This is a genomic window from Aquirufa aurantiipilula (assembly GCF_019923745.1).
Taxonomy (GTDB): domain Bacteria; phylum Bacteroidota; class Bacteroidia; order Cytophagales; family Spirosomataceae; genus Aquirufa; species Aquirufa aurantiipilula.
The window spans coordinates 288,357-346,027 of the sequence record NZ_JAANOG010000001.1; the positions used below are offsets into that span (position 1 = coordinate 288,357).

54 protein-coding genes and 4 tRNA genes (2 of these 58 cut by a window edge) are annotated in these 57,671 nt (G+C 35.2%); 27 read left to right on the plus strand and 31 right to left on the minus strand.

Features of this window, described 5'->3' with window-relative positions:
* On the plus strand, positions 1 to 356 hold the 3' end of the coding sequence (locus G9H60_RS01255; RefSeq protein WP_223142303.1) for a saccharopine dehydrogenase family protein. 859 nt of this gene lie to the left of the window's left edge; the window shows 356 of its 1,215 coding nt (coding positions 860–1,215); its start codon lies beyond the left edge, outside the window; it ends in the stop codon at positions 354 to 356.
* Entirely contained in the window at positions 346 to 1,494 is a 1,149-nt protein-coding gene (gene nspC, locus G9H60_RS01260) for a carboxynorspermidine decarboxylase (protein ID WP_223142304.1), read from the plus strand. Before G9H60_RS01255 ends, nspC begins: the two co-directional genes overlap by 11 nt.
* A 127-nt stretch (positions 1,495 to 1,621) precedes the next feature.
* On the opposite strand, the gene G9H60_RS01265 is transcribed toward nspC, so the two are convergent.
* The 11 genes from G9H60_RS01265 to G9H60_RS01315 all read right to left on the minus strand — a co-directional run bounded on the left by G9H60_RS01265 (position 1,622) and on the right by G9H60_RS01315 (position 12,318).
* A tRNA-Ala gene (locus G9H60_RS01265) sits at positions 1,622 to 1,695 on the minus strand.
* A 49-nt stretch (positions 1,696 to 1,744) separates the two neighbouring features.
* On the minus strand, positions 1,745 to 2,266 hold the full coding sequence (locus tag G9H60_RS01270) for a hypothetical protein (RefSeq protein ID WP_223142305.1): 522 nt from the start codon (positions 2,264 to 2,266) through the stop codon (positions 1,745 to 1,747).
* 4 nt (positions 2,267 to 2,270) lie between these two features.
* On the minus strand, positions 2,271 to 3,320 hold the full coding sequence (gene hisC, locus G9H60_RS01275) for a histidinol-phosphate transaminase (protein WP_223142306.1): 1,050 nt from the start codon (positions 3,318 to 3,320) through the stop codon (positions 2,271 to 2,273).
* Positions 3,317 to 4,588 carry a histidinol dehydrogenase gene (hisD, locus tag G9H60_RS01280; protein ID WP_223142307.1) on the minus strand — a complete coding sequence of 424 codons (1,272 nt, stop codon included), beginning with the start codon at positions 4,586 to 4,588 and terminating at the stop codon, positions 3,317 to 3,319. Before hisD ends, hisC begins: the two co-directional genes overlap by 4 nt.
* Position 4,589: 1 nt before the next feature.
* On the minus strand, positions 4,590 to 5,453 hold the full coding sequence (gene hisG, locus G9H60_RS01285; RefSeq protein WP_223142308.1) for an ATP phosphoribosyltransferase: 864 nt from the start codon (positions 5,451 to 5,453) through the stop codon (positions 4,590 to 4,592).
* Between the two features lie 61 nt (positions 5,454 to 5,514).
* Positions 5,515 to 7,131 carry a 2-oxo acid dehydrogenase subunit E2 gene (locus G9H60_RS01290; protein ID WP_223142309.1) on the minus strand — a complete coding sequence of 539 codons (1,617 nt, stop codon included), beginning with the start codon at positions 7,129 to 7,131 and terminating at the stop codon, positions 5,515 to 5,517.
* A 72-nt stretch (positions 7,132 to 7,203) separates the two neighbouring features.
* Complete coding sequence (gene lepA / locus G9H60_RS01295; protein WP_223142310.1) at positions 7,204 to 8,991, minus strand: translation elongation factor 4; 1,788 nt, start codon at positions 8,989 to 8,991, stop codon at positions 7,204 to 7,206.
* A gap of 214 nt (positions 8,992 to 9,205) precedes the next feature.
* Positions 9,206 to 10,501, minus strand: a complete 1,296-nt coding sequence (locus tag G9H60_RS01300) for an aminopeptidase P family protein (RefSeq protein WP_223142311.1) — start codon at positions 10,499 to 10,501, stop codon at positions 9,206 to 9,208.
* A 4-nt stretch (positions 10,502 to 10,505) separates the two neighbouring features.
* The gene (locus tag G9H60_RS01305; protein ID WP_223142312.1) at positions 10,506 to 11,270 is read right to left on the minus strand and encodes a class I SAM-dependent methyltransferase; all 765 of its coding nucleotides are present in this window, start codon (positions 11,268 to 11,270) and stop codon (positions 10,506 to 10,508) included.
* Positions 11,271 to 11,331: 61 nt separating this feature from the next.
* Complete coding sequence (locus G9H60_RS01310; RefSeq protein WP_223142313.1) at positions 11,332 to 12,087, minus strand: 3-keto-disaccharide hydrolase; 756 nt, start codon at positions 12,085 to 12,087, stop codon at positions 11,332 to 11,334.
* Between the two features lie 87 nt (positions 12,088 to 12,174).
* Positions 12,175 to 12,318 carry a hypothetical protein gene (locus G9H60_RS01315; RefSeq protein ID WP_193495299.1) on the minus strand — a complete coding sequence of 48 codons (144 nt, stop codon included), beginning with the start codon at positions 12,316 to 12,318 and terminating at the stop codon, positions 12,175 to 12,177.
* 89 nt (positions 12,319 to 12,407) lie between these two features.
* Between G9H60_RS01315 and hisS the strand changes: the two genes are divergently transcribed.
* The gene (gene hisS, locus G9H60_RS01320; RefSeq protein ID WP_223142314.1) at positions 12,408 to 13,766 is read left to right on the plus strand and encodes a histidine--tRNA ligase; all 1,359 of its coding nucleotides are present in this window, start codon (positions 12,408 to 12,410) and stop codon (positions 13,764 to 13,766) included.
* A 50-nt stretch (positions 13,767 to 13,816) separates the two neighbouring features.
* Here hisS and pgi read toward each other — a convergent pair whose 3' ends face one another.
* The 3 genes from pgi to G9H60_RS01335 are packed head-to-tail and all read right to left on the minus strand — an operon-like array spanning position 13,817 to position 16,902.
* Positions 13,817 to 15,463 (minus strand): glucose-6-phosphate isomerase, encoded by a 1,647-nt coding sequence (gene pgi / locus G9H60_RS01325; protein ID WP_223142315.1) that lies wholly within the window; start codon positions 15,461 to 15,463, stop codon positions 13,817 to 13,819.
* A 5-nt stretch (positions 15,464 to 15,468) separates the two neighbouring features.
* Complete coding sequence (locus tag G9H60_RS01330; protein ID WP_223142316.1) at positions 15,469 to 16,233, minus strand: glycoside hydrolase family 25 protein; 765 nt, start codon at positions 16,231 to 16,233, stop codon at positions 15,469 to 15,471.
* A gap of 33 nt (positions 16,234 to 16,266) precedes the next feature.
* Positions 16,267 to 16,902, minus strand: coding sequence for a peroxiredoxin (locus G9H60_RS01335; RefSeq protein ID WP_223142317.1), 636 nt, complete (start codon positions 16,900 to 16,902; stop codon positions 16,267 to 16,269).
* 407 nt (positions 16,903 to 17,309) lie between these two features.
* Between G9H60_RS01335 and G9H60_RS01340 the strand changes: the two genes are divergently transcribed.
* Together G9H60_RS01340 and sufB are read left to right on the plus strand one after the other, a co-directional pair.
* A complete protein-coding gene (locus tag G9H60_RS01340; RefSeq protein WP_109322930.1) occupies positions 17,310 to 17,774 on the plus strand; it encodes an Lrp/AsnC ligand binding domain-containing protein in 465 nt (154 codons plus the stop codon).
* A gap of 81 nt (positions 17,775 to 17,855) precedes the next feature.
* Positions 17,856 to 19,304, plus strand: coding sequence for a Fe-S cluster assembly protein SufB (sufB, locus tag G9H60_RS01345; RefSeq protein WP_223142318.1), 1,449 nt, complete (start codon positions 17,856 to 17,858; stop codon positions 19,302 to 19,304).
* A 1-nt stretch (position 19,305) separates the two neighbouring features.
* Here the strand turns inward: sufB and G9H60_RS01350 are convergent, their stop codons facing one another.
* Positions 19,306 to 20,175, minus strand: coding sequence for a 1-aminocyclopropane-1-carboxylate deaminase/D-cysteine desulfhydrase (locus tag G9H60_RS01350; RefSeq protein WP_223142319.1), 870 nt, complete (start codon positions 20,173 to 20,175; stop codon positions 19,306 to 19,308).
* On the opposite strand from G9H60_RS01350, the gene G9H60_RS01355 reads away from it, so the two are divergent.
* Entirely contained in the window at positions 20,168 to 21,211 is a 1,044-nt protein-coding gene (locus G9H60_RS01355; RefSeq protein WP_223142320.1) for an RluA family pseudouridine synthase, read from the plus strand. The genes G9H60_RS01350 and G9H60_RS01355 overlap by 8 nt on opposite strands.
* On the plus strand, positions 21,192 to 21,644 hold the full coding sequence (locus G9H60_RS01360) for a GNAT family N-acetyltransferase (RefSeq protein WP_223142321.1): 453 nt from the start codon (positions 21,192 to 21,194) through the stop codon (positions 21,642 to 21,644). Before G9H60_RS01355 ends, G9H60_RS01360 begins: the two co-directional genes overlap by 20 nt.
* Positions 21,645 to 21,662: 18 nt before the next feature.
* On the opposite strand, the gene G9H60_RS01365 is transcribed toward G9H60_RS01360, so the two are convergent.
* The 11 genes from G9H60_RS01365 to G9H60_RS01415 form a co-directional block, all read right to left on the minus strand.
* Complete coding sequence (locus tag G9H60_RS01365; protein ID WP_223142322.1) at positions 21,663 to 22,970, minus strand: sugar porter family MFS transporter; 1,308 nt, start codon at positions 22,968 to 22,970, stop codon at positions 21,663 to 21,665.
* Positions 22,971 to 23,037: 67 nt separating this feature from the next.
* The gene (locus G9H60_RS01370; RefSeq protein WP_223142323.1) at positions 23,038 to 24,174 is read right to left on the minus strand and encodes an MFS transporter; all 1,137 of its coding nucleotides are present in this window, start codon (positions 24,172 to 24,174) and stop codon (positions 23,038 to 23,040) included.
* 12 nt (positions 24,175 to 24,186) lie between these two features.
* Entirely contained in the window at positions 24,187 to 24,711 is a 525-nt protein-coding gene (locus G9H60_RS01375; RefSeq protein ID WP_223142324.1) for a 5' nucleotidase, NT5C type, read from the minus strand.
* A gap of 64 nt (positions 24,712 to 24,775) precedes the next feature.
* A complete protein-coding gene (gene groL / locus G9H60_RS01380) occupies positions 24,776 to 26,407 on the minus strand; it encodes a chaperonin GroEL (protein WP_109322938.1) in 1,632 nt (543 codons plus the stop codon).
* 46 nt (positions 26,408 to 26,453) lie between these two features.
* The gene (locus G9H60_RS01385) at positions 26,454 to 26,732 is read right to left on the minus strand and encodes a co-chaperone GroES (RefSeq protein WP_109322939.1); all 279 of its coding nucleotides are present in this window, start codon (positions 26,730 to 26,732) and stop codon (positions 26,454 to 26,456) included.
* A 134-nt stretch (positions 26,733 to 26,866) separates the two neighbouring features.
* Positions 26,867 to 27,193, minus strand: coding sequence for a preprotein translocase subunit SecG (gene secG / locus G9H60_RS01390; RefSeq protein ID WP_223142325.1), 327 nt, complete (start codon positions 27,191 to 27,193; stop codon positions 26,867 to 26,869).
* A gap of 7 nt (positions 27,194 to 27,200) precedes the next feature.
* A complete protein-coding gene (locus G9H60_RS01395) occupies positions 27,201 to 27,743 on the minus strand; it encodes a hypothetical protein (RefSeq protein ID WP_223142326.1) in 543 nt (180 codons plus the stop codon).
* Between the two features lie 3 nt (positions 27,744 to 27,746).
* Positions 27,747 to 28,253 (minus strand): LptE family protein, encoded by a 507-nt coding sequence (locus G9H60_RS01400; RefSeq protein WP_223142327.1) that lies wholly within the window; start codon positions 28,251 to 28,253, stop codon positions 27,747 to 27,749.
* A complete protein-coding gene (locus G9H60_RS01405) occupies positions 28,231 to 29,541 on the minus strand; it encodes a sigma-54 interaction domain-containing protein (RefSeq protein ID WP_223142328.1) in 1,311 nt (436 codons plus the stop codon). Before G9H60_RS01405 ends, G9H60_RS01400 begins: the two co-directional genes overlap by 23 nt.
* A 1-nt stretch (position 29,542) precedes the next feature.
* Complete coding sequence (miaB, locus tag G9H60_RS01410; protein WP_223142329.1) at positions 29,543 to 30,961, minus strand: tRNA (N6-isopentenyl adenosine(37)-C2)-methylthiotransferase MiaB; 1,419 nt, start codon at positions 30,959 to 30,961, stop codon at positions 29,543 to 29,545.
* Between the two features lie 52 nt (positions 30,962 to 31,013).
* A complete protein-coding gene (locus tag G9H60_RS01415) occupies positions 31,014 to 31,667 on the minus strand; it encodes an ABC transporter ATP-binding protein (RefSeq protein ID WP_223142330.1) in 654 nt (217 codons plus the stop codon).
* A gap of 95 nt (positions 31,668 to 31,762) precedes the next feature.
* Between G9H60_RS01415 and sucC the strand changes: the two genes are divergently transcribed.
* From sucC to G9H60_RS01440, 5 genes are read left to right on the plus strand one after another with little or no spacing between them, the layout of a single operon-like run.
* Positions 31,763 to 32,953 (plus strand): ADP-forming succinate--CoA ligase subunit beta, encoded by a 1,191-nt coding sequence (gene sucC, locus G9H60_RS01420; RefSeq protein ID WP_223142331.1) that lies wholly within the window; start codon positions 31,763 to 31,765, stop codon positions 32,951 to 32,953.
* A gap of 6 nt (positions 32,954 to 32,959) precedes the next feature.
* Positions 32,960 to 33,571: a fumarylacetoacetate hydrolase family protein gene (locus G9H60_RS01425; RefSeq protein WP_223142332.1), complete on the plus strand. Its 612-nt coding sequence runs from the start codon at positions 32,960 to 32,962 to the stop codon at positions 33,569 to 33,571.
* 1 nt (position 33,572) lies between these two features.
* Positions 33,573 to 34,019, plus strand: coding sequence for a thioredoxin-dependent thiol peroxidase (gene bcp, locus G9H60_RS01430; RefSeq protein WP_223142333.1), 447 nt, complete (start codon positions 33,573 to 33,575; stop codon positions 34,017 to 34,019).
* Positions 34,020 to 34,028: 9 nt separating this feature from the next.
* Positions 34,029 to 34,886 carry a transketolase gene (locus tag G9H60_RS01435; protein WP_223142334.1) on the plus strand — a complete coding sequence of 286 codons (858 nt, stop codon included), beginning with the start codon at positions 34,029 to 34,031 and terminating at the stop codon, positions 34,884 to 34,886.
* Positions 34,887 to 34,895: 9 nt separating this feature from the next.
* Complete coding sequence (locus tag G9H60_RS01440; RefSeq protein ID WP_223142335.1) at positions 34,896 to 35,846, plus strand: transketolase family protein; 951 nt, start codon at positions 34,896 to 34,898, stop codon at positions 35,844 to 35,846.
* Between the two features lies 1 nt (position 35,847).
* Here G9H60_RS01440 and tamL read toward each other — a convergent pair whose 3' ends face one another.
* The gene (gene tamL / locus G9H60_RS01445; RefSeq protein ID WP_223142336.1) at positions 35,848 to 38,130 is read right to left on the minus strand and encodes a translocation and assembly module lipoprotein TamL; all 2,283 of its coding nucleotides are present in this window, start codon (positions 38,128 to 38,130) and stop codon (positions 35,848 to 35,850) included.
* Between tamL and G9H60_RS01450 the strand changes: the two genes are divergently transcribed.
* Positions 38,131 to 38,883 carry a TrmH family RNA methyltransferase gene (locus tag G9H60_RS01450; RefSeq protein WP_223142337.1) on the plus strand — a complete coding sequence of 251 codons (753 nt, stop codon included), beginning with the start codon at positions 38,131 to 38,133 and terminating at the stop codon, positions 38,881 to 38,883.
* Here G9H60_RS01450 and G9H60_RS01455 read toward each other — a convergent pair.
* Together G9H60_RS01455 and G9H60_RS01460 are read right to left on the minus strand one after the other, a co-directional pair.
* Positions 38,859 to 39,596 carry a queuosine precursor transporter gene (locus G9H60_RS01455; protein WP_223142338.1) on the minus strand — a complete coding sequence of 246 codons (738 nt, stop codon included), beginning with the start codon at positions 39,594 to 39,596 and terminating at the stop codon, positions 38,859 to 38,861. The genes G9H60_RS01450 and G9H60_RS01455 overlap by 25 nt on opposite strands.
* The gene (locus tag G9H60_RS01460; protein WP_223142339.1) at positions 39,593 to 40,804 is read right to left on the minus strand and encodes a pyridoxal phosphate-dependent aminotransferase; all 1,212 of its coding nucleotides are present in this window, start codon (positions 40,802 to 40,804) and stop codon (positions 39,593 to 39,595) included. The genes G9H60_RS01455 and G9H60_RS01460 overlap by 4 nt, the downstream gene beginning before the upstream one ends.
* 62 nt (positions 40,805 to 40,866) lie before the next feature.
* On the opposite strand from G9H60_RS01460, the gene G9H60_RS01465 reads away from it, so the two are divergent.
* From G9H60_RS01465 to G9H60_RS01515, 11 genes are all read left to right on the plus strand, one after another.
* Positions 40,867 to 41,556: a hypothetical protein gene (locus G9H60_RS01465; protein WP_223142340.1), complete on the plus strand. Its 690-nt coding sequence runs from the start codon at positions 40,867 to 40,869 to the stop codon at positions 41,554 to 41,556.
* A gap of 1 nt (position 41,557) precedes the next feature.
* Positions 41,558 to 42,100 (plus strand): hypothetical protein, encoded by a 543-nt coding sequence (locus G9H60_RS01470; protein WP_223142341.1) that lies wholly within the window; start codon positions 41,558 to 41,560, stop codon positions 42,098 to 42,100.
* 2 nt (positions 42,101 to 42,102) lie between these two features.
* Entirely contained in the window at positions 42,103 to 43,050 is a 948-nt protein-coding gene (locus G9H60_RS01475) for a phosphoribosylaminoimidazolesuccinocarboxamide synthase (RefSeq protein ID WP_223142342.1), read from the plus strand.
* Positions 43,040 to 43,477: an STAS domain-containing protein gene (locus G9H60_RS01480; RefSeq protein WP_223142343.1), complete on the plus strand. Its 438-nt coding sequence runs from the start codon at positions 43,040 to 43,042 to the stop codon at positions 43,475 to 43,477. Before G9H60_RS01475 ends, G9H60_RS01480 begins: the two co-directional genes overlap by 11 nt.
* A 202-nt stretch (positions 43,478 to 43,679) precedes the next feature.
* The gene (gltB, locus tag G9H60_RS01485; RefSeq protein WP_394369766.1) at positions 43,680 to 48,248 is read left to right on the plus strand and encodes a glutamate synthase large subunit; all 4,569 of its coding nucleotides are present in this window, start codon (positions 43,680 to 43,682) and stop codon (positions 48,246 to 48,248) included.
* 9 nt (positions 48,249 to 48,257) lie between these two features.
* Positions 48,258 to 49,754 carry a glutamate synthase subunit beta gene (locus G9H60_RS01490; protein WP_223142344.1) on the plus strand — a complete coding sequence of 499 codons (1,497 nt, stop codon included), beginning with the start codon at positions 48,258 to 48,260 and terminating at the stop codon, positions 49,752 to 49,754.
* A gap of 63 nt (positions 49,755 to 49,817) precedes the next feature.
* Positions 49,818 to 49,904: transfer RNA gene (locus G9H60_RS01495), tRNA-Ser, on the plus strand.
* Positions 49,905 to 49,916: 12 nt separating this feature from the next.
* Positions 49,917 to 49,990: transfer RNA gene (locus G9H60_RS01500), tRNA-Pro, on the plus strand.
* 60 nt (positions 49,991 to 50,050) lie between these two features.
* A tRNA-Arg gene (locus G9H60_RS01505) sits at positions 50,051 to 50,124 on the plus strand.
* A gap of 210 nt (positions 50,125 to 50,334) precedes the next feature.
* Positions 50,335 to 51,480, plus strand: a complete 1,146-nt coding sequence (locus G9H60_RS01510) for a hypothetical protein (RefSeq protein ID WP_223142345.1) — start codon at positions 50,335 to 50,337, stop codon at positions 51,478 to 51,480.
* A 36-nt stretch (positions 51,481 to 51,516) separates the two neighbouring features.
* Complete coding sequence (locus G9H60_RS01515; RefSeq protein ID WP_223142346.1) at positions 51,517 to 52,704, plus strand: glycosyltransferase; 1,188 nt, start codon at positions 51,517 to 51,519, stop codon at positions 52,702 to 52,704.
* On the opposite strand, the gene G9H60_RS01520 is transcribed toward G9H60_RS01515, so the two are convergent.
* Positions 52,690 to 53,766 (minus strand): glycosyltransferase family 4 protein, encoded by a 1,077-nt coding sequence (locus tag G9H60_RS01520; RefSeq protein WP_223142347.1) that lies wholly within the window; start codon positions 53,764 to 53,766, stop codon positions 52,690 to 52,692. The genes G9H60_RS01515 and G9H60_RS01520 overlap by 15 nt on opposite strands.
* A gap of 262 nt (positions 53,767 to 54,028) precedes the next feature.
* Here G9H60_RS01520 and G9H60_RS01525 point away from each other — a divergent pair, with 262 nt between their 5' ends.
* Genes G9H60_RS01525 through G9H60_RS01535 form a run of 3 tightly spaced genes read left to right on the plus strand, consistent with a single transcriptional unit; the run spans position 54,029 to position 56,657 of the window.
* Entirely contained in the window at positions 54,029 to 54,913 is an 885-nt protein-coding gene (locus tag G9H60_RS01525) for a glycosyltransferase family 2 protein (RefSeq protein WP_223142348.1), read from the plus strand.
* Positions 54,910 to 55,458 (plus strand): WcaF family extracellular polysaccharide biosynthesis acetyltransferase, encoded by a 549-nt coding sequence (locus G9H60_RS01530; RefSeq protein ID WP_223142349.1) that lies wholly within the window; start codon positions 54,910 to 54,912, stop codon positions 55,456 to 55,458. The genes G9H60_RS01525 and G9H60_RS01530 overlap by 4 nt, the downstream gene beginning before the upstream one ends.
* A gap of 5 nt (positions 55,459 to 55,463) precedes the next feature.
* Positions 55,464 to 56,657: a glycosyltransferase family 4 protein gene (locus G9H60_RS01535; protein ID WP_223142350.1), complete on the plus strand. Its 1,194-nt coding sequence runs from the start codon at positions 55,464 to 55,466 to the stop codon at positions 56,655 to 56,657.
* Here G9H60_RS01535 and G9H60_RS01540 read toward each other — a convergent pair whose 3' ends face one another.
* Positions 56,658 to 57,671: the 3' portion of a glycosyltransferase family 4 protein gene (locus G9H60_RS01540; protein WP_223142351.1), read on the minus strand. It continues 69 nt past the right edge of the window; only the last 1,014 of its 1,083 coding nucleotides appear in the window; its start codon lies beyond the right edge, outside the window — the gene reads right to left on this strand; its stop codon occupies positions 56,658 to 56,660. It abuts the gene before it with no gap.

Genomic DNA, 57,671 nt, shown 5'->3' on the forward strand with positions numbered 1-57,671 from the left:
TTGAATTCTTAAAGGCGGTTTTACCGGAACCAGGTACTTTGGGAGAAAATTACTCTGGACAAACTTCCATTGGATGTCAAATTAAAGGTATCAAGGACGGCCAAGACGCAACATATTACGTGTATAACAATTGTCACCATGCAGAATGTTATAAAGAGGTCCAAGCGCAAGGAGTTAGTTATACGACTGGAGTTCCTGCTATGATTGGAGCTAGTTTAATGATCCAAGGAGATTGGATGAAAGCAGGTGTTTATAATGTGGAAGAATTTAATCCTGATCCATTTATGGAGATGTTGAATATTCACGGCTTACCGTGGCATGAATTGCACAATATCACACTTCCTCATGAGTATTAGGCCTCAAACAGTTTACCCAACTATACCGTCTCCCTGTTTTGTTTTGGAGGAGAACTTGTTGTTGAATAATTTAAGGTTACTTCAAAGAGTTCAACAAGAAGCCGGTGTTGAGATTATATGTGCATTAAAGGGTTTCTCGTTTTACCATGAATTCCCTTTGGTAAGGACTTATTTAGCTGGTGCTACGGCTAGTTCCTTACATGAGGCGCGTTTAGCATTTGAAGAAATGAAAGTTAAGTGCCATGTATATTCACCTGCTTATTTAGAAAAAGAGTTTGAAGAATTAACTTCTTATACTAGCCACTTATCGTTTAATTCACTGAATCAATATCAGCAGTTTTATCATAGAGCTTCGCAAAAAGGTATTTCATGCGGCATTCGTATTAATCCTGAATATGCTGAGGTAGAAACAGATATGTATAACCCCTGCGTTCCTGGGTCGAGGTTAGGAATTCGTCGATCGGATTTAGGTGAATCATTGCCAGAAGGAATTGAGGGTTTACATTCACACACTTTATGTGAAAATGATTCTTTTGTTTTGGAAAGAACCTTGGCTGTAATAGATGAGAAATTCGGAGATTTATTACCGCAAATTAAATGGTTAAACCTTGGAGGTGGACATTTGATTACTCGTGCTGATTATCAAGTAGATCACTTGATTCAGGTATTAACAAGCTTTAAAGCCCAATATCCTAATTTATCCATCATATTAGAACCTGGTTCAGCGGTGGGTTGGCAAACTGGATTTTTAAAGTCAACTGTACTGGATATAGTACATTCAGCAGGAATAGATGTGGCTATATTAGATGTATCTTTTGCAGCACATATGCCAGATACGCTAGAAATGCCTTATAAACCAAGAATTCGTTATGCGAATTCAGAACCTGTATCAGGTAAGCCGACCTATCGTTTTGGAGGTATGACATGCCTTGCAGGAGATTATTATGGTGATTATTCTTTTGAGGAACCCTTGAAAATAGGGGATGAGATCATATTAGAAGATATGATTCATTATACTATGGTAAAAACAACTACTTTCAATGGTGTTAATCTGCCTAGCATAGGTAAACTAGATACAGATCAAAACTTTGTACTATTCAAAAGTTTTGAATATGAATCATTTAAAGATCGCCTGTAAATTATCAGTTTCCTGAATTTATTAGGAAGATAAAATCAATAAATTTTGATTGGTTTCACTTAGATTTGTCAAATTTTGAAAATTTGACAAATCTATCGAGTGAGTTAAACTTTGAACAAGTTTGGAGTGGAGAAGATCGGGCTCGAACCGACGACCTCTTGCATGCCATGCAAGCGCTCTAGCCAACTGAGCTACATCCCCGTTTATGGATTGCAAATGTCATGATTTTTAATGGAAATTGCAATATGGCTTAGAAATTAACCCGAACGCCTATGCCACCTTGAACGTGGAAAAAGAAAGGATTAGGAGCTATTTCATTATAAAAACCAATTTCTCCAAAGAAGGATAAATTAGGAGCATCTACCGGGAAAAATTCAATACCGCCTACAGCAGCAGCACCAAATCCACCATTACTTGTTGGTGTGGTACTACCTTTGGCATATAAATCTCTGGATGTATACTGCGGGCCGAAACCGTAGTAGGTATGAATATCTGAATTAACTAAAGTTGGATGATGCCATAAATACAAAGCGTTCATGGTAAATCCAATGTTCTTAAAGGTGCCATCTTTATAATTTCTATCGGTACCCCACAATCCGCCGTATGCGCCAATATTTACCTCTACAGCATTAACACCATTGCTTAAATACTTACGAGCCATAAAGCCCCCTGGTTCCCCAATTCTGAAACCAGATGCCCATTCTTGTATTTGCCCAGAAGCTAGCGTAGAAAGACAAGAAAACAATAAAATGAATAGGCTCTTTTTAAACATATAGTTAAGAATAAAATTCTTGCATTTTTTGTACTAATACTTGGTTTTCCTCAGCTAAACCAACGGTAATTCGTATGGAGCTTTCGCATAAAATCACATTCGAACGATTTCTAGTAATGACTTGCTGTGAAATTAAATAATCAAATAATTCTTGGGTCTTTTCCAATTTTACCAAAATAAAATTAGCATGCGATGGAAAAATACGAATCACCTGTGGAATTGCTTCCAACTTTGAAATTAACGTATTTTTTGCATGATTTATTTGTTGAATCGAATTAATTAAAAAATCTCTGTTCCTTAAAGCCGCTAAAACCAATGCTTGTGTGGCTCCACCAATATTATAGGGAGGCTTGATTTTATTTAAAATCTGAATAATTTGCGGGTGAGCAAATGCCATTCCCAATCGTAAAGATGCCAATCCATAAGCCTTGGAAAGTGTTTGCATAACTATTACTTGGGGAAATTTACCCAATTCTGTAATGAAACTTGGTTCATCGGAGAAATCGATATATGCTTCATCTATAATGACGAAACCTTGTTGGAAATTTTCAATGATTTGATAAATATCACTTCGATTGATTTTATTTCCAGTTGGATTATTGGGCGAACAAATGAATATAATGCGGGTATTATCTTGAACAGATTTCAAAATTTGATCTACTTGCAATTGGTAATCTTCCGTAAGTGCAACTGAAATTATATTTACGTTATTAATCGATGCACTCACCTCATACATTCCATAGGTGGGAGGACACAAAATAATAGAATTTTCCTGCCCTGCACACGTCATGCGAATGATTAAGTCAATAGCTTCATCCGATCCATTTCCGATAAATATTTGGTCTACTGGAATTTGTTTTATTTTGGATAATTCCTCTTTGATTTCCCATTGCATAGGATCTGGATAGCGATTCCAGTTTTCCGAAAGGGGAGAACCCAATGGATTTTCATTCGCATCTAAAAATACACCTTCTTTTCCTTTAAATTCATCTCTTGCAGATGAATAAGGTTTCAAATTCCAAATATGTGGTAAGATGATGGATTGATAATTCATGAACGTATATTTAATCGAATCGCTACGGCATTGGCATGCGCTTGCAACGATTCAGCCTCTGCCATTTCTATGATACTTTGACCTAAAACTTCTAATCCAGCTTGACTAATACTTTGAAGTGTGATTTTCTTTTGAAAACTGGCTAAATTAACCCCAGAATAAGCTTTAGCAAATCCGTTAGTTGGTAATGTATGATTGGTGCCTGAGGCATAGTCACCTGCTGCTTCAGGAGTAAAATTTCCTAAAAAGATAGAACCAGCATTCACAATGTGATCAGCAAAATCTTCTGGTTGATTACAAGCTAATATTAAATGCTCTGCCGCATATTCATTCAAAAGTTGAATGGCCTCTTGTCTATCTTGAACCAAAATTGCTTTAGAATTAGTAAGGGCTTGTAATGCTAAATCCTTCCTATCTAATAATTGTACTTGTTTTTCAAGTTCTTCTTGTGTCTTTTCTATAAATGTCTCTTCCAAAGCCACTAAAAATACTTGTGAATCTACCCCATGTTCAGCCTGCGATAATAAATCTGCGGCCACATAAGCTGGATTGGCAGTTGAATCAGCATATACAGCTACTTCAGATGGACCTGCTGGCATATCAATGGCTATACCTTTGTGGTTAGCATACATTTTAGCGGCAGTTACATATTGGTTACCTGGTCCAAATATTTTAAATACCTTAGGTATGGATTCTGTACCAATAGCCATGGCAGCCACTGCTTGAGCTCCACCTACTTTGGCCATTTTAGTAACCCCACACAATTGAGCAGTATAAAAAATGGCGGGATGGACAGCAGGAGTACATAATACAATTTCTTTACAACCGGCTATTTGAGCTGGAATTGCCAACATCAAAATTGTAGAAAATAAAGGAGCTGTACCTCCAGGGATATATATGCCCACTTTTTCAATGGGGCTAGCCTTTTGCCAACAAATTACGCCTGGGCTAGTTTCAATTTTTTGTGATACAAACTGCTGTGATTCATGAAAAGTATGAATATTGTTATAAGCTTGTTGTATTGCCTTTTTTAGTGAATCAGGAACCTGATTGGCCAAGGTGTGTATTTCTTGTTCCGAGTATAGAATTTCCTGAATTTCTCTTTTTTCAAATTTCAACGTTAAATCACGTAAAGCCTGATCTTGTTGATTTTCAACTTGAGCGAATATCCCTTCAATGATTTGATCCAAAGATTGAGCATCAAGGCTGGGTCTTTGACAAATTTGTACAAAGGTGTCTACAGAAGGATATTTAATAAAAGGAATCATACTAAAGAATCATTTTCTCAATTGGTAATACTAATATCCCTTGTGCACCAGCTTCACGCAAGGACTCAATGATTTCCCAGAAATCATTTTCAGAAATAACAGAATGTAAAGAATACCAACCTTTTTCCGCTAATGGAACACGGGAAGGCGATTTCATGCCTGGTAATAAGGCAATGATTTTATCTAAATTCTTTTCTTCCGCATTTAATACTACATATTTGGCATTTTGACCTCTTTGTACAGAATCAATTCGAAAAGTAAGTTTATCTAATATACTTTTCTTTTCAGCAGATAAAGATTTATTTGAAATTAATACAGCTTGACTTTTAAACACTTCAGCTACTTCTTTTAATCCATTGCTTAAAAGTGTTCCTCCAGTAGAAACTATATCACATATTCCCTCTGCTAAACCAATGCTTGGTGCTATTTCTACAGAACCAGAAATCTCATGTGTATGTGCAGTTACTCCTTTTGACTTTAAAAAAGTATTGGTCAAGTTAGGGTAGGAGGTCGCAATATTTTTCCCTTCAAAATAACTTAGATCAGTATATACCTCATTTCTAGGTATTGCTAGTGATAAACGACATTTTGAAAAGCCTAATTCCTTAACAATTTCTACATCCTTACGATTTTCTTCCAATACATTCAGTCCAATAACACCCAAATCTGCTACGCCATCCTCTACATATCCTGGAATATCATCGTCGCGAAGGAACAAAAATTCAATAGGGAAATTGCTAGATATCGAACGTAATTTTGAACCACCCGATTCAAACTTAATTCCACACTCTTTAAATAATTTCAATGAATCGTCACTTAGTCGTCCCGATTTCTGTACTGCGATTCTTATGTTGGTATTGCTCATATTCGTATTTTTCCTAAAATAGACAAGCCCCGAAATTTTCGAGGCTTGCCATTATTTTTGTTTAGATAAACATCTTAATGGGATCCTCTAGATACTGTTTTAATGTAAGTAAAAACGCAGCACCTGTTGCACCATCTACCACGCGATGGTCGCAGGTTAATGTTAACTTCATGATATTAGTGGCATAGAATTGACCATTTTTCACACCCACTGTTTCTTTAATACCTCCAACAGCCAAAATACATGATTCTGGTGAGTTGATAATAGAAGTAAACTGGTCGATTCCAAACATACCTAAATTGCTGACAGTAAATGTATTACCTTCCCAATCTTTAGGTTGTAATTGCTTGTTTTTAGCTTTTCCTCCCAATTCTTTCGCCTCTGCAGAAATCTGTGCAATAGATTTTTCACTTGCAAAACGAATAACAGGTACTAATAAGCCATCTTCTACAGCTACAGCCATTCCAATATGCACATGCTTATTTACACGGATTCGATCTTCCATCCAATAAGAATTTACTTTAGGATGTTTTACTAGAGATAATGCTACTGCTTTGATAACCATATCATTAAATGAAATCTTAACTGGTAAAACTTCATTCATGCTTACTCTAGCTTCCATAGCTTTATCCATGTTGATTTCCATGGTTAAATAAAACTCAGGAGCACTGAATTTTGATTCTGACAAACGACGAGCGATTGTCTTACGCATTTGACTATTTGGAATATCTTCGAAACTCTCTTCACCTGATACAAAGTTGCCTGTGGCTCCTCCAGCACTAGGTTTATAGTTTTCGACATCGGATTTGGTAATTCTACCACCATCACCTGTTCCTTGTAACCAATTTAAATTGATATTTTTTTCTTTAGCTAATGCTTTAGCTAGGGGAGATGCTTTAATTATACCTCCTTTAGAATCAGCTTGGATTCCTGATGGAGCAGCTTTTGATTCAGTAACTTTTGGTGCTTCCTTCACAGGAGCAGATGCAGCAACAGCTACTGGAGTAGCAGGTGCTGGTGCGGCTACTGGAGCAATAGCTTGTTGTAAGAGTGGTTGGAAATCCGTACCTGGTTCTCCGACAATCATGATAATGCCGTCTACAATGACGCCTTCACCTTCTTTTGCTCCAATGTATAAAATGGTACCATCTTCATAGTTTTCTAATTCCATGGTAGCCTTGTCTGTTTCAACCTCAGCAATAATATCACCTGATTTTACAACATCACCTACTTGCTTTAACCATTTAGCAATGACACCTTCCACCATGGTATCACTCATTTTAGGCATTCTTACTGCTTTGGCAGGTATAGAACTCAAATCTACTGCTGGTGCAGCAGGAGCGGCAGCTATTGTTTCAGATGCTACAGGTGCAGGACTTGCTTCTACTGCTGTGGCAGGTGCAGCTGGAGCCCCAGCCAATAAACTTGAATAATCTTCTCCTGGAGTTCCAACGATGGCAATAATCCCATCTACAGGAACAGCTTCTCCAACTTTAACTCCGATATATAATAATGTTCCATCCTCGTAATTCTCTAATTCCATCGTTGCTTTATCGGTTTCCACCTCAGCTATGATATCACCAGACTTGATTACATCACCCTCTTTCTTTAGCCAATTAGCGATTACACCTTCAATCATGGTATCGCTCATCTTGGGCATTCTAATTACTTCAGCCATTATCTTATTTTTAAAAATTCAAAATTAAGCTTTAGAAGCCTGTTTCGAAAACTATTATGTAAAAATATTTGATTAATCTAATTTTAAAACTGCCATAAATGCTTCTTGTGGGATTTCTACGTTACCTACTTGTCGCATTCTCTTTTTACCTTTCTTCTGCTTTTCTAACAACTTCCTTTTTCGAGATATATCACCACCATAACATTTAGCTAATACGTCTTTTCTTAAAGCTTTAACCGTTTCACGGGCTATGATTTTTTGACCAATTGCTGCTTGAATAGCTATTTCAAATTGTTGACGAGGTAATAATTCACGCAATTTCTCACACAAACGTTTTCCCCAATCGTAAGCTTTATCCCGGTGAACAATGGCAGATAATGCATCTACCTTTTCTCCATTTAACATGATATCTAATTTGACCATGTTACCTGGCTCATATCCTTTGTATTCATAATCCAAAGACGCATAGCCTCTGGAAATGGTTTTTAGGCGATCAAAAAAGTCAAATACTACTTCCGACAAAGGCATATCAAAAGTGAGTTCTACTCGGTCGGTGGTCAAATAAATTTGATTAATTAAGATTCCACGCTTATCCATACAAAGACTCATAATCACACCAGTATATTCTGATTTAGTGATGATTTGAGCTTTTATATAAGGTTCCTCAATGATGTTAATCAAATTGGGTTCTGGTAAATCACTTGGCGCCGATACCCACAATTCCTCATTGGCTGTGGTTAGTACTTTAAATTTTACTGAAGGAACCGTTGTAATTACGGTCATATCAAATTCACGTTCCAATCGTTCCTGCACAATTTCCATGTGCAACATGCCCAAGAATCCACAACGGAATCCAAAGCCCAAAGCCATGGAAGTTTCTGGTTCCCAAACTAAAGAAGCGTCATTTAACTGCAACTTCTCCATGGCATCTCTCAAATCTTCAAATTCCGATGTTTCTACTGGATAAATACCAGCAAATACCATCGGTTTTACTTCTTCAAATCCTTGAATGGCAGATTTACATGGATTGGCTACATGTGTTATGGTATCACCCACTTTTACTTCTTTTGCCTCTTTGATACCTGAAATAAGATAACCTACATCCCCTGTTTTAATGATGGACTTAGGTTCTTGCTCTAATCCCAATGTTCCAATTTCATCAGCAAAATATTCTTTACCCGTATTAATGAATTTCACGCGGTCTCCTTTGCGAATTTCACCATTATAAACACGGAATATAACTTCAATTCCACGATATGAGTTAAAAGTAGAATCGAAAATCAAGGCTTGTAATGGTTCCTCAGGATTTCCTTTTGGAGCAGGAATTCGCGTAACTACCGCATCTAATATATCCTGAATACCAATTCCTTCTTTTCCTGAAGCATGAATGATATCTTCTTTTTTACATCCAATTAAATCAATGATTTGGTCCGAAACCTCCTCTGGCATTGCGCCAGGTAAATCTATTTTATTCAACACTGGAATAATTTCCAAATCATGATTGATGGCCAAATATAAATTAGAAATAGTCTGAGCTTCAATACCTTGAGAAGCATCTACTATAAGTAGTGCACCTTCACATGCTGCAATAGACCTAGAAACTTCATAAGAGAAATCGACGTGCCCCGGAGTATCAATTAAATTAAACGTATAAATTTCTCCATCCTTGGGATATTGCATCTGGATGGCATGAGATTTAATGGTAATGCCACGCTCTCTTTCTAAATCCATATCATCCAAGAGCTGATTCATCATATCACGCTTTTGGACCGTATTCGTGAATTCAATTAATCGATCGGCCAAGGTACTTTTTCCGTGATCAATATGGGCGATGATGCAAAAATTACGAAGGTTCTTCATTTATGTTAATATATGTTTTACCTAGAAATGGAATTATTGTATTAAATTCTTATTCAAGGCAATTGGAATTCATAAGTATCATGAGATTCCGTCTAATTTATTTCATTAATGGGAAAGCATATTTCCATCTTACAAATATAGTTAAGAGGAAGGTGGCAAACCACATACAAGACTATTTATTCGTGCTTTAATCGAATAAATGGTATTTAATATTTCAGTATTTCGATTGCATGATGGATTCAATCTCCTCCCATTCAATTGGGATGTGTTTCATTAAATTGTCAGTACCAGTTGAAGTAATTAACAAATTGTTTTCCAAACGAATTCCCAATCCTTCTTCTCGTATATAGATACCTGGTTCACAAGTTAAAACCATCCCAGCTTCAAAAGGTTTGTATTTATCCCAAACATCGTGGACATCTAATCCTAAATGATGTGCTACTCCATGCATGAAGTATTTTTTAAATAATGGGGCATTTTTATCTTGTTTCTCGACATCGGCACGAGAAAAAAGACCTAAGTCAATTAATTTCCCCTCCATATATCGTTCTACCTCTTTCTGATAATCTACCCAGTAAATGGATGGCCGCATTAATTGACTGGCAAAATTCAAAACATCATGAACCGCCAAGTATACTTGTTTTTGCCTTGGGCTAAACTTTCCATTAACCGGTATCGTTCTGGTCATGTCGGCATTGTAATTACCGTATGCAGCACCCACATCCAATAAAATCAAATCGCCATCCTGACAAACTCCTTTATTTTCAATATAATGCAATACGCATGCATTGGCACCAGAGGCAATAATAGGAGTGTAGGCAAAACCATCTCCTTTTAATCGAATAAACTCGTGTATAAATTCTGCTTCAATCTCGTATTCAGTAACACCCGGTTGTGTGAATTCCAAGACTCTTCTGAAAGCGGATTCCGTAATATCAACGGCCTTTTGCATGGCCTTAATTTCGTCTGCCTCCTTTTTCATGCGAATTGTATTCGTAATAGGAGCTAGACGCTTGTAGGTATGGGTAGGGTATTTGGCTTGTAATGATTTAGTAAAGCGTGCATTCTGTGTTTCCACAGTTGAACTATTACGGATATGTTCATTATCCACCAAATAAATGTTCTCAACGGTATAAATCAATGTTTGTAAAATAGCCTCAAATTGTTGAGTCCATTGTATGTTTTTAATACCTGAAATATGTTGTGCTTCCTCTTTGGTGAATTTATGACCTTCCCAAATGGATATTAATTCCGATGTTTCTCTTACAAAGGCTATTTCTTTTAAATGCTCTTCAGGGGCATCAGGATAAAGTAAAAGAATAGTTTCTTCTTGATCTAAACCTGATAAATAAAATAAATCCGAATTTTGCTTAAAACCCATGCTGCCATCTGCGTTGGTCGGCATGATATCATTGGAACAAATTAGCACAATGGATTTAGGAGCTAATTGCGATATTAATTTCTGGCGGTTGTTGATGTACAGCTGAGCTGGAGGTGTATCGTATCTCATGATATTATTTGCGGCATAAATATATAATTTCACCAAGCGGTAAAGCCATTTTTTTACTTTCTTCTATCCCTATCTTTTCAATTAAATGGATTGGACTTACTTGAAATCCTGACTTTTCTAATTGTGTGCCATAATCCCGACCATAAATACGTAAGTGGTCATCTTGTAAAAAATGAATCTCTCTTTCTTTTGGATCTGTAATACTAGCATCTTCATAAGTAGTGGCTAAGTCCAATCTTTGTGGACTTTGGCATAAAGCGAATCCATCAGGTTTTAAAACGCGACGAATTTCTTGCATACAACGCACATCATCGCGAACATGTTCTAATACGTGATTGCAAAATACCACATCAAAACTATTGTCTTCAAAGGGAATATCATGCAAATCCATTTTTACTTTGGCTAAAGGAGATTCAATATCTGCAGTGATGTAATTTTCCCCTAATAATTTTTCAAAACGATCAATGAAACAATATTCTGGAGCAATATGTAATACTTTAGGTTGACTTTGGAAAAAATTGGTTTCTTTCTGTAAGAAAAGAAACATTAAACGATGTCTTTCTAAACTAAGACAAGATGGACAAAGGGCATTTTCTCTTGGATGCAATCTTCCATATGGCAGAAACTTAGAAAAATTTTCTTGACAAACAGGGCAGTGGACTTTATTTCCCTTAAGGAAAATACTATATAATTTCAACAATTGATGGGCTACCAATTGAATGTATTTTCTAGGAATATTACGTAAAATCCAACTAATAAGGTATTTCATAGGATAAAAAAAGGGAAGGTGTTTTCTAAGAAAAACCTTCCCCAAAATAATGAATTAAATATTACATTTCACGAATCCAGATGTTACGGAAACTAACTGGATTGCCATGATCTTGCAAGCTGATAGGGCCTGCACCATGAACTGGATTTTTAGGTTGACCAATATACTCCGTAGTACCCTGGATCTTTGTATGGTTTTGTACAACAACTCCATTATGTATAACAGTTACATAAGCTGGGGTATCAATTCCTCCATTGATGGTGAATTTCGGAGCCGTATAAATGATATCATAGGTATTCCATTCTCCCATTGGTGAAGTGGCATTGACCAATGGGGCAGATTGCTTGTAAATACTACCTGCCTGTCCATTTCGGTAACTTCTATTTTGGTATGAATTTAACACCTGAACCTCATACATTCCTTGCATGAAAATACCGCTATTTCCTTTTCCTTGACTTTTTAAAGTTTCAGGTTCTATAGGAGAACGCCATTCAATATGCAATTGGTAATTGGTGAATTTTTGTTTAGTAGAAATATTTCCAGCCCCTTTTACAACGGTCATGGCACCATCTTCTACCTTCCATTTAGCTGGACTGCCATCTTTTACAGTTTCCCAATTATCTAAACTTTTACCATCAAATAATATAATGGCATCTGAAGGGGTTTTACCTGGACTTACAACGCGAATTTCAGGATCCCAAAATTCTGTTTTGTCTGGTTTGGTTGGATTCTCTTCAACGAATCTGTGGTCTTGTGCTTGTAAGCTAAATACACCGGCTGCTAAAATAGCGGTGCAAATGAAAGTAATTTTTTTCATGAATAATGGATTTAGAAAATCAAATTACAGCAATTTTTGGATAAAAAAAAACCGGTGAATACCGGTTTCTCTTTACTGAAATAATGCTTATTTAGCGAAACTTGCTTTGATTTCTTCTACATCTACCAATTTGATAATCGGTCTCTGCTTTAAAATTTTGATAGCAGATACTTTATTATTCGCTACTGCGTGATTTCTTCTGTCTTTACGTTTTAGTCTAGTTACGGCCATGTCTTGATAAATTTGGTGTGCAAAAATACGAAATATCGTTTATTAATCAAATAATAAGCCTCGATTAATTAAATTTGTTTTTTGAAATTATGCAAAAGCCCAGTAACGCAAGAGGTACAAGAGATTTTGGTCCAAAAGAAATGGCCAAAAGAAATTATGTTTTCAACATCATTAGGAAACATTTTGAACAATTTGGTTTTCAAGCCATAGAAACTCCAGCCATAGAAAATTTGTCTACTTTGACAGGAAAATATGGAGATGAAGGAGATCAATTATTGTTTAAAATTCTTAATTCTGGAGATTATCTATCCAAATTAACTGAACAAGATTTTCAAGAAGGTAGTAAAAAATTTACGTATAAAGTTAGTGAAAAAGGTTTACGTTATGATTTAACTGTACCATTTGCGCGCTTTGTTTCCATGAATCGTAATGATTTGGCTTTCCCTTTTAGACGCTACCAAATCCAACCCGTTTGGAGAGCAGATAGACCTCAAAAAGGTCGTTATCGTGAGTTCTATCAATGTGATGCAGATATCATAGGTTCCAATTCCTTATTGAATGAAGCCGAATTAATCACTTTATTTCAAGCCATTTTTAATTCCTTGAACCTAAAAGCTAACTTAGTTATTAATTCTAGGAAGGTATTAGCTGGCGTTGTGGATGTTTTAGGGATGAATAAGCATTTTGTTGATTTTGCTGTTGCTATTGATAAATTGGATAAAATAGGTTGGGAGGCAGTAGCTAAAGAATTACTTGAAAAAGGATTTACTGTTGATCAATGCGCTGTTCTGGCTGATTTGATTGTATTTGAAGGGAATAACTTAGCCAAGATTGATAAATTAACTACTTTCTTTAACGGTAATACCCAAGGATTAGCAGGTTTGAAAGAAATTGAAGATGTATTAGGGTTTATTCAGCAAAATGGATTTGTCAATACCAACATCATCTTCGATTATCGACTGGCTCGTGGTTTAAGTTATTATACAGGTTTAATATTTGAAGGTAAAGCAATCGATATTCCATTTGGTTCTATTGCAGGGGGTGGAAGGTATGATAACCTGACAACGGATTTTGGTCTTCCCAATATGTCGGGTGTAGGTTTGTCATTCGGTATAGAACGCATGATTGATGTCATGGATGCCTTACATCTTTTCCCTGAAATACCGTTTAGTGGTTCAAAAATTTTGTTTGCTTATTTTGATGAGGCAGGCCAAAGTCAGGCTTTTCAATATGTAAATGAATTGCGTAAACATGGAATTCCTTCCGAAATTTATCCAGAAATTGCCAAAATCAAGAAGCCTTTTGAGTTTGCCGATAAAAAACAGATTCCATATGTGGCTGTTCTTGGAGAGCAAGAAATGGCTCAAAACAAAATGAATCTCAAAAATATGGTGAGTGGTGAGCAACAATTACTCAATCTTCAAGAGCTCATTGATACATTGAAATAAAAAAAAGGCTAGTTGAAAGACTAGCCTTTTTCATTGAATTACTGCTACAATTATCTCCAAGCCTTAAATTGATTGATCAATCCATTGGTTGAACTGTCGTGGCTTTGGACGTTTTCCTCATTTTCCAATTCAGGTAAAATGGAATTGGCTAATTGTTTCCCTAATTCTACTCCCCATTGGTCATAACTAAATATATTCCAGATTACTCCTTGTACAAAAATTTTGTGTTCATACATAGCGATTAAAGCACCCAATGTACTTGGATTTATTTCTTTAGCTAAAATTGAATTGGTAGGCTTATTTCCTTCAAAAACCTTGAACGGAGCTAATTTTTCAATTTCAGCTTCGTTTAAACCAGCTTTAGTTAACTCTGATTTCACTACGTCTAAAGATTTTCCATTCATCAATGCTTCCGTTTGTGCAAAGAAGTTAGACATCAAAAGTGTATGATGATTTCCTATGGGATTATGAGTTTTCGCAGGAGCGATAAAATCCGCAGGAATCATTTGTGTACCTTGATGAATCAATTGATAAAAGGCATGTTGACCGTTGGTTCCTGGTTCTCCCCAAATGACTGGACCAGTAGCGTAATTAACACGTTTACCAGTTCTATCCACTGTTTTACCATTGGATTCCATATCCCCTTGTTGGAAATAAGCTGCAAAACGATGCATGTACTGATCATAAGGCAAAATCGCTTGCGTAGGAGTATTCCAGAAATTCACATACCAAATTCCCAATAGGGCTAAAATAACGGGTGCATTAGCTTCTAGTGGAGTATTGGCAAGATGCACATCCATTTCATGCGCTCCTGATAATAATGATTCAAAATTGTCATAGCCAATGGATAAACAAATTGATAATCCGATCGCGGACCAAAGTGAGTATCTACCGCCCACCCAATCCCAGAATGCGAACATATTGGCAGAATCAATACCGAACTTTTCTACTTGCGTTTTATTGGTGGATAAGGCAACAAAATGCTTAGAAACGGCTGTTTCATCTTGAGCAGTTTTCAAGAACCAATCTCTCGCTGTAAAAGCGTTGGCCATGGTTTCTTGTGTAGTAAATGTTTTGGAGGCGATTAAGAATAATGTAGTTTCTGGATTTACTTTTTTTAAGGTCTCAGCAATATGAGTTCCGTCTACATTACTTACAAAGTGTACATTCAAGTGAGTTTTGTAAGGCTTAAGGGCTTCTGTCACCATTACGGGACCTAAGTCAGATCCACCAATACCTATGTTCACAACATCTGTGATACTTTTATTGGTATATCCCTTCCACGCTCCCGAAATCACTTGTTCAGTGAATTCCTTCATGTGGGCTCTTACTCCATGTATATCCGCATTTATATCAACTCCGTGTAATAATTGCTTTTGCCCTTTAGGTTTTCTTAAAGCTGTATGTAATACCGCTCTACCTTCAGTTTGATTTATGGCTTCTCCAGCTAATTGAGATTGAATAGCAGACTCCAATTGACATTCCTTCGCCAGTTCAATTAAATGCTTGAAAGTATCTTCATCTAGGATATTTTTTGAATAATCGATGAAAATATCCTGAAAGTATAAACTGTATTTATGTTGTCTTTCACTATCAGCTTGAAATAAGGCTGAAATAGAACTGGATTCTAAGCGTTTTTTATCAGTTAATAGCTTTTGGTAGGCAGTGGTTTGGGTAAAATTAATCGTGGATAGCATAATATTTATTTGATTAGCATGGACTCAAAATCTGAATGATCACCCAAAAATACATTATAATCCCAAGATTTGGAATTCCCTTCTAGCTTCCCTTGCTTGCTATATTGCCAAAAACGCAGATTATCGGCGTTTACAATAGTATTGGATTCATAGCTCGCTAACCATAAAGGGAAATCAGTAAACTCCTCATTATTAAATAAATCAGAGTACATACGAGTGTTGGTATATAAGATGGGTTTGGTATGGTAGTGGTTAGTCAAATAATCTAAAAAAGCTTTAATATCTTTTCTGATTTTGGGATGACTTACTCGATTAGTTACTTCAATATCACAAACTGGAGGGAGGTCACCTTCTTGAAGTTTAACCATTTTACAAAAGTTTCTTGCTTGTTCTATTGGATCTCTTGTTGGAATATAAAAATGATAGGCTCCAGCTATCAATCCTTTTTGTTTAGCCTTGCGCCAATTAATTTCAAAATTGGGATCTTGTAAACTTCGACCTTCAGTAGCTTTAATAAACACAAATTTTAAAGAAACCGTGTCAAAAATTTCTAACTCACTTAGGTGGTTCCATGGCACAATTCCATTGTGATGAGACACATCAATACCATGAATTAAATGTTTTTGTGGTACTTTTATTTGAATAGCTTCACTGTAGGAAAATTGATGTCCTTCATCCTCTGTTAAGGAATTTATATAGGAAAAAAGAATCCAGCAAAAGCTAAATACTACTAATAGGCTAACAATAAGCTGGATTCTTTTTTTCTTCAATTTTTTGGTTGGAATAACCAAATTTACAAAATCTTATAGATTTGGCTGCGGTGTTTTTCTTAAATAAGGCTTCACTGTTGTAAATCCTTTTGGGAATTTAGTCACGGCTTCTTCATTTGAAACAGCTGGAGTGATGATAACATCCTCCCCATTCACCCAATCAGCTGGAGTAGCTACCTGATAGTTAGCTGTTAATTGCAAAGAATCTATGACACGCAAAATTTCTGTGAAATTTCTACCAGTAGATGCTGGATAAGTCAGAGTCAATTTGATTTTTTTATCAGGTCCAATAATGAATACTGATCGAACTGTTGCTTTTTCTGAAGCATTTGGGTGAATCATATCATATAGCAAAGCCACTTTCTTCTCCGGATCTGCAATGATGGGGAAGTTGACTTGTACATGATTTACTTCTTCGATATCTGGAACCCATTTGTTATGTGAATCCAAACTATCAACAGAAATAGCAATAGCCTTGACACCTCTTTTGCTAAATTCTCCGTTCAATAATGCTGTTTTTCCTAACTCAGTAGTACAAACAGGAGTAAAATCAGCAGGGTGACTAAAAAATAATACCCATGAATTTCCAATCCATTCGTGAAAATTTATAGGTCCTTGGGTTGTTTCAGCGCTGAAATCTGGCGCAATATCTCCTAATCTTAATGACATAATGATAGGTGTTTATGGTGAATTATCTACCGAATTTATAGACTAATTATCAAATAAAAAAGCAATCCTAAAATAGAATTGCTTTTAACATTACACTTCATCAACAAACTAAAAACCAAATAATAAAAATGCTGTAGGAGAAGGATTCGAACCTCCAAGGTGCGGTTAGCCATATCGCAGAACTGATTTAGTGGTCAACCCATTACGCTACGTTTATCCCGAACTCACCACCCCCGAGACAGGAGGGCACGTCTGCCAATTTCATCACCCTACAGTGAAATAATATTTACCTTTGTAATTATTATGTAACAAAATTATAAATCATTTTTAATTTTTCAAAATAATTTAAAGAAATTATAATTTTTTTGAGTAATTTTTAAAAATAATATCAATTTGTTGAAAATATTATGGATAAAAAATTTGATCTAGACCCTTTAGACTATAAAATTTTAGAAATTTTAGTGAGTGATTCCAATCTGCCATATACTGAAATTGGACAACGTTTAGATGTTTCAGGGGGTACAGTGCATGTACGAATGAAAAAAATGGAGGCTTTGGGCATAGTTAAAGGGGCACAACTTTTAATAGATTATTCCAAAATCGGTTGGGATATAACCGCTTTTCTAGGCATCTATTTAGACAAAAGCTCTTTGTATGAAGACGTCGCCAAACAATTGGAGAAAATACCAGAAGTGGTCAATATTCATTATACGACAGGTATTTACTCTATTTTTGCTAAAATTATTTGTCGAGATACTCAACATTTACGAGAAGTTCTCCACGATAAAATTCAACGTGTTACCGGCATACAACGTACCGAAACATTTATCTCATTGGAAGAGAGTTTAATTAGAAATACACCTTTATTTTGAGTTATTTAGAATAGTTCTAATTAAATGCTTACAAAACTAAATTTTGCTTTGTAATTTTGTATTTCTATAGAAACAAAGGTTATGGCAGAAAAGGTAGATGATATTTTACAGGAAGTAACCACTTCCGATTATAAATACGGTTTTGAATCTCATTTTGATACAGATGAGGCACCTATTGGTTTAGATGAAAGCACCATTCGATTTATTTCTGATAAAAAGAATGAACCTGAATGGATGTATGAATGGCGTTTGGCAGCCTTTCGCTATTGGAAAACTCTCCAAGAGCCTACGTGGGCTAATGTATCCTATAAACCCACCGATTATCAGGCTTTAAAATATTATTCTGCACCCAAGCCTAAAAAACAATTGAATTCTTTGGACGAAATTGATCCAGAACTTCGAAGAACTTTTGAGAAATTGGGAATTTCGTTGGATGAACAAAAGCGTTTATCTAATGTGGCAGTAGATGCTGTCATTGATTCCGTTTCTGTAGCTACAACTTTTAAAGAAACCTTAGCAGAAAAAGGTATTATTTTCTGTTCTATTTCAGAAGCTGTGAGGGAGCATCCTGAACTTATCAAAAAATATTTAGGAAGTGTTGTTCCAGTTAAGGACAATTACTTTGCTGCCTTAAATGCTGCTGTATTTTCTGATGGTTCTTTTTGTTATATTCCAAAGGGCGTTCGTTGTCCTATGGAGCTTTCCACCTATTTCCGTATTAATGCAGCCGGAACGGGTCAATTTGAACGTACCTTGATTGTTGCGGATGAAGATTCCTATGTTAGTTATCTAGAAGGTTGTACCGCACCAATGCGTGACGAAAATCAATTACACGCCGCAGTGGTAGAAATATTCGTACATGCAGGAGCAGAGGTGAAATATTCTACAGTTCAAAACTGGTATCCAGGAGATAAAGATGGAAAGGGAGGTATCTACAACTTTGTAACAAAACGTGGTATTTGTGATGGAGCACATGCTAAATTATCTTGGACACAAGTAGAAACAGGATCGGCAGTTACCTGGAAGTATCCTTCAGTTATTCTTAAAGGAGATTATTCCATTGGAGAATTTTATTCTGTTGCCGTTACGAATAATCACCAACAAGCTGATACTGGCACTAAAATGATTCACTTAGGTAAACATTCTAAATCAAGAATTGTATCTAAAGGAATATCTGCTGGTGTTTCCCAAAATTCATATCGTGGTTTAGTTCAAGTAGCAAAACGGGCAGATTCTGCTAAGAATTATTCTCAATGCGACTCACTTTTATTGGGCGACCGCTGCGGAGCACATACATTTCCTTATTTAGAAGTAAAAAATAATACTGCTTCAGTAGAACATGAGGCTACTACTTCTAAAATTGGTGAGGATCAAATTTTCTATTGCAACCAAAGAGGCTTATCTACAGAAACAGCCATTGCTTTAATTGTCAATGGTTATGCCAAAGAGGTTTTAAATCAATTGCCGATGGAGTTTGCCGTTGAGGCCCAAAAATTATTGGCTATTTCACTTGAAGGTTCAGTAGGTTAATCTATTTAATACCTCCCGAGTGTATACATACCAAAGTACTTCCTTCCGGGAAGTACTTTTTTTTGAGTAAATCATACACTCCATACATCATTTTACCTGTGTATGTGGGTTCAATGGGTATATTTTGTTGATTTTGAAATGCCTCACAGAATTCCATAAGTTCCTTAGGATTGGAAGCATATTTCCCAAATACATAATCTTTGGTTAAATGTAGTTGGGGGAGGTCTAATTGAAGTTCCTGTATATGGTATTCAATTTCATTTTCATTGTTCAAACATAATATGCCTATTGTATTGAACTTTGAATATTTAGCTAAACCTAATATTGTAGTTCCGGTACCTACGGCACTTATTAGATAGTTCGTTTGAATGTTTTCTTGAATTTCTTGAACCAATTCTTTCATTCCTAAAATGCCAGTAAGGGAATAACCGCCTTCTGGGATGATCCAATAGTCTTTTTCATGATACGTTGCAGGGATTTCTTTCTTTCGGTAATAAGTTCTATCCACAAAATGTAATTCCATACCCCAAGATTTCATTTGTTTCAAATATGGATTACTTTCCCAGGTTAGTTCCTCCCCTCGAACAATACCTATGCATGGAATTTGTAAGATATGAGCCACATAGGCTAGGGCATATAAATGGTTAGAGTAAGCTCCTCCGAAACTAATAATTCCCTTTTTGGGATTATCTTGGGCGATACGGATATATTCCTTTAATTTGCGCCACTTATTGCCAGAAACGGTGGGATGTATCAAATCATCTCGCTTGAAAAATAAACGTATGTTTTGTTCATTCCAAAGAGGATCAAACAATTCAACGACCGGTGAAGGTATTTGTAAATAGTTTTTTTCAAAAGCAGATATGTCCATAGATAATGAAATAGATCCCATTGAGAGTGAAGATGATTTGTTCGAACATTTCAATTTCACGGTTGACAAAGGTCAACAATTACTTAGAATAGATAAATACCTACTTCTAAAAATTTCGAATGCTACCCGCTCTAAAATTCAATCAGGAATAGAAGCTGGATCTGTTAAGGTAAATGGACTAAATATTAAGTCGAATTACAAGGTTAAGCCCTTAGATGAAATTGTAGTATCCTTTTCTCATCCACCTAGAGATAAAGATATAGTAGCCGAAAATATACCCTTAGATATCATCTTTGAAGACGAGGAGTTAATTTTAGTAAATAAACCTTCAGGTATGGTAGTCCATCCTGCACATGGAAATTGGGAAGGAACCTTGGTAAATGCATTACTATATCATTGTCAGCATTTACCAGGAAAAGGAGATATTCGTCCAGGTTTAGTGCATCGAATAGATAAAGACACATCAGGAATTTTAGTAGTCGCTAAATCTGAATTTTCCTTAAATCATCTTGCTAGACAATTTTTTGATCATACCATTGATCGAACTTACTATGCGATTTGTTGGGGTGTACCCAAAGAAAGTAAGGCAACATTACGTGGTAAAATAGATCGAAGTCCTCGTGATCGAAAAGTCATGATGATGTTTCCAGAAGATGCTGAACATGGGAAACTCGCTATTACACATTATGAGGTAATGGAATCCTTTGTTTTTTGTTCTTTGGTAAGATTTAATTTGGAGACGGGAAGGACCCATCAAATTCGTGCTCATGCAGCTTCTATCGGACATCCATTATTGTCAGATGCTGCCTATGGAGGAGATAAAATAAGGTATATGAGTTCGATTGCTAATTTTAAAACATTTGCAGCGAATTTAATGAAGTTATGCCCAAGGCAAGCTCTTCATGCATTTTCCCTTGGCTTTGATCATCCAAAAGCAAATGAGCGCATCTATTTTGAACAGGATTTCCCTGAAGATATGAGAGAAGTTTTATACCGATTAAGAGAAGTAACCAATCATGGAGCAAATAGAAATTAGGAAAGCAGGATTAGAAGATGTTCCTGCTATGTATAGCTTAGTGAAGGAATTAGCTTTATTTGAAAGGGCTCCGGACGAAGTAAGCTCAAGTTTAGAAGATTACATACAAAATGGCTTTCAGGAGAATCCAATTTTTGCTTCTAACTTAATATTCTATCAAGGAAATTTAGCAGGCTTTTCCCTTTGGTATTATCGATTTTCGACTTGGAAAGGCAAACGCTTTTATCTAGAAGATTTATTCATTAAGGAAGAATATCGTTCTTTGGGATTGGGTAAAATGCTTTTGGACGAAGCTGTATTAGAAGCTAAAAGAATGAATTGTACAGGAATGATGTGGCAAGTGCTCGATTGGAATGAGCCTGCTATTCAGTTCTATCAAAAATATGGCGTCAAATTTGATGCTGGTTGGTTAAATGTGCATTTGGATTTATAGTCCAAATGCACATTCCCATTAATGGATAATAATTTGTTTTTCAATATCTTCCAACGATGCCCCTTTTGTTTCAGGCATAAGGAACATGACATAGAAGAATTGGCAAACCATCATAATGCCAAATAGGCTGAAAATAAATGTTCCACCAAAATTTTCTGTAAGAATAGGGAAGAAATTAGCTACTAATGCGGCTAATAACCAATGGGTTAATGAACCCCAGGCCATTCCAGATGCTCTAACTGAATTAGGGAAAATTTCAGATATAAATACCCATATCACTGATCCTTGACCTATCGCATGTGAAGCTATGAAAAGGAAAATATAAATAGGAACTAATGCATAGGATTCTTGATAGAATGAGAAAGCGATTAGTCCTAAAGAAATGATATATCCAACGGATCCTATATACATTAGAATTCTTCTTCCAATTTTGTCTATAAAATACCATCCTAACAAGGTAAATAATAAATTAGCCACCCCAATTCCAGCAGTAGATAATAAGGCACTTTCTTTCCCTAGACCAGTTAATTCATAAATTCTTGGGGCATAATAGATGATTGCATTAATGCCTGACATTTGATTGAAAAACGCGAAGAGAAAGGAGAGGAGTAATGGGGTGAAAAACTTTTTCGAAAACAAGTGCTCCTTTTTTACTTGTGCCTTAGCATTGTCTAAAATTCGTTTTAATGTTCCTTCTGGATCTGGATCCGCTAATGTTAATACTTTCAATGCTCCCGCTTGATCATTACGTTTTAGGAGCAAGAACTGAGGAGTTTCTGGAGTGAAAAGAATTAAGAATGAGAACAATAAACTTGGGATAGCCACCATTCCTAACATATATCGCCAATCGTCATCGCCTCCTTGAAGTAAATAATTGGAAATATATGCTAATAAAATACCCAAAACGACATTCAATTGAAAGGAAATTACCAATTTACCACGATGTTGTGGAGGTGCTATTTCAGAAATATAAATAGGTGCTACAACCGATGATGCACCAATACCTAAGCCACCTAAGAAGCGAAACAACATAAATAGATTCACATCTGTGGCCAATGCAGCTCCAATGGAAGAAATAAAGAAACTAATGCCTATCCATAATAGAGTTTGCTTTCTACCAAATTTATCAGCAGGGATACCACCTAAAGCTGCACCAACTACTGTACCGTATAATGCGGTAGCCACGGCTAATCCATGCGTCCAACTATCCAAATGCCATAATTTTTGAATGGCTAATTCTGCTCCAGAGATAACAGCTACGTCAAGACCAAACAACATTCCACCTAAACCCACGGTGATAGACCAAAATATGACATGTTTATTCATACAAAATGAAATAGAATTTATATATAAATTAAAGATAATTAATTACTCGAAAAATTCAATATTTTACTTATTCTTTGTCTAAGGCAAATTTGCTAATACCACTAGCTAAAGCTCCTAATATGATAAGAAGTATTAATGCTTGTTGAAGACCAAAGTATTCAGAAAGAAAGCCTATTACAACAGGTCCTAGAATAAAACCGATATAAGCGATAGTAGAAACCGCTGCTATAGCCATGGCCGGTGAGGTATCTCTCGTATTTCCAGCTTGTGAATATATCATGGGCACTATGGTGGAAATACCTAAGCCAGTTATAAAACAGCCCAAAATTAACACATGAACTTGAGTGAAAAACACGGTGATACTCATTCCTGCTGCAATTAATATTCCGTTGAACATCAGAATGTTTCTGATAGAAATATGTTTGGCAACCCAATCTCCCAGGAAACGCCCAATCACCATAGAAAAAGCAAATGATGAAAAACCAATGGTGAAAGAATAGCCTTGTAAATCAGGTAATTGCTTAAAATAGAGACTAATCCAGTCAGCCATAGCTCCTTCACAAAGCATTCCACAAAAAGCTATAAATGAAAGTATTAAGAGGTAATTATTAATTTTAAATTTAGCTTGAACCACCTCGCTATTGGAATCCAAATTTTTACTATCGGCTAATAAATACTTATAAACTCCAACGATGCAAGCCACATTACATAGTGCTACAAGGTAAAAATGGTATTCTAATGTAAATTCTTCTTTCACCAAATATCCGCCCATTAAGGATCCTAACATCAATCCTATGGAAAATATGGCATGAAAGGAAGACATGATTTTTTTGTTCGTTAACTTTTCAAGTGTAACAACTTGGGTATTCATGGATATATTTAAAATATCTCCAGCCATTCCAAAAGAAAATAATCCTAAAAAGAGGAATAAAGAACTTGAAATAAATGTTAAAGCTGGTAAGATGACGATATATAAAACAACAGCTAGTAAGCAAATAACTTTTGAATTATAACGGGCTATTAACCAGCCTGCAAGTGGGAGCGATACCATAGAACCAATAGGTAAGCCCATTAAAATACTACCTAATTCGGCATCTGATAAAGATAAGGATTCTTTGAAATAGGGTATTCTGGTTGCCCAAGAGGCAAAATTCAATCCGCACAATAAGAACAATACACTAATAGCAAGTCTTGCTTGAAGCATAGAAATCAATAACTATAAAAATAAATGACCTACTTCCTTCCAAGTATTGACACGTTCGTAGTCGTGTATATGAAGGTTATGCAGTGCTGAATAAAGTATTGGTTTGCCAGTAAATGAAGCAAGATTTTTTTCGTGATCATCAATTAGATAATCAGCTTGAATCATGTATTTATGACCACAAAAAACAGTATGTTTCCAACCTATGAAAGGGAAGTGTTGTTCAAGCCAAATCAATTTTTCCTTCATGGATTCTGGAAATTCAGTAGCTGCTGAAACAATGAAAACTTCGTATTTTTCTTGCAATTGTTTTACAACTTCAATAGCATCTTGCTTTACTTCAATATCTAGAAAAAAGCCTGGCTCCCAGAGGAATTGATTGTTTGCTTGATAATCTTCATAAAAGGCTAATTTAAGTGCATCACTTTGGACTAACTCATCATGTGAATATGACTTATTTAAGCGCTGATTTATTTGATCAACAATTTTAATGGACGTATCGGCTAATACGTCATCCATATCAATGGCAATTCTTTTCATCGAGAGTATATGTAAAAAAAAACTCCCCAAAGATGGGGAGTTTTCACTAAAAAATCTAATAAAATTACATCATGCCACCCATTCCGCCTCCGCCAGGTCCATGACCATGAGCAGGTTCAGCAGCTGGTTTATCAGCAATGACACATTCTGTAGTTAATAATAATCCTGCGATAGATGCAGCATTTTCTAAAGCCAAACGAGTTACTTTAGTTGGGTCAATAATACCCGCCGCAATCATATTCTCGTATTTGTCTTCACGTGCATTGTATCCGAAGTCATCTTTTCCTGCCTTAACAGCATTGATAACAACAGAACCTTCACCACCTGCATTAGAAACGATAGTACGTAAAGGAGATTCTACTGCTTGACGAATGATATTAATACCCGTATTTTGGTCTTCGTTTTCGCCAGTCAAGGTATCTAATGCACTGATAGCACGAATTAAAGCAACACCACCACCAGCTACGATTCCTTCTTCTACAGCAGCTCTAGTAGCGTGCAAAGCATCATCCACACGATCTTTCTTTTCTTTCATTTCAACTTCAGTAGCAGCTCCAATGTAAAGGATAGCCACACCACCTGAAAGTTTTGCTAAACGCTCTTGTAATTTTTCACGATCATAATCTGAAGTCGTGTTTTCAATTTGCGCTTTGATTTGATTTACACGATTCTCGATATCGTCTTTAGAACCATTTCCATTAACAACTGTTGTGTTGTCTTTGTCAATGATTACTTTCTCAGCTTGTCCAAGGTATTCCAAAGTAGCATTTTCTAATTTGAATCCTCTTTCTTCAGCGATAACAGTACCACCTGTTAAGATAGCGATGTCTTCTAACATAGCTTTTCTACGGTCACCAAAACCAGGAGCTTTAACAGCAGCTACTTTCAGAGCACCACGGATTTTGTTAACTACTAAAGTAGCAAGAGCCTCACCATCAACATCTTCTGAGATGATTAACAATGGACGGCCAGTTTGTGCAACTGCTTCCAATACTGGAAGTAATTCTTTCATAGAAGAAACTTTCTTTTCAGAAATCAAAATGAAAGGTTTTTCTAATTCCACTTCCATTTTGTCAGTGTTAGTCACAAAATACGCAGATAAATATCCACGGTCAAATTGCATACCTTCTACTGTTTTTACTTCTGTCTCAGTACCACGTGCCTCTTCAACAGTGATAACACCTTCACGACCAACTTTTTCCATTGCTGAAGAAATCATTTGACCGATTTCAACATCATTGTTCGCTGAGATAGTAGCTACTTGAGCTATTTCAGTAGATGTAGTGATAGGACGGGATTGAGTTCTCAAGTTACCAACGATAGCCTCAACAGCTTTCTCGATACCACGTTTCAAATCCATTGGATTTGCACCAGCAGCTACGTTCTTAGAACCAATGGTATAAATTGATTGTGCTAAAACAGTAGCAGTAGTTGTACCATCACCTGCTTGATCTGCTGTTTTGGAAGCTACTTCTTTTACTAATTGAGCACCCATGTTTTCCACAGCGTCCTCTAATTCAATTTCTTTTGCTACAGATACACCATCTTTAGTAATAGAAGGGGATCCAAATTTTTTATCAATGATAACATTACGTCCTTTAGGTCCTAATGTTACTTTTACGGCGTTCGCAAGGGTATCAACCCCTCTTTTCATTTTTTCTCTCGCCTCGGTGTCAAAATATAGTTCTTTTGCCATTTTGTTAAATAAATTTTACTGGTTGAAATATTTTAAAGTATGAAAACTATAAAACTGCAAAAATGTCAGACTCACGCATGATTAAATAATCTTTTCCATCGATAGTGATCTCAGTTCCAGAATATTTACCATACAATACAGAGTCACCTACATTTACAGTGATAGGCTCATCTTTTTTGCCATTTCCTACGGCAACAATGGTACCTTTTTGTGGTTTCTCTTTAGCAGTATCAGGGATAATGATACCAAAAGCAGTTTTTTCTTCAGCTTGAGCAGGCTCAACAACAACCCGATCTGCTAAGGGCTTGATACTTAATTTTGACATAATAATATAGATTTTAAGTTATTAACATATAAAAAGTCCTTATCATCTAAGGACTTTCCATTTATCAGCATGATGTGTGCCAAAAAAATTAAGCTGTAAAATTGTCAGTTATTCGGCAAGTAATGTCAGTCTGACTATTTAGCTGGTGCAGCAGGGCTAGGAGCAGGGGCAGCTGGTAATGTTTTACCGGCAGCTTTTTCCACATTCACAGACTGGGTAGCATCTGTAGTTCCTGAAGAAAGAGTGAAATTAGTTAATAAAACTAATACCAAGATACTGATGGAAAAACCCCAAGTTAATTGTTCTACTAAATCTCCTGTTTTTTGTACTCCAAACATTTGAGTAGCGCCTGCAGAAGAAAATTCTCCACTAATACCACCACCTTTAGGATTTTGAACTAAAATCAAGATGATTAGAAGTGCTGAAAAAAGAACTATAAGAGAAATTAATACGGTGAACATCGTTTATTTAAATTAATTTATGTTTCAATTCGGAAATTCGAGATGCAAAGTAAAGGCTTTTTTCAGGTTTAATCAAACTTAATTTTTCATACATCTCAATTGCTCTTTCATATTTTTCTTGTCGCTCCAAAATTTTGGCAAAAGTTTCAGATACAGGAATTACATTTTTAAGTTCAGCTAAATCCAAAACATCTGTGTCTTCATCTGAAACATGCTTTTTAGGCCGAGCTATACTTGGTAAGTTTTGTAAAAAATCATCAATGACCTGCATTTGTTCGGTAACATCAGGAATCACCGTCTTAAAACTCTCTAATTCGACATATGGTGCAGCCATCTCTTCAATATCAAAGATGGATTCAAAATAATGCTTTCTAGAAGTGGATTGTAATGCAATCTTTTTTTGCTGGTTTGGATTGAATTTTTCATTCCAAAACAATAAATAGAAATAAGGATATGATTCTTTGTCGGCATCAAACGTGTGCTGTAGACTCAAATTACTTCGATCTATTTTATTTAAAAGAAACCATAAATCTTGTGCCTTATTTTCCATGCTTTACCAGTCTCCAGCAATTTTATTAAATAAATCTAAGATTATTTGATCCACTAATTTAGGAATCAATGTTTTCTCAACCTGATTTAAAGTTTGATTTTGAGGAAAATCTTGATAAAACGAAAATTCCTGATCAAAGTTTTTGTTCTCATCTAGTCGATTAGTCAATCTAAATTGTATTCGGAGAGTCAAACGATTTAAACCAGCTTTATCGTCAGATGTAGGAGCTTGTGGGCTTAATTCATATCCAACGATTGTGCCTTCCAACAATAAATCAGGTGCCTGAGTGGTTAGTTTGAGAGATGTATTTCGTTGAAAATATTCCTTTAATCGCTCGTTTACATCTAAACTCAAATTAGCAGGTCCTCCAGCTGTTTCCATGCGGATATTACTTATCTGGATGGTTTTTAACTCAGGAGATAGACTAGCTCCCTTAAAACTATAACAACCACTAAAAAGTGGTAAAAAACCAATAAGTACAAAAAGCCTAGGCAATATCTTCCAGATCATATTGTTTAATTTTTCGATACAAGGTTCTTTCCGAGATTCCTAAATCTTTAGCAGCGTATTTACGCTTATTACGGTTTTTCTTTAATGCACGGATAATGATTTCCTTTTCTTGTTTTTCAAGTGACAAAGTGACATCTTGAACCTGAGCACTTACATCTTCAAAATTAATATCTTCTTCCATGTTGGAATTGGATATTGGATGAATCTCAATAGGATTGGGATTGACTTCAACAACACTTGGAGTAGAAGGAAGTGTTAAATTCTTTTGTAGATCGGAGAATTCAGGTTTAATGTCTTCGAAGATCGACATGTTATTAGAAATAATATCATAAGCATTGGTATTTCCAGACTCAATGACTTTCAAGAGTATTTTCTTTAACTCAGTAACATCTCGCTTTAAATCAAACAAGATCTTATAAAGTATTTCCCTTTCGTTAATACCTTCAGGACTGGTAAAAAAATCCCCTTTAATAACAGATGAATTGATTTTCGGCTCATTGAATTCCAAATAATACTGAAGCTTAACATCATCTACTATTCGATCTCCAACCTCCAAGACGGAAATTTGCTCGGCTAAATTTTTCAACTGACGAATATTTCCTGGAAAACGCTGTTTTTGAAGCAATTCCTTGGCTTCACGTGTCAACATAATCGGTTTTACGCGATGTAACTCGGAAAAGTCCGTGGTGAATTTTCTGAAAAGTAATTCAATATCATCTCCACGTTCTCTCAGAGGCGGCACATAAATTGGTACGGTACAAAGTCGGTAATATAAATCTTCTCTGAACTTACCAGATGTTATAGCATCTTGTAAATTAACATTGGTAGCAGCAACCACGCGGGTATTAGTCTTTTGAACTTTGGATGAACCAACACGGTAAAATTCTCCATTTTCTAAGACACGCAATAGTCTAGCTTGCGTCCCCAATGGCATTTCAGCTATTTCATCTAAAAAGATTGTTCCTCCATCTGTAACCTCAAAATATCCTTTTCGAGCTTCTATAGCACCTGTGAATGAACCTTTTTCATGCCCAAATAATTCAGAATCAATGGTTCCTTCGGGAATAGCTCCACAGTTAACTGCTATGAATTGGCCATGTTTTCTTTTGGATAAGGAGTGAATAATTTTGGAAAATGATTCTTTTCCAGATCCACTTTCTCCTGTAATCAGCACAGTCATGTCAGTGGGTGCAACTTGCTCCGCAACTGAAATAGCACGCAATAGGGCAGAAGAGTTACCTATTATTCCAAAGCGCGCTTTAATGGCATTCAGATGACTTGATTCCATATTAATTGATTAATTCTCCTAATAAAGTTCCTGAAGTACAATGAGTTATTTTTACATCTACAAATTTCCCTTTCATTTCATCATTTTTAGGAAAAACAACTACCTTATTATTATCTGTTCTTCCAAAATGATGGGCAGAAGATTTTTTTGAATCACCTTCCACCAAAACACGTTGTATTGACCCTATCATTTGTTGATTTCGATAGGCAGAATGAATTCTTTGAAGATCTATGATTTCTTGTAGTCTTCTTTTTTTCGTTTCTTCAGGAATATCATCTGCTAATTTCTTTTCAGCAGGAGTCCCTGGTCTTTCTGAATAAGAAAACATATACCCAAAATCATACTTTACTTCTTCCAATAAGCTCAATGAATCCTGATGTTCTTCTTCTGTTTCAGAACAAAATCCAGCAATAAAATCATGGGATATACCACAAGATTCCCCTAATATTTGGCGTATCGAATGTATTCTTTCTAAATACCATTCTCTGGTATAAGTCCGATTCATTAAATCCAAAATTCGGTTATTTCCACTTTGAGCTGGCAAATGAATGTTCTTACAGATATTACCATACTTTGACATTGTATATAACACATCGTTTGTAATATCCTTGGGATGTGAGGTAGAGAACCTAACACGAAGTTCTGGGGTCAATTGAGCCACTTTTTCTAATAGCTGGGCAAAATTGATTGATTGATTCGTTTCAGGATTTTGCCAATGATAGGAATCTACATTTTGACCTAATAAGGTTACTTCTCGGTATCCAGCTTCAAAAAGTGAAGTACATTCTTTCAAAATAGAATCTAAATCTCTAGATCTTTCACGACCACGTGTATAAGGCACCACACAAAAGGAACACATATTATTACATCCACGCATAATACTAACTAATGCCGTAACTCCATTGGTATGCAAACGAACGGGTTCAATATTGCCATAAGTTTCTTCCCTAGACAAAAAGACATTAACGGCCTTATTCCCATCTTCTATTTCTTCCAAAAGGCGCGGTAAATCACGATAAGCATCTGGTCCAGCTACCAAATCAACAATTTTCTCTTCTTCTAGTAATTTTGTTTTTAGTCGCTCAGCCATACATCCTAAAATACCTACGGTAATATGTGGATTTTTAGCTTTAATAGGCTTGAAACTCTGTAAACGATGCCGGATCTTTTGTTCTGCGTTTTCTCGAATGGCGCAGGTATTCAATAAAATAGTATCAGCTTCATGTATATTGGAAGTAGTAGAATAACCTTGTTCCATCAAAATGGAAGTCACCACTTCTGAATCGGCAAAATTCATTTGACAGCCGTAACTTTCTAAATAAATCTTTTTCGAAAAATCTGTTTGATTTTGACTGGGTGAAATTCTCGGTTCATCCAATCCTTTTATCTCCTCTGGTGAGAGTACTTTTAAATCTTGCATGAATTAAAAATTGAATTAATTCACAAATTTATGACATTTTGTCAGACAATGACTATTGAATCTTGCCAGAATTTAAAATAATTACTTGATCAGATTGATGAGTTAGTGCTTCATTGTGGGTAACCATGATAATTCTTTGATTCCAATCTTGTTTTAATTCTAAAAATAAGTCGTAGAGGTTTTCTGCATTATTTTTATCCAAATTACCTGTAGGCTCATCAGCCAAAAGGAGGCTAGGACGATTGATTAAAGCTCTAGCTACAGCCACTCGCTGCTGTTCTCCACCGGATATTTGACCTGGAAACTTTTTAAGGATATTAACGATACCTAGCTTATTCACAATTTTATCAAAGAACTCGTCATCTTCTTGAGATAATTTACCCCCTCGAATGAACAGAGGGAATTTGATATTTTCTTCACATGAAAACTCGCCTAACAAATGATGAAATTGAAATACGAACCCCATTTTATTATTTCTAAAAAAACTTTGTTCATGTTCATTCAAACTAGAATAAGCTACACCATCCAAGTAGATTTCACCTGAATTGTAGTTTGTTAATATACCAATGATTTGTAATAGGGTACTTTTACCTGAACCTGAAGGTCCCAGAATGGAGATTAATTCATTATTATTTATAGTAAAAGATATGTCGTCCAGAATTAATTGAGTCCCATAGGATTTGGAAATATTTTTTAATTCTAACATTTTTTTGTCTTTTTTTTATAAAATACGATTGATACAATAAGATTTTAAAAGTTTGGCAAATAAATAGTAATTTCACGAAATAAAAATTTTGATAAATGAATATTCACGAATACCAAGCAAAAGAAATTTTAAAAAGTTACGGGGTAAGGATTCAAGAGGGTATTGTTGTTGACAAGTTGGAAGATGCTACTTCAGCAGCTGAAGCTTTAAAGGCACAAACAGGCACAGGCTGGTTTGTGGTTAAAGCTCAGATTCATGCGGGTGGACGTGGAAAAGGAGGAGGAGTAAAGCTTGCTAAGAACATGGATGAGGTTAATGAGCGTGTTTCTCAAATTTTGGGCATGCAATTGATCACCCACCAAACTGGCCCAGAAGGTAAAAAGGTAAATAAAGTTTTAATTAGCGAGGATGTTTATTATCCTGGCGATTCAGAACCTAAAGAATACTATTTATCGATTTTATTAGATCGTGGTCGTGCTTGCAATGTAATCATGGCATCTACTGAAGGTGGAATGGATATTGAGGAAGTAGCTGAGCATAGCCCAGAAAAAATCATTAAAGAGTGGATTGACCCACGTGTTGGATTACAAGATTTTCAAGCACGTAAAATTGCTTTCATGTTGGGCTTAAGTGGCCAAGCTTTGAAAGAAATGGTGAAGTTCATTCAATTCTTGTACAAGGCTTACGTGGAAACAGATTCTTCCATGTTTGAAATCAATCCAGTTTTAAAAACGTCAGATGATAAAATTTTAGCTGTAGATGCTAAAGTTAACTTAGATGACAATGCTCTATATCGTCACAAAGACTTAGCTGTTTTACGTGATATTTCTGAAGAAGATCCTTTGGAAGTGGAAGCGTCTGAAAATGATTTAAACTACGTAAAATTAGATGGTAACGTAGGTTGTATGGTGAACGGAGCAGGTTTAGCCATGGCAACCATGGATATTATTAAGTTATCAGGTGGTGAACCCGCTAATTTTCTTGATGTTGGGGGTGGAGCTAATGCTAAAACGGTAGAAGCAGGTTTCCGTATCATTTTACAAGATCCAAATGTAAAAGCTATTTTGATTAATATATTTGGTGGTATTGTACGTTGTGATCGTGTGGCTAATGGAGTTGTAGAGGCCTACAAAAACATCGGTGAAATTAATGTGCCTATCATTGTACGTTTACAAGGAACTAATGCAGAAGAGGGAGCAGCTATCATTAATAATTCTGGTCTAAAAGTATTCTCTGCTGTCTTGTTAAAAGATGCAGCCAAATTGGTTTCGGAAGTATTGAAATAATATTTTATGAAAATTATCTGTGTAGGAAGGAATTATGTGGATCACATTAAGGAGTTATCAAATGAAAAACCCAAAGATCCAGTAATTTTTTTAAAGCCAGACACGGCATTATTAGATCAAAACTCGGATTTTTACTATCCGAGTTTTTCTCATGATGTACACCATGAAATTGAATTGGTTTTTCGGATTTCAAAAGTGGGAAAGAATATTGAATCTAAATTTGCCCATAAATACATTGATGGAATAGGTTTAGGTATTGATTTCACGGCTCGTGATTTGCAGGCTAAATTGAAAGAGAAAGGTCTTCCCTGGGAAAAATCAAAGGCTTTTAATGGTTCTGCATTTGTTTCAAGTATACGACCACTTAAGGAGGGTGAATTAGAGCAATCAATACCTTTTCATTTGGATATTAACGGTTTGACCGTTCAGTCTGGAGAAAGTAATCTGATGATTTGGAATATCAGTGAGCTAATTGCTGACATTTCTCAATATTTTACATTGAAAACAGGTGATTACATTTTTACAGGAACTCCTTCCGGAGTAGGACCTGTTAAAATTGGTGATAAATTAAGCGGATACCTGTATGAAGATAAATTATTTGATTTAAACATCTCTTAACATGAGTTTACAAATTGGTGATGCAGCTCCCGCATTTAGTATGATGGATTCTGATGGTCTTTTGGTCGATTTATCTGCATTAAAAGGCAATAAAGTGGTTCTATATTTTTATCCAAAGGATGATACTCCTGGCTGTACAGCTCAAGCTTGTAATCTAAATGAAAATTTAGATTATTTGACTTCCAAAGGATACCGAGTTATTGGGGTCAGTGTAGATTCTAATGTAGCCCACACCAAATTCAAGAAAAAATATCAATTAAATTTCTCTCTTTTAGCGGATACCGAACACGAATTAGTCAGCAAATACGGAGTTTGGGTTGAGAAATCCATGTACGGTAAATCATATATGGGAACCGCTAGAACTACGTTTTTAATCGATGAAAACGGAATTATTACGGATATTATAGCCAAAGTGGATACTAAAAATCATAGTTCTCAGATCCACTAATTTATTTTTATGCAAACACAAGAATTAAAAAATGTAGCAAGCCAAGTACGAAGAGATATTCTTCGTCAAGTTCATGCTTGTCAATCTGGTCACCCTGGTGGTTCATTAGGTTGTACTGACCTATTAGTGGAATTGTATTTTAATTCCATGAAATTGGCACAAGATGCTAACGGAAAGGTAGTTTTTAATATGTCCGGAGCCAATGAAGATATTTTTTATCTTTCAAATGGCCATATTTCACCTTTATTATACAGCGTATTAGCTAGGAGGGGGTATTTTCCAGTTAAAGAATTAGGTACATTTAGACAGTTAAATTCACGTTTACAAGGACATCCTACTCCTCATGAGCACTTAGAAGGCATTCGCATTGCATCTGGTTCTTTGGGGCAAGGTTTAAGTGTGGCCATCGGAACGGCTCAAGCCAAGAAACTTTCAAATGACCCATCTACAGTGTTTTGTTTAATGGGCGATGGAGAACAAAATGAAGGTCAAGTATGGGAAGCAGCAATGTATGCACCTCATCACCAAGTTGATAATTTAATCGCCTTTATTGATGAAAATGGCCAACAAATCGACGGTCCTACTGAGAAAGTGATGAGTAATCGCGATCTAGAAGCTAAGTATAAAGCTTTTGGTTGGAACGTTTTGCGTATGGATGGAAATGATATGGATGAGGTGGTAGCTACTTTAGCTAAAGCAAAATCTTTATTGGGTAAAGGTTCTCCTATTATGATATTGATGAAGACTGAAATGGGCGCGGGAGTAGATTTCATGATGGGAAGTCATAAGTGGCACGGTGTGGCACCTAATGACCAGCAATTAGCTGACGCATTGGCACAATTAAACGAAACTTTAGGCGACTATTAATAATTTACAATGAAGTTTACTTACGAAACAAAAAAAGATACTCGTTCAGGCTTTGGTGCAGGAATGGAATATTTGAGTCATAACAATCCTAAGGTTGTGGCTTTATGTGCTGATTTAATTGGCTCATTAAAATTAGAAGCTTTTATCAAAAATAGTCCAGAACGTTTTTTCCAAACAGGTATTGCTGAAGCAAACATGATTGGTATTTCTGCAGGATTAGCTATTGGAGGATATATTCCTTTCGCAACTACGTTTGCCAATTTTGGAACAGGCCGTGTGTATGATCAAATACGTCAATCAGTAGCATATTCTGGTAAAAACGTAAAAATTTGTTGTTCACATGCTGGTTTAACTTTGGGTGAAGACGGTGCTACGCACCAGATTTTAGAGGATATTGGTTTAATGAAAATGCTTCCAGGTATGGTCGTTATCAATCCTTGCGATTACAACCAAACTAAGGCTGCAACCATTGCCATTGCGGAGTATGAAGGACCAGTTTATCTTCGTTTTGGTCGTCCTGTAGTTCCGGTATTTACTCCTGAAAATCAAAAATTTGAAATTGGTAAAGCCATTCATCTTATTGAAGGATCTGATGTGACAATTTTAGCCACAGGTCATTTGGTTTGGGAAGCGATACAAGCAGCTGAAATACTTGAAGAAAAAGGTATTAAAGCAGATGTATTAAATATACACACCATAAAACCTTTGGATACAGCTGCTATTTTAGCTTCGATCTCAAAAACAGGTTGTGTTGTTACTGCGGAAGAACATCAAATTAACGGAGGATTGGGTGATTCAGTAGCTCAATTTTTATCACAAAACCGTCCGACAGTTCAAGAATTTGTTGGTGTGAACGACTCATTTGGAGAATCTGGGAAACCAGCAGATTTGATGGAAAAATATGGTTTAAATGCGGCAGCTATTGTGGAGAAATCACTCAAAGCTATCACTAGAAAATAGATTAAAAAGGATAACCGATTCCTATATTAAATTCAATTGGGTTTTCTCCACTGCTAAATGAGGTTTTGGAGAGAACCCATTTTTCATTGATTGGTTTGGCTGGATTTATTACTTTGGTGGCTAAATCTAATCGCAATAAGAAATAAGAGAAATCCCAGCGTAAACCAAATCCAGTACCTACGGCTATTTGATTATAGAAATTGTCAAAAGCGAAATAGCCATCTTTTTCTCCTTTTGAGTTGGCAAATGTCCAGATATTACCAGCATCTATAAAAACGGCTCCATTCATTTTCCCAAACATTTGAAACATTGGGAATCGGTATTCAACAGAGGATTCTAATAAAATACTTCCAGGTTGCTCTATCAAATTACTAATCGAATTATAGGCACCTGGACCTAAGCGACGTGGTTTCCATGCACGTAAACTACTAGGTCCACCAATAAAGAAATTCTTCTCATAGGGTAATTGATAATCGTTTTCTTCCCCATAAGCATAAGCAAGACCTCCGATAAATTTAAAAGCCAATTGAGATTTTCTATTTATGCCGAGCATTTTATATTTTCTATAATCAAAATTGAATCGTAAGAAACGATAGAATTGAATATTTTGATTACTGCCTAAAATGTTTTCGATGAAAGTGATTTTTTTATTTCCGATAAGATTTAAAGTACTACCACCTGACTCAAGTCCTATTTGAAAGGATTCTCCTGCCAGCAGTTCATTGCTTGGTAAGAAACTTCGATACGCGTAGGTGAAATGAATGCTAGATACGAAACTGGGGTTAAAACTTCGATACAAGTTATTCCCTTGTAATCGTAATTCTTCTAAATAACTTTTAAAGGCACTAGCAGTGGAAGTCTCTGGATAATTGGTATTTAATATATTTAAATCCACTAATGAAAACTGGAATGTTTTGAAAGGTGATTTTCTCCATTGATACCTTTGGAAAATTTTAAAATTAGTTCGCAAATATTCTGGTCGATTAATGTAATCATAACCAAAACCAAGCTGAGTTTGAGAGGCATATAAAGCACCTAATTGCTTTTTAATAGTAGCCGGTAAAAATAGTTTAGGGAAATTGAGGGTAGTACTTAGATTAACTTCTAAGTTTTTTCTTGCTTGATCGGTATTGATAAATCCCGCTTGGGCTTCAAAACCTACGCGAGCAGAGAAATCCAAATAATCTAGACTCGAAAATACCCGCCTTACTTTAAATGAATTTGTTAAGAATGGACCAGGAATTCCTCTAAAAACACTTCCACCTAATTCTGAGGAAAAATTAAACTTTTCATTGGGTACTAATTCGACCTTAGGAAAAACCCGAGTAGAAGAAGTGTCAAATTTGATTGACACCGATTTGAATTGATCCGAAGCGTAAATATTTTGTAAACTTTGATTCAATTGATCTACCGAGTACAAATCTCCTTCTTTAAAGGTAATTAATTTAGATAGTGCTGTTGTATTTAAAACCCCAACATTACTTGTGTCTGAATATTGATAATTGATAAAACTCGCCTTACCAAAGCGAAACAAACGATCATATAATCGATTGGTGTTAACTTCTTTGAAGTCTGGTATTTTATAGATAATACCAACTCTGAATAGACTGCTATCCTTTAAATCATTCAGTTTTAAACCAACAGCTTCATTGGAAAAGTAAAAATATCCTTGATTTTTTAAATAATGTGTGATGTTTTCTTTCTCCTTTTTTAATAATTCTAGATTCAAACGATCATTAACAGATATAACACTTTCGGTATTATAATATACTTCAATTTTTTTACCCAATTGAGGGTTATCCACTAAAAATGAATCGTTTTTCGAAAAGCTACTGACTGAATTTTCTTCGATGGAAAAGGTTATATTAGCTAGTTTATTTGAATTATGAATGGTATCAATCCGTAAATAAACTTGGTTTTTTAAGAAACCATTGTTTCGATAATATTTATGAATAGCCTCCTTTGTTATTTCTAAATAGGCTTTATTTAAACTTGGATTTGGTGTATTAAACAATTGAATGAAAGCGGGGGATTTGCCCAATGAATCTTTCAATTTTCTCTTAGCTTCGAAAAAGCCATAGGTTTTAGGAGAAAAGATTCTCGCATAGGATTCCTTTAAACCAGGTATATTTGTTCTAAGATCTTCCTTGGATATTAATTTATTGCCTTGGATATCTATTCGGTTTACCTTGTACTCTGTAAATTTAAATTGACGATACCCAGTACAGGAAAAGAATAAAACCTGAATAATAAGTAATCCAATAAGTATATTTCTATATTTCAAATGATGCTAACGAATAAACAAATAAAGTTAATTAATTCTCTACATTCTAAAAAAGGTCGAACTGAGAACGAACTATTTTTGGTAGAAGGAGAGAAGGGTATTCAAGAAGTATTGGATTCAAGCTTTGGGGTAGAATTTTTAGTCATTAACGAAGAATATTCGGATCTATTTTCTTCTCCTACTATTCCCACTTACTTTGTTTCCAAAGATGAAATTACAAAGCTCAGTACTTTAACGATAAACCATTATGGATTAGCCATCGTTCGAACCAAAACGGTTCATTCCTTATCTTCACTAGAAAACCAAGTATTAGTCTTAGATGGTGTTCGAGATCCTGGTAATTTAGGTACCATTATTCGTATTTGTGATTGGTATGGAATCTCACAAATTGTTTTATCGAATGATTGTACTGAATTCTATAATCCCAAAGTAATTGCTGCCACCATGGGTTCTTTTAAACGTGTAACATGTTTCTATACGGATCTTACTAAATTCTTTCAAGCGAATCCTGAACATAAGATACTTGGAGCAGATTTGTCAGGAGAAAATTTACATACTTATTCTTTTCCAAACAAAGCCTTTATTGTGATGGGAAGTGAATCACATGGAATTAGAAAAGAGGTAAGTGCTTTCATTCAGGAAAGAATAACCATTCCTAGATTTGGTGAAGCTGAGTCATTGAACGTGGCAATTTCAACTGGAATTATACTAGACCATGTAAGAAGAAATCAATCACTCTCTGGCCTTAAATAAAGCTCAATTAAGTAATGAGCTAGGTATAACATTGGAGTAAACAGAATACCAATAATAAACTTGTATAAGTAATTATTGAATGAAACGTTCATCCATTGTCCTAAACTCCAATTTCCAAAGAAATAGAAAGCAATACCAATAACCAATACGCTATCAATTAATTGTGAAATCAAAGTAGATCCTGTGGCTCTAAGCCATATATGCTTTTGACCCGTTCTGGATTTTATTTTTTCAAATACCATGGCATCCAACATTTGACTTACTAAAAATGCCGTCAATGATCCTGTGATAATACCAAGACCCTGTCTAAATATTCGAGAAAATGCATTATTAATGTCAAAGTTATTTGAATTATTCACTTGCAGCCAAAAGTCGGCAGGAACTAACAAAGTGGCTAAGTAAATAATCAAAAAAGAATAGGCAATAAATAAGGCTGTAGTATAGGAAATAAATCGAACACCTTTTTTACCGAAATAATCATTGATGATGTCCGAGGTAATAAATACAATGGGCCAATTAAGCGCACCTGCAGTTTGGTTAAAGTCCCAAGTATTGCCCCATGGAGTTATTAATCCCAAAGGGGAGAAGCCAAGTGACTTTTCAATACTAACAATTTTCACACCAATAATCTCGGCAATAATGGCATTGGTTAAAAAAATTCCAAAAAGGAAAATAAATAACTTCTGCTTCCGAGAAAATTGATTGAATATCATCGTCTGTAATTATCAAAATGCAAAGCTATTTTGTCTAAAGCTAAAGAAAGCTGCTCAACATGGGGTAAAAATACAATTCTAAAGTGGTCTCTTTGTTTGAAATTAAAACCTCGACCAGCCACAACTAGAATTTTTTGTTCTTCCAATAATGACATAACAAAGTGTTCGTCATCTTCAAATGTGAATTTTCCTAAATCAATCTTAGGGAAGAGGTATAAAGCACCTTTAGGTTTCACACAACTTACGCCGTCAATAGCATTTAATTTTTCGTAGGCTAATTGCATTTGTTTGTACAATCGGCCACCTGGTGCTACTAAATCATTTATGGACTGATAACCACCCAAAGCAGTTTGTATACCAAATTGAGTAATGACATTCGCACATAAACGAGTGCTAAATAAAAAATTCAAACCTTCTATATAGGACTTGGCTTTATGTTTTGCCCCAGTTAATATCATCCAACCTCCTCGGAATCCAGCTGCTCGATAATTTTTTGATAAACCACCCATCGTAACAATCAAAATATCATCACATAGACCAGCAGCAGAATAATGGTCATGTTGATCGAAAAGAATCTTATCATAAATTTCATCTGAAAACAAAATCAATTTATGCTTAGCGGCTAATTGGACTATTTTATCAACTGTCTCTTTAGAATATACTGCACCGGTGGGATTATTTGGATTAATCATGACAATGGCCCTGCATTTGTCCGTGATTTTGGATTCCATGTCTTCTAAATCGGGCTGCCAATCACTTGATTCATCACAGACATAATGTACGGAATTACCTCCAGCTAGACCTACTACTGTAGTCCATAAAGGATAATCGGGAGAAGGAATCAATACTTCGTCATCAGGGTTCAAAAGAGCCATCATGACCAAAGAGATCAATTCGCTGACACCATTACCAATGTAAATATCTTCTATCAATATATTTTTGACGCCCTTATTTTGATAATATTGCATAACAGCCTTTCTAGCTGCAAATAGTCCTCGGGAATCGGTATATCCTTGAGCATTTCGAATATTGACGATGATATCATGAACAATTTCATCTGGAGTTTCGAAACCGAATGCGGCAGGATTTCCAATATTGAGTGAAGTTATTTTATATCCTTGATTTTGAAGGGCTAAAGCTTTGTCATACACAGGCCCTCGAATTTCATACTTCAAATGCTCTAACCTGCTACTTTTTAATATATCCATTGAAAAAAAATAAGAATTGTAAAAATAGTAATTTACTTTTGAATTGTTTTTAAGCACACTCAATGAATTTCACGCAGCTTTTTATTATTCTATTGAGTTTATTTTCAGGTATTTACCTCCTTATTCTTTGGAGATATTGGAGAAATTCAAGTGGGATTTTTCGTATATCGGGAATATTTATCTTCAAGATACTAGCTAGACTAAGCATATTCTTACTGTTTTTCTGGCTTTTCATATCCTATTTAGAACCTGCAGGAAACACAAGAAATTTAGCAGACCCTTTGCTTGTCAGCTATCGATTGCCTCAATCATTTACCCAATCCAAAGAAAGATGGCAAGAAGCTCAATCCTTAATTTCAGAAGATTTAAAGCGGACTCAACCTGTATATGCCTCGCTAACAATATATAAGGGTAATCCCGTGAATACTGAAACAATAATTCCAACAACACCATTGCAGTCATTTATGGGATTGTTGGAAAATCCTGAAGTATTGAATTTGAAACATTCAGTCCTTAGATTTGAAAATTCAGTAAAAGGAGTGGGTAATGAGTTTAATCAAATTAGTAAAATCGTAAAACGGGGTAATCTTAGTCAAGAATTCACCCTCACCAATCAAGAAACTTCTTATTTTACTTTTCTTAGCTCGAATAATTGGACTGAATTAGTCGATATGAAGGTATATTTATTAATTTTGTTATTGATATTAATCACATCAGATTTACTCTTTATTCTGCATATAATTAAGATATAGTTTGTTTACATCTTACTTGTACATTTTCTTGTTGATTTACCAGGGCTTATTTTCAAATAGGGCTAGTGTTTACAATAAAGATATTCAGCAGGTTAATTATTTGATTAAGCAAAAGCGAAATGCGGAAGCTTTGTATTGGATAAAGAAAGCAAAGGGTAAAGATATTTTCATCAACAAAGAATTAGAGAAGACGCAGGCATTGTTAAGTATTCGATTGAATCAAATGGTGGAAAATTCTAGCCATTTTTCAAGTTCGGATTCCAATGAACTATTAATCCAAGCGGCTATTTTAGAAAAGCAAGGAAACATAGATCAAGCTATCTCTCTAATTGAAAAAGGAATTAAAGACAATCCGGTTTCTGATACGCTTATCAAACAATATGAAATATATGCCTATAAATGGAGAAAATTACTTCCCATTTTAAAATCGAATAGGCAAAATCAGTTGTTACAGGAGCAGCAAAATATGAATCGAATAAATACCAAAGAGGCATTGGGTTTATTAGATTTAATGAAAAAGAAAGAAAGAATTCTAATATATTAATTATGGAAAATAAGGCTCAAAGTCAGTTTAACTTCAAGAATCAAACGGCTTTTTACAGGGGCAAAGTTCGGGATGTGTATAGCATTGGAAATGATCGCTTATTGATGGTTACTTCAGATCGTATTTCAGCTTTTGATGTGATTCTACCTAGAACCATTCCTTTTAAGGGTCAAGTGTTAAACCAAATAGCTACTTATTTTTTGAATAAAACCCGAGATATTATTCCTAATTGGTTAATCGACACTCCAGATCCCAATGCAGCCTATGGATATAAATGTACTCCAATTCCTATTGAAATGGTGGTTAGAGGATATGTAGCAGGACATTTATGGCGTGAGTATAAATCTGGAAAAAGAGAAGTATGTGGAGTTGCCTTACCTGAAGGTTTAAAGGAGAATGACAAATTGCCAAATCCAATCATTACACCTACTACAAAAGCAAGTGAAGGTCACGATGAAGATATATCAGTGGCTAAAATATTAGAGCTAGGCATCGTGTCTGAGGAAATCATGAATCAATTATGTCAAAAAGCTTTGGCGTTATTTGAAAGAGGATCCCAAATGGCACAAGAGAAAGGTTTGATTTTAGTAGATACTAAATATGAATTCGGATTATTAGATGGCCAAATCATGTTAATGGACGAGATTCATACACCTGATTCTTCTCGATATTTTTATGCTAACACCTACCAAGAATTATTGGAAAAAGGACTTCCTCAAAAACAATTATCTAAGGAATTTGTAAGGGAATGGCTTATTGCGAATGGATTTCAAGGGAAAGAAGGTCAAATGGTCCCTAATATATCGGATGAATTTGTAGAAGAAATTTCCAACAGATACATTCTATTATATGAGGAGATTACAGGTCAAAAATTCATTAAAGAACCCCAAGAAAATTTAGAACAACGTATATTTAATCACGTAAACCAATACTTAGAAAATGTCAACTAGTGCTTTATTTCAACTTGATCAAAACGAAAGTTATGCTTTAATTGACTGGAAAGGCGAAAACTTAGTTCAAAGCAATTATGAAGAATTAGAAAATGTCGTTCGATTGCTTTTTAAAAAAGAGTACACCAATATGATTTTAAATATCTCCAAAGTCACAGAATTGGATGGATATGGAGTATCTGCGATACGTAAAGGGACTAAAATTTGTTCTAATGAATCCGGTTTATTTGTGGTGGTAAGTAAAGATGAAGCTGTGGTAGAACGATTGGATCAAGCTAAAATTGAAAACCTAACGATCATGAATACGGTTAGGGAAGGTGTAGATGCAATCTATTTGAATGATTTAGAAAATGATTTTGGGGATGGAGACGAAGAAGAGGAGAATGAATTCGGTGGAGAATCAGCAGATTACGGCGATGATTACTAATTAATTGCACTCTATCAAGATATTTTGTACTTGTTTAGTGATATTTTAGTAACAGTATTATATTTTGTTTATTCAATGAATTGCCAAATATATTTTTGATTAAATTTGATATTGCTTATATAAATATCAAATTGTCAACCATTACTGATATTTAATTTTGTTAAGAATTTTTAGTTTATTATTAGAATATTAATAGTTTCTTATGGAAGTCATGAATGAAGAGGGATTGTATCGGAAAGAATTTGAGCACGATGCTTGTGGTATTGGTTTTGTAGCCAGTATGAAGGGCATTAAATCGCATCGAATTGTACAAGATTCAATTAAGATGTTGATTCGTATGGACCACCGAGGTGCATGTGGTTGTGATCCTAACTCAGGTGATGGAGCTGGAGTATTAGTTCAGTTACCTCATGAATTCTTTTTTGAAGAAACAGCTAAATTGGGATTTGCTTTACCATCCTTAGGACAATATGGTGTAGGTATGGTTTTCTTCCCTAAAGATGAAACTCTCATCAAAGAGTGTAAGGAAATTATAGAAAGAAAAGCCAAGAAATTAAGTCTACGTATTTTGGGATACAGAAATGTACCTGTGGATAATACTGAAATTTTAGGTGCAGATTCAGGAAATGAAGAGCCTTCGATTCAACAGTTATTTATAGAAAGACCAGAATCTTGCTTAAGCGAGATTGATTTTGAAAGAAAATTGTATGTATTCCGTCAATATGTAACCCGTCTTTTAAATGAGACGATTGTTCAACTGAACGGGAAGTTTTATTTCGCCTCTCTATCTTGTCGTACCATTATTTATAAGGGTATGTTAACAACCATGCAGGTTCCTGGTTATTTCCAGGATTTGTTCCAAGAGAACTTTACTTCTGCATTGGCCATTGTTCACTCACGTTTCTCCACTAATACTTTCCCAGAGTGGAGATTGGCACAACCATTCCGTTATATAGCTCATAATGGTGAAATTAATACTGTAAAAGGTAATTCTTCTTGGATGCAGGCTCAATCAGCCTTATTCTCAAGCAAATATTTTAGTCAGGAAGAATTAGATATGATTTTACCAGTGTGTAGTTTGGGTCAATCAGATTCAGCCATTCTGGATAATGCCATTGAAATTTTATATTTAAGTGGAAGAAGCCTACCTCATGTGATGATGATGTTGATTCCAGAAGCCTGGGATGGAAATGAGTCCATGGAAAGCTATAAAAAAGATTTCTATGAGTACCATGCCGCCATGATGGAGCCTTGGGATGGTCCTGCTTCTATTTCATTTACGGATGGAAAGATGATTGGAGCTACTTTGGATAGAAATGGATTACGTCCATCTAGATATTGGGTAACAGAAGATGATCATGTGATCATGGCTTCGGAAGCGGGTGTATTGGATTTAGATCCAGCAACAATTGTTTCAAAAGGTCGTTTGCAACCAGGTAAAATGTTTGTCGTAGACATGGAGCAGGGTAGAATTATACCTGATGAAGAATTAAAAGAGAAAATTTGTCAGCAACAACCTTATGGACAATGGTTACGTGAAAATAAAATTCGCGTTGAAGATTTACCAGAAGCAGGAAGTGAGTACCGTCAACCTAAGCCAGTTGAATTAATTTCGCGTCAACAAATATTTGGTTTTACTACGGAAGATATTCGTGTAGTATTGGCTCAAATGGCTGAAACGGGTAAGGAAGCTTTAGGCTCCATGGGTATTGATACTCCTTTGGCAGTATTATCTGATAAAGCACAACATCTTTCTAGTTATTTCAAGCAGTTATTTGCACAAGTAACCAATCCTCCGATTGACCCAATTCGTGAGAGAATGGTGATGTCCCTGTTGACGGATATTGGCGGTCTTTCTAATTTATTAGATGAAACACCTAGCCATTGTAGACAAATAGAAATCCAACAACCTGTACTGCGTAACAAAGAGGTAGAAAAAATTCGTTGGATTGACCACGCTAATTTTCAAACCAAATCCATTCACATGACATTCCGTTCTTCGGAAGAATCAGGTGTATTGAAAAAAGCATTACATCGTATTTGTCAATATGCAGAAGATGCTGTGGATGATGGATATTCCATTATTTTATTAACAGATAGAGGAATAGATTCTTCGCATGCACCTATTCCTTCTCTTTTGGCTTTGGGAGCAGTGCATAATCATTTAATTCGTACCAAGAAACGTGCTAAAGTTGGTATTATTATTGAGGCAGGAGATGTGTGGGAAACACATCACTTTGCTACATTAATTGGTTACGGAGCTTCAGCTATTAACCCATATATGGCTTTTGAAACTATCAAGGCGATGAAAGACAATCGTTTGGTAGATCAAAGTTTATCCTATGAGAAATTAGAATACAATTACATCAAAGCGGTCAATGGAGAATTATTAAAGATATTCTCTAAAATGGGTATATCTACTCTTCAATCGTACCAAGGAGCTCAAATATTTGAAATTTTAGGATTGAGTAAAGATGTAGTTGACAACTACTTTAGTGGATCAATTTCTCGAATCAATGGGGTCGATTTAGATACCATTGCTAAAGAAGCTTTGATTAAACATCAATCAGGATTTGCTCTTTTAAAATCAGATCATCCGAAATTAGAAGTAGGAGGTATTTATCAATGGAAGCAACGTGGTGAAGAGCATTTATTTAACCCTCAAACGATTCACTTATTACAACAGTCGACGAAGGTAAATGATTATTCCACATACAAGAAGTATTCTAAATTAATTGATGATCAAAGTAAGAAGTCAATTACTTTACGTGGTTTATTACGATTCAAGAATGCTAATTCGATTTCCATTGATGAAGTTGAACCAATTGAGAATATTTTGAAGCGTTTTGCAACTGGGGCCATGTCATTTGGGTCCATTTCATACGAAGCACATACAACATTAGCTATTGCCATGAACCGTATTGGCGGTAAATCCAATACAGGAGAAGGAGGAGAAGATCCAATTCGTTTTGAAAAAATGAAGAATGGTGATTCTATGAATTCCGCCATTAAGCAAGTGGCATCGGGTAGATTTGGTGTAACAGCCAATTACTTAACGAATGCCGTTGAGCTTCAAATAAAAATGGCTCAAGGTGCTAAGCCAGGAGAAGGAGGTCAACTTCCAGGACATAAAGTGGATGATTGGATTGGTAAAACAAGACATTCTACACCAGGTGTTGGCTTAATTTCACCTCCTCCTCACCACGATATTTATTCGATTGAAGATTTAGCTCAATTGATTTTTGATTTAAAAAATGCTAATAGAGCTGCGCGTATTTCAGTTAAATTAGTTTCTGAAGCAGGTGTGGGTACTATCGCTGCAGGTGTCGCTAAAGCTCACGCAGACCATATTTTGATTGCTGGTTATGATGGAGGAACAGGAGCCTCACCTTTATCTTCTATTCGTCATGCAGGCTTACCTTGGGAACTTGGTTTAGCAGAAACACATCAGACTTTAGTTAAAAATAAGCTAAGAGGTCGTGTGACAATTCAAACAGATGGTCAGATAAAAACCGGTCGTGATATTGCTATAGCTGCATTATTAGGAGCTGAAGAGTTTGGTGTTGCTACTGCGGCATTGGTTACAGCAGGTTGCATCATGATGCGTAAGTGTCATTTAAATACTTGTCCAGTTGGTGTGGCAACACAAAATCCTGAATTAAGGGCATTGTATACAGGTAAGCCAGAGCATGTGGTTAATCTATTCCATTTCTTAGCTCAAGAATTGCGTGAAATCATGGCGGAATTAGGGTTCCGTAAAATTGAAGATATGATCGGTCGTGTAGATTATTTAAGCATGGCAGATGTTGCTTCTCATTGGAAATTTAAGCACATTGATTTATCACCAATCCTAAAACCATCTAATCCAGGAGAAGGAGTAGCAGTATTTAAATCCGAGGAGCAAGATCATGGTTTAGCGGAACAATTGGATTGGGAAATTTTGAAAATTGCTCAAGCAGCCATTGATTCTAAAAAACAAGTGAACGGTGAGTTTAACATCATAAATGTAAATCGTTCTGTAGGTACTATATTATCGAATGAAATCACCAAGAAATACGGAGATAAAGCACTTCCTGACGGTTTAATTCATATTAAATTTAAAGGTACGGCTGGTCAATCCTTTGGTGCTTTTTCAGTTAAAGGCTTGAAATTTGAAATCGAAGGTGATGCTAATGACTATATTGGTAAAGGCCTTTGTGGAGCTACCTTAATTGCTTATCCATCACCTGCGGCCAAGTTTATTGCTGCAGAGAATTCCATTGTAGGTAACGTTTCCTTCTATGGAGCAACCTCAGGTGAGGCATATTTAGCTGGTATGGCTGGTGAGCGTTTCTGTGTGAGAAATTCTGGAGCGAAAGTCGTAGTGGAAGGTATAGGAGATCACGGTTGTGAATATATGACGGGGGGATTGGTATTGATATTAGGTGCAACTGGAAGGAATTTCGGTGCAGGTATGTCAGGTGGTGTAGCCTATATTTTAGATGAAAAGAATGACTTTGAAGCTAAGGTAAATCGTGAAATGGTCGAGATTACTGATTTAAATCAAGAAGATGTTCAAATTGTTTCTATGTATTTAGCGAAGCATGTTGAATTAACTGGATCAGTAAAAGGGAAATATGTAATGGATAACTTTAAGTCAATGACTAGTTTATTCAAAAAAGTATTACCAATAGACTATAGAAATGCATTGGCAAGTAGACATTTAAGCATCACGGATGTATTAAATGACAAAGACAAAGTATATCAAAATATTAAAGTAGAATTAAACTAATTATTGAAAATGGGGAAGCCAACAGGTTTTTTAGAAGTTGATAGAAAGACCTCTGCAAAGAGAAATGTGTCAGAACGTATCAATGACTATAAAGAAATTGAATTATTAAATTCATCCGAAGAAACTGAAAAGCAGGCTAGCCGTTGCATGGACTGCGGTACACCTTTCTGTCATAGTGGATGTCCTTTAGGTAATATAATACCTGAATTCAATGATGCAGTTTATGAGCAAAATTGGAAATACGCATATGAGATATTGAGTTCGACAAACAACTTTCCGGAGTTTACGGGAAGAATTTGTCCTGCACCTTGTGAATCTGCCTGCGTATTAGGAATCAATAAGCCACCTGTAGCTATTGAATTGATTGAAAAATCAATCATTGAAAAGGCATATTCAGAAGGATGGGTTGTTCCATTTGTTCCAACTAAAAGAACTGGTAAGAAAATTGCGGTCATAGGATCTGGTCCAGCTGGCTTGGCAGCAGCGGCTCAACTAAATAAAGTAGGTCATTCAGTTACGGTTTTTGAAAGAGCTGATCGTATTGGAGGATTATTGCGTTATGGTATTCCTGATTTCAAATTAGATAAATCAGTTGTTGATCGTCGTGTGGCTGTCATGGAAAAGGAAGGTGTTGAATTTAAAACCAATATGAACATTGGAGTAAATTATAAAGTTTCCAAATTGATTTCTGAATATGATGCAATTTTGGTGGCTACAGGTTCAACAACACCGCGTTTGATTTCTACCAAAGGTAGTGATGCCACAGGTATTTATCCTGCAATGGAGTTTTTGTCACAACAAAATAAACGTAATGCTAATATTGGCTTAGAAGTAAACCATAAAGGCGAAGTATATTCAAACAACAATATTTTAGCTACTGGAAAACATGTAGTTGTGATTGGTGGGGGAGATACCGGTTCTGATTGTGTAGGTACTTCAAACCGTCATAAGGCTGCTTCGATTACTCAAATAGAAGTGATGCCAAAGCCACCAGTAGATCGGGCTGAAAATACTCCATGGCCTAATTGGCCAAATATGTTGCGTACATCTACCTCACATGAAGAGGGAGCTAACCGTTTATGGTCTATTTCTTTACAAGAATTTATTACAAATGACAAGAATGAACTAGTAGCCCTTAAAATAGGTGATATTACCTACGATATGTCCAACGGAAAGATGGAACAAAAAGTAGAAAATATCCGAGAAATACCATGTGATTTAGCTTTGATTGCAGCTGGATTTTTACACACAGACCATGGAAATTTATTTCAAGAATTAACAGAAGCTGGAATTTCAGCTGACGAAAGAGGAAATATTGTAGCAAATGGAAATTATCAATCAGCTCAAGAAAAGATTTTTGTGGCTGGTGATGCAAGACGCGGTCAGTCGCTAGTTGTATGGGCTATTTCCGAAGGAAGAGAGGCTGCGAGAAATATTGATCAGTTTTTAATGGGCAAAACTAGCTTGGAAGGAAAAAGTGTTTCAAGTTTCGATATTTTTAAATAAAATTTCATTTTTGAATTTCGATATTCAAAAAAAATTACTACATTTGTGCTCTCTTAAATGCTAGGAGAGATGCCTGAGAGGCCGAAAGGAACAGTTTGCTAAACTGTCGTACTGGTAACGGTACCGAGGGTTCGAATCCCTCTCTCTCCGCAGTGTTTTTTTCGGGGTGTAGCGTAGCCCGGTATCGCGCTTGGTTTGGGACCAAGAGGTCGTAGGTTCGAATCCTGCCACCCCGACAACATAGTCAATTTATTTAACAGTGCTTGCACCAAGAATAAATTGACTATTTATTTTTAGGTTCCGTAGCTCAGTTGGATAGAGCAACTGCCTTCTAAGCAGTAGGTCTTTGGTTCGAATCCAAACGGAATCACTAAAAGTCTAATGACTTTCAAATCGTATCAATCATTTCTAGCCTTCCTACAAAGCGTTGACCATTAAGCAAATCACCTTGGTTAAAAATGCGATAGGGATATTAATATTCTGGATTGCTCCTCCGTTAATTTATTTTTTTAAAGAAAAGCTAGGCTTCGGTGGGGGATCGGTATTTACTGGTATAGTATACGTTTCAGGTTTGGTATTCATGCTAAACCATTTTCATGCCAAAGTAGGGCATAAACCCAATACATTTCTGTTGTTATTAGGAGGTACATTCTTTAGTGTAGCTATGATTTATTTCTTTTTGATGAATAAAGAAATGACCATGTTTAACACAGATTTAATCAATTTTGCCTTAATATTTGGTTTTTTCTTTTCACTATTACGGGTTGACAATCAAGTTCAGAAATACTTACCAGTATTAATCTTGATCATTACCTTTTTAACAAGTTGTGCTTTAATTTACTCTGTAGCCACTAATCCTAACTATGTATTTGGTACAAGAGCTACTGTACAATACACAAGTAAGACCACAGAAAACTTTACAGGTAATCCATATATCTACAGCCGAAATGGTTTAGCTGGATTTTTAATTTCGTTTTTAATTATCAATCGAAGTTGGGATTCGATTAAAGTTCCTCATGTTTATTTAACTCGATTGCTTGCTCATATAAATGTTTGGTTTAGCCTTATTGTGATTATTTTAACCCAAACAAGAGCTACCATTTTAACTTTGCTCATGGCAATACCTTGTATGTTGTTATTCATGGTTCCAGTTAAAAGTATGTTTAGCCATATTAAAAAGCAATCCTATATTTTTTACGCAATCGCTATTGGGAATTTATACTATTTCGCAACCAAATTAAGGATTGTCGAACTATTCGATTCTTATTACAATACATTTTTTAACCTGTTTATCCGGGCTATGAGTACGGGCGTAACCTTAGGAAAGAGTGCTGAAGTGGATGAATCTGCGATGGGCCGTGTTAATAACATCAATTACATCAAGCAGTTATGGAATACAAGTAAAATAGATTTCGTTTTCGGTCACGGATATCGCTATCGTTACATAGATATTCCAATGTTGGAATCATTAGTAAATTTTGGTGTTTTTGGGTTTATTTTATTTGCTGGATTCCATGTCACTTTCTTGTATTTTGCCTACCGTTGCTTTAAATCAAATACCATTTTCCAAAATTTTATTGGCTTATTCTATTTAAATACCTTTGTTGGAATGTTTACTTCAGGTAGACCTATGGACTTTGCTTATTGGGTTTCATTTTTAATCTTTATCCGATTCATGAATGTGGAAATGGTAAAAGAAAAGAATGAAATAGAAAACCCAGTTTAAGATAGTCGATTGACTTCTTTTTCACTATTTGCTACTATGTCTACTCAGAAAAGAGTTTTACAAGTTTCTCCAGCGTATTATCCTGCTATTTCCATAGGTGGACCTATATTCACTAATTTAACCTTTTCCAAAGCACTAAAAGACATTGATTGTCAGGTTGAAGTACTAAGTACCACCCAAGGTTTAAGTAGTGCTCAAATTAAACAATTGCCTGTTGTACAACCTTCGACCTCTGAATTTTCTTATCCCATTTGGCGATTCCCTCACTATGGATATGACAATTATACTTTTTCTCCAGGGTTATTTATTTGGTTACTTAAAAACGTTCAGCAATATGATTTAGTCGTACTTCAAGCTGTATGGAATTTCCCTATTATGGCAGCGTATTTGGCATGTAAATGGAATAATATTCCCTTTGTCATTATTCCTCATGGAAGTTTATATGATGAAACGTTTCATTTGAAATCATCTTTTTATAAAAATATTTTTTTGAAATTATATGTTAAAAAGATGCTAATGAAGGCTCAAAAAGTCATTTTTTCAACTAAAGATGAAGAATTGAAAGTACGTCAATTTCTCTCTTTACCTTTTCAATCTACGATTATTCCCAATATAGTTGATGTACAAAAATTTGAAAAATTACCTCTTAAAGGGACATTTAGACAAAAATTTAACATTTCCTCAGAAAGAATAATTTTAACTCATTTTGGACGGGTTACTATTAAAAAAGGAATCAATTATGTACTCAATATTCTACCAAGCTTAATTCAACAATATCCAAATCTACTATATGTTATTGCTGGGTCAGAAGAGGATCATTATTTGAATGAATTGAATACAATCATTCGGGATAGGCATTTAGAACAGTATGTAAATTTCACGGGTTTACTTTCGTCAGAAGATGGCATAGAGTTATTAGTAGATTCAGATGTATTTGTTCTTCCTTCCTTATCCGAAAACTTTGGTATGTCTGTCGTGGAAGCTATGCTTTGTGAAATACCTGTTGTTATTTCAGACCAAGTGGGAATTGCTAGCGAGCTAAAAGAAAATGATTGTGGATATGTTATTCAATTAACTGATTCATCCTTAGAAATAGCCCTAAAAGACTTAATCGAAGATTCTTCCAAGCGATTAAAATTAGGCAAAAAGGGGAGGGATTTTGTCAAAAATCATTATTCCTATCATGCGGTTGAGCATCAATTGTCAAAATTAATTCATGGTTAATTTTTGAAATCCTTGGTACATTTCTTGTGCTAATCTTTCAACATTAAAAATTGTAGAATTTCTTTTGGAATTACCTTCATAATACGAGGTATCTTCAGGTAAATTATTCAAGAATTGTTTGATCTTATTTCGTTCAATTTTATCTGATAATTGATTAATAACTAATCCATTATAACCACTTATAATTAAATCATTAGCACATCCGCAAGCTTCTGTACAAATGACTGCTTTGCCTAATTCCTGTGCCTCATTAGCTACCATTCCCCAGGTTTCAGCAGTAGACACTAAGACTAAACAACTAGCATGTTGATACACCTCTGCTAATTCGGTCCATGCCACCGTACCCAACAAGTGAACATTGCTTATTTGCTCTTGTTGTATTTTCATACTTAACTCCGAAAACAAAGGACCATTTCCTACCATTTTTAATGAATAAGGTAATTCTTTCATTAAATCGATTAATTCAAATAGATTTTTTTCTTCTGACAAACGGCCTACAAATAATAAATATGGCTCAATACTATTACCAGAGGAATGAGGTTTTATAGAATTGAATTGCTGCTTAAATTTATTCTTGTCAAAGGAATTTAAAAAAGAATATATTTTACTTTTAGCAACTCCTGCTCTAAATAAAAATTGGTTTGAATTTAACCCATAACTAAAATAACCATGAGTTAAATTAAAAATAGCCGATTTAAGCAATGATTTAAATGCATGTATTACACCATTTTGATTTTCGGATTGATTTCTAACAGACTCAATGGTCATGACAGTTTTAATTCCTAAAATTTTGCAAAAAAGCAAAACTGGAAGTGCTGCAGGCTCAGCATATCCTGTAAAATTGATTACATCAGGTTTAAATTGTAGTATAATTTTACACCATTCAAATCCTACCTTCCAAGCTGGTATTTGCTGTAATGGGAGAGTACTGATTAATTTAACAGGGAATTTATAGGGATAAGTAGACAGATCAAAATCAACTAAATCTTCACGTCCAGCCTCAGTAATGGTCGTTTCAACCACCAATAATTCATCTTTTTTATCCACACATATTTGTGACAATTTTTCAAAAACCACTGATTTGTATTGGGACCACAAAAGGTTATGGAAAATAAGAATCCTCATAGACTGAATTTCATCAACAAAACTAACTTCTTTATTTAAAAAGGCAATATTCAACAGTACAATATTGAGAATACATTAGCTAATATTTCTTATTCATTTATGCTTATCCTAATTTCAATTATATATCTTAAATTGCGTTATAATGAGGAAAATGGATGCTGGTATAGGCTAAATTCTTCGCACATGGATTGAATTACATTTGAAAAAGACGATCAGTATTTTGTTACTTACCTACAATGAAGAAATTCATTTGGAGAGGTGTATTCAGAATGTTCAAAAATTGAGCAATCAGCTATTTATTATTGATTCATTTTCCACCGATAAAACCTTAGAAATTGCAGCTAAATACCATATTCCTGTAATTCAAAATAAATTTATTCATCATGCGAATCAAATAAATTATGCTTTAGAGGTATATCCCTTTGAAACAGATTTCATTATTCGTGTGGATTGTGATGAGCTTTTAAGCGATGAGTTGATTGAAGAGATCAATGAATGTTTGAATAACGATTCTTTGGATTCAATCAATGGGTTTTATATGCAAAGAAAAGTAAAGTTCATGGGAGGAATTATTCATTATGGAATGACTAATCCAATGTGGTTATTACGTATCTGGAAAAGAGGAGAGGGGAAATGTGATGATAAATGGATGGATGAAAAAATTGTCCTAAATCAGCCTAATACACATAATTTAAAGCATTTAATTTTTGATCACAATTTAAACAACCTTACTTGGTGGACTCAAAAACATAATTTATATGCTAGTCGAGAATCAATTGAGGTATTAAAACACCGATATTTAAATGCTGCGGAGATTACCGATAAATTGCCTTTTAAAGATACATTGATACATTTTCTAAAGTCATTTTACAACAAAAGTCCTATTTTTGTACGTTCAATTCTACTATTTCATTATTCCTATTTCCTACGACTTGGTATTTTGGATGGAATACGTGGATTAATGTGGAACATACTACAAGTATTTTGGTATCGTTTTCTTGTCGATGCCAAAGTATACGAGTTTGAAAATTCCCACGGTTTTGATAAAAATAAAATTAAAGAAGCCCTAAAAGAGATCGTTTGAAAACAGATTTAAGCACATTTACCGGAGAAGGGTCACCTGGAATTTCAGCTAAAGTGAAATATTTAGTTTGGCTATTATTTTCAAATGTGTTTTTTTTAACTAATATTCCGTATCCCAATATTTTTAAAGTAGGTATTCTAAAGATTTTTGGAGCTTCAATAGGAAAACATGTTGTAATAAAACCTTGGGTAAAAATTAAATTTCCCTGGAAATTGGTTTTAGGTGATTATGTTTGGTTAGGAGAAGAAGCTTGGATTGACAATATTTCTGAAATTAAAATAGGAAATCATGTATGTATCTCACAAGGAGCATTACTTCTTACAGGTAATCATGACTATAAAAAATCTTCCTTTGATTTGATTAGCAAAGGAATAGTAGTAGAAGATGGAGTGTGGGTAGGAGCTAAAGCCACAGTAAGTGGAGGAGTAGTATTAGGTTCACATTGTGTATTAACTGTGGGGTCTTTTACTAGTAAAGATTTAGCCCCATATACCATTAATCAAGGTAATCCAGCACAAGTAGTTAAACACAGAGAAATCAGCTAAGTACAATGAATGAATATTTGCAATTATTAAGTAATAAAGAGTTTCAAATCATTGTTTCCTTTATTGTATCCATAGTAGTGACTATTACTGCCATTCCTGTCATTATTAACATATCAAAATTAAAGGATTTGATGGCAGAAATCGAATTAAGAAGTTCGCACGAGGAATTAACTCCAACCCTGGGAGGAGTAGCTATTTTTGCCGCCACTTTGATTAGTTATTTTATTTGGGATAACCCCAATGAAGGCCATGAAATCCATTTAGCTGTAGCTGCTTTAATTATATTATTCTTTTTAGGCATTAAGGATGATATTTTAATTCTATCTCCGAAAAAGAAATTGTTTATTCAAATAGCAGCTTCATTACTGCTTATCACTTTTGGCGATTTACGTATTTCCACCTTTTACGGCTTATTGGGAATCAATCATATACCTTACATTATCAGTATTGCCTTTACCTTATTCATCATAATTGCGATTATTAATGCCATCAATTTATTGGATGGAATTGATGGTTTAGCTGGAACAGTTGGGTTTGTTGCCTCTGCTATTTTTGCTTATTTATTTTATAGTTTAGGTTTATTTGCCCTTGCGACCTTAGCCCTTTCATTGGCAGGTTCCTTGGTCGGATTTTTAAGGTTTAATTGGTCTACAAAAAATAAAATATTCATGGGTGACACAGGATCCATGATTTTAGGATTTTTGTTGGCATTTTTTGCCGTTAAATACATTGTTTTTAATAGCTCCTATGTCTATGACCCTAGACTAGTTAAAGACGCGCCGATATTGACTATTATTATTTTATTATTGCCTCTCTTTGATACCCTACGTATGTTTATCATACGAATTTCAACAGGTGTTTCTCCATTTAAAGGTGATAGAAAACACCTGCATCACGTATTAATCGATAATGGTTTTAGTCATTTTGGAGCCACAATGATATTAATTGCATTCAATTTATCCGTTTTGGCTTTATATACTTTAATTCGTCATGAATATTCCAACCATGAAGTATTGTTTGGCCTTCTATTAACATTTTTAGTCTATTGCTACATTGCTTATTTGCTATCCAAGAATATAGATACCAATACAGTAGATCGTTTGAAATACACCAAAATTGACAAAGTAAAAAGACTTCAATTGGTAGAGGAGAAGAAGAATACCAATTTATCGAACAATCAAGCTAATGTACCTGAATAATTAGCTCAATAGGTATGATTCTAAATTTTGACATTCTTTTTGAATATCAAAATTTTGTATGCTCTCTCGCATCGAATTAAGAGAAAATTGTTTTTCTAGTAATACACGTAATTCCATCGACAATATACTTGGTCGGAAATCCTGGCAGAGTATACCGTTATTTTCATTCACCATAAGGCTAGAACCTCCAGAATTGGTGGCTAAGACAGGAACTCCACAATAAATGGCCTCCATGGCAACTAAGCCCATACTCTCTTCTCTTGAGCAAGTTATGAAAGCATCTGCACTTGCTAATTCTTTGTAATACTCTTGAGAACTAACATTATCCAAAAATTGGACATTAGTATATTTTCCTGTGAGAATTTGTCGGCGAATGACTTCTGCATATCCATTATTAGCCCATTTCCCAAGCCAAATAAACTCATATTCATTGGCTGGAAAATTTTTACTGATAGAAAGGAATATATCAACTCCCTTTCGGTAGCAAATAGTACCCGATGAAATAATTTTTTTCTTATCATTCTTGGTTTTACTGAAATCTAGTAAACATGTATCAATCCACTTTTTATTAATACCAGAATGTAAAACAAAACTAATTTTGGGGAAAATTGGGGCAAAGAAATCCTGAACTAAATCAGAACACGACACCAAATAATCCACTTGTTCAAATAGCCTTTTGCAATCTTTAATTTCTAATTGTTCAAAATTGTATAAATACTCATGAACATGTAGGAAGGATTTTACCTTAAAATGATCTTTAAATTGTAATAGGAATGCATTCTGTATCGTGTTAATGTACCACACAGATGCATCAAATTCATTTTGAATAGTCTGAATACGATGAAGAATGACATCTTGACCAGCATGAAATTTAATCTTATCCCAAATAGAAAATTGCGTATCTAAATAAAATACCTGAATATGAGGTGCTATTTGATCTATTAATGCACCATTCCTTTCTAAAAGAACTAAACCAATTTCAAATTTGCTAACATCTAGCTGATGAATAATATC

Coding starts and splice junctions, on each gene's coding strand:
- nspC (WP_223142304.1), top strand. CDS start 346: ATGAGTATTAGGCCTCAAACAGTTTACCCAACTATACCGTCTCCCTGT.
- G9H60_RS01270 (WP_223142305.1), bottom strand. CDS start 2,266: ATGTTTAAAAAGAGCCTATTCATTTTATTGTTTTCTTGTCTTTCTACG.
- hisC (WP_223142306.1), bottom strand. CDS start 3,320: ATGAATTATCAATCCATCATCTTACCACATATTTGGAATTTGAAACCT.
- hisD (WP_223142307.1), bottom strand. CDS start 4,588: ATGATTCCTTTTATTAAATATCCTTCTGTAGACACCTTTGTACAAATT.
- hisG (WP_223142308.1), bottom strand. CDS start 5,453: ATGAGCAATACCAACATAAGAATCGCAGTACAGAAATCGGGACGACTA.
- G9H60_RS01290 (WP_223142309.1), bottom strand. CDS start 7,131: ATGGCTGAAGTAATTAGAATGCCCAAGATGAGCGATACCATGATTGAA.
- lepA (WP_223142310.1), bottom strand. CDS start 8,991: ATGAAGAACCTTCGTAATTTTTGCATCATCGCCCATATTGATCACGGA.
- G9H60_RS01300 (WP_223142311.1), bottom strand. CDS start 10,501: ATGAGATACGATACACCTCCAGCTCAGCTGTACATCAACAACCGCCAG.
- G9H60_RS01305 (WP_223142312.1), bottom strand. CDS start 11,270: ATGAAATACCTTATTAGTTGGATTTTACGTAATATTCCTAGAAAATAC.
- G9H60_RS01310 (WP_223142313.1), bottom strand. CDS start 12,087: ATGAAAAAAATTACTTTCATTTGCACCGCTATTTTAGCAGCCGGTGTA.
- G9H60_RS01315 (WP_193495299.1), bottom strand. CDS start 12,318: ATGGCCGTAACTAGACTAAAACGTAAAGACAGAAGAAATCACGCAGTA.
- hisS (WP_223142314.1), top strand. CDS start 12,408: ATGCAAAAGCCCAGTAACGCAAGAGGTACAAGAGATTTTGGTCCAAAA.
- pgi (WP_223142315.1), bottom strand. CDS start 15,463: ATGCTATCCACGATTAATTTTACCCAAACCACTGCCTACCAAAAGCTA.
- G9H60_RS01335 (WP_223142317.1), bottom strand. CDS start 16,902: ATGTCATTAAGATTAGGAGATATTGCGCCAGATTTCAGCGCTGAAACA.
- G9H60_RS01340 (WP_109322930.1), top strand. CDS start 17,310: ATGGATAAAAAATTTGATCTAGACCCTTTAGACTATAAAATTTTAGAA.
- sufB (WP_223142318.1), top strand. CDS start 17,856: ATGGCAGAAAAGGTAGATGATATTTTACAGGAAGTAACCACTTCCGAT.
- G9H60_RS01355 (WP_223142320.1), top strand. CDS start 20,168: ATGTCCATAGATAATGAAATAGATCCCATTGAGAGTGAAGATGATTTG.
- G9H60_RS01350 (WP_223142319.1), bottom strand. CDS start 20,175: ATGGACATATCTGCTTTTGAAAAAAACTATTTACAAATACCTTCACCG.
- G9H60_RS01360 (WP_223142321.1), top strand. CDS start 21,192: ATGGAGCAAATAGAAATTAGGAAAGCAGGATTAGAAGATGTTCCTGCT.
- G9H60_RS01365 (WP_223142322.1), bottom strand. CDS start 22,970: ATGAATAAACATGTCATATTTTGGTCTATCACCGTGGGTTTAGGTGGA.
- G9H60_RS01370 (WP_223142323.1), bottom strand. CDS start 24,174: ATGCTTCAAGCAAGACTTGCTATTAGTGTATTGTTCTTATTGTGCGGA.
- G9H60_RS01375 (WP_223142324.1), bottom strand. CDS start 24,711: ATGAAAAGAATTGCCATTGATATGGATGACGTATTAGCCGATACGTCC.
- groL (WP_109322938.1), bottom strand. CDS start 26,407: ATGGCAAAAGAACTATATTTTGACACCGAGGCGAGAGAAAAAATGAAA.
- G9H60_RS01385 (WP_109322939.1), bottom strand. CDS start 26,732: ATGTCAAAATTAAGTATCAAGCCCTTAGCAGATCGGGTTGTTGTTGAG.
- secG (WP_223142325.1), bottom strand. CDS start 27,193: ATGTTCACCGTATTAATTTCTCTTATAGTTCTTTTTTCAGCACTTCTA.
- G9H60_RS01395 (WP_223142326.1), bottom strand. CDS start 27,743: ATGGAAAATAAGGCACAAGATTTATGGTTTCTTTTAAATAAAATAGAT.
- G9H60_RS01400 (WP_223142327.1), bottom strand. CDS start 28,253: ATGATCTGGAAGATATTGCCTAGGCTTTTTGTACTTATTGGTTTTTTA.
- G9H60_RS01405 (WP_223142328.1), bottom strand. CDS start 29,541: ATGGAATCAAGTCATCTGAATGCCATTAAAGCGCGCTTTGGAATAATA.
- miaB (WP_223142329.1), bottom strand. CDS start 30,961: ATGCAAGATTTAAAAGTACTCTCACCAGAGGAGATAAAAGGATTGGAT.
- G9H60_RS01415 (WP_223142330.1), bottom strand. CDS start 31,667: ATGTTAGAATTAAAAAATATTTCCAAATCCTATGGGACTCAATTAATT.
- sucC (WP_223142331.1), top strand. CDS start 31,763: ATGAATATTCACGAATACCAAGCAAAAGAAATTTTAAAAAGTTACGGG.
- G9H60_RS01425 (WP_223142332.1), top strand. CDS start 32,960: ATGAAAATTATCTGTGTAGGAAGGAATTATGTGGATCACATTAAGGAG.
- bcp (WP_223142333.1), top strand. CDS start 33,573: ATGAGTTTACAAATTGGTGATGCAGCTCCCGCATTTAGTATGATGGAT.
- G9H60_RS01435 (WP_223142334.1), top strand. CDS start 34,029: ATGCAAACACAAGAATTAAAAAATGTAGCAAGCCAAGTACGAAGAGAT.
- G9H60_RS01440 (WP_223142335.1), top strand. CDS start 34,896: ATGAAGTTTACTTACGAAACAAAAAAAGATACTCGTTCAGGCTTTGGT.
- G9H60_RS01450 (WP_223142337.1), top strand. CDS start 38,131: ATGATGCTAACGAATAAACAAATAAAGTTAATTAATTCTCTACATTCT.
- G9H60_RS01455 (WP_223142338.1), bottom strand. CDS start 39,596: ATGATATTCAATCAATTTTCTCGGAAGCAGAAGTTATTTATTTTCCTT.
- G9H60_RS01460 (WP_223142339.1), bottom strand. CDS start 40,804: ATGGATATATTAAAAAGTAGCAGGTTAGAGCATTTGAAGTATGAAATT.
- G9H60_RS01465 (WP_223142340.1), top strand. CDS start 40,867: ATGAATTTCACGCAGCTTTTTATTATTCTATTGAGTTTATTTTCAGGT.
- G9H60_RS01475 (WP_223142342.1), top strand. CDS start 42,103: ATGGAAAATAAGGCTCAAAGTCAGTTTAACTTCAAGAATCAAACGGCT.
- G9H60_RS01480 (WP_223142343.1), top strand. CDS start 43,040: ATGTCAACTAGTGCTTTATTTCAACTTGATCAAAACGAAAGTTATGCT.
- gltB (WP_394369766.1), top strand. CDS start 43,680: ATGGAAGTCATGAATGAAGAGGGATTGTATCGGAAAGAATTTGAGCAC.
- G9H60_RS01490 (WP_223142344.1), top strand. CDS start 48,258: ATGGGGAAGCCAACAGGTTTTTTAGAAGTTGATAGAAAGACCTCTGCA.
- G9H60_RS01510 (WP_223142345.1), top strand. CDS start 50,335: ATGCTAAACCATTTTCATGCCAAAGTAGGGCATAAACCCAATACATTT.
- G9H60_RS01515 (WP_223142346.1), top strand. CDS start 51,517: ATGTCTACTCAGAAAAGAGTTTTACAAGTTTCTCCAGCGTATTATCCT.
- G9H60_RS01535 (WP_223142350.1), top strand. CDS start 55,464: ATGAATGAATATTTGCAATTATTAAGTAATAAAGAGTTTCAAATCATT.